Origin of the sequence: Mesorhizobium sp. M0037, from assembly GCF_040323635.1 — a bacterium.
Lineage (GTDB): Bacteria > Pseudomonadota > Alphaproteobacteria > Rhizobiales > Rhizobiaceae > Mesorhizobium.
Genome location: NZ_JAMYVB010000001.1, coordinates 109,511 through 167,181 on the forward strand (window position 1 = coordinate 109,511; position 57,671 = coordinate 167,181).

General features: G+C 62.5%; 48 protein-coding genes and 2 pseudogenes (2 of these 50 running past the window's edge). 25 read left to right on the plus strand and 25 right to left on the minus strand.

Going from position 1 to position 57,671, the window contains the following annotated elements; genetic code table 11:
- On the minus strand, nt 1-622 hold the 5' portion of the coding sequence (locus NKJ78_RS00605; protein ID WP_352460577.1) for a class I SAM-dependent methyltransferase. 176 nt of this gene lie to the left of the window's left edge; only the first 622 of its 798 coding nucleotides appear in the window; its start codon is at nt 620-622; the stop codon falls past the left edge of the window.
- Between the two features lie 82 nt (nt 623-704).
- On the opposite strand from NKJ78_RS00605, the gene NKJ78_RS00610 reads away from it, so the two are divergent.
- Complete coding sequence (locus NKJ78_RS00610) at nt 705-1,574, plus strand: hypothetical protein (protein ID WP_023689545.1); 870 nt, start codon at nt 705-707, stop codon at nt 1,572-1,574.
- Here the strand turns inward: NKJ78_RS00610 and NKJ78_RS00615 are convergent.
- Nucleotides 1,571-2,197 (minus strand): TetR/AcrR family transcriptional regulator, encoded by a 627-nt coding sequence (locus NKJ78_RS00615; protein ID WP_352460578.1) that lies wholly within the window; start codon nt 2,195-2,197, stop codon nt 1,571-1,573. The two genes, NKJ78_RS00610 and NKJ78_RS00615, sit on opposite strands and share 4 nt — an antisense overlap.
- A gap of 170 nt (nt 2,198-2,367) precedes the next feature.
- On the opposite strand from NKJ78_RS00615, the gene NKJ78_RS00620 reads away from it, so the two are divergent.
- Together NKJ78_RS00620 and NKJ78_RS00625 are read left to right on the plus strand one after the other, a co-directional pair.
- Nucleotides 2,368-3,555 (plus strand): MFS transporter, encoded by a 1,188-nt coding sequence (locus tag NKJ78_RS00620; protein ID WP_352460579.1) that lies wholly within the window; start codon nt 2,368-2,370, stop codon nt 3,553-3,555.
- A gap of 79 nt (nt 3,556-3,634) precedes the next feature.
- Nucleotides 3,635-4,570 (plus strand): bifunctional helix-turn-helix transcriptional regulator/GNAT family N-acetyltransferase, encoded by a 936-nt coding sequence (locus tag NKJ78_RS00625; RefSeq protein ID WP_352562290.1) that lies wholly within the window; start codon nt 3,635-3,637, stop codon nt 4,568-4,570.
- 54 nt (nt 4,571-4,624) lie between these two features.
- Here NKJ78_RS00625 and NKJ78_RS00630 read toward each other — a convergent pair whose 3' ends face one another.
- Nucleotides 4,625-5,458: an AraC family transcriptional regulator gene (locus NKJ78_RS00630; protein WP_352460581.1), complete on the minus strand. Its 834-nt coding sequence runs from the start codon at nt 5,456-5,458 to the stop codon at nt 4,625-4,627.
- 127 nt (nt 5,459-5,585) lie between these two features.
- Here NKJ78_RS00630 and NKJ78_RS00635 point away from each other — a divergent pair.
- The 5 genes and pseudogenes from NKJ78_RS00635 to NKJ78_RS00655 form a co-directional block, all read left to right on the plus strand.
- Nucleotides 5,586-5,794, plus strand: a pseudogene (locus NKJ78_RS00635) (iron chelate uptake ABC transporter family permease subunit); the annotation flags it as partial.
- A gap of 126 nt (nt 5,795-5,920) precedes the next feature.
- Complete coding sequence (locus tag NKJ78_RS00640; RefSeq protein ID WP_023705728.1) at nt 5,921-6,391, plus strand: MarR family winged helix-turn-helix transcriptional regulator; 471 nt, start codon at nt 5,921-5,923, stop codon at nt 6,389-6,391.
- Entirely contained in the window at nt 6,388-7,605 is a 1,218-nt protein-coding gene (locus tag NKJ78_RS00645; RefSeq protein ID WP_023753763.1) for an HlyD family secretion protein, read from the plus strand. The genes NKJ78_RS00640 and NKJ78_RS00645 overlap by 4 nt, the downstream gene beginning before the upstream one ends.
- 349 nt (nt 7,606-7,954) lie before the next feature.
- Nucleotides 7,955-9,490, plus strand: a complete 1,536-nt coding sequence (locus NKJ78_RS00650; protein ID WP_023671527.1) for a DHA2 family efflux MFS transporter permease subunit — start codon at nt 7,955-7,957, stop codon at nt 9,488-9,490.
- A 334-nt stretch (nt 9,491-9,824) separates the two neighbouring features.
- On the plus strand, nt 9,825-12,443 hold the full coding sequence (locus tag NKJ78_RS00655; RefSeq protein WP_352562291.1) for an EAL domain-containing protein: 2,619 nt from the start codon (nt 9,825-9,827) through the stop codon (nt 12,441-12,443).
- A gap of 29 nt (nt 12,444-12,472) precedes the next feature.
- Here the strand turns inward: NKJ78_RS00655 and NKJ78_RS00660 are convergent, their stop codons facing one another.
- The 4 genes from NKJ78_RS00660 to NKJ78_RS00675 form a co-directional block, all read right to left on the minus strand.
- Nucleotides 12,473-13,003 carry a CAP domain-containing protein gene (locus NKJ78_RS00660; protein WP_023689553.1) on the minus strand — a complete coding sequence of 177 codons (531 nt, stop codon included), beginning with the start codon at nt 13,001-13,003 and terminating at the stop codon, nt 12,473-12,475.
- A gap of 145 nt (nt 13,004-13,148) precedes the next feature.
- Nucleotides 13,149-13,781: a LysE family translocator gene (locus tag NKJ78_RS00665; RefSeq protein WP_023730458.1), complete on the minus strand. Its 633-nt coding sequence runs from the start codon at nt 13,779-13,781 to the stop codon at nt 13,149-13,151.
- Between the two features lie 155 nt (nt 13,782-13,936).
- Complete coding sequence (locus NKJ78_RS00670; RefSeq protein ID WP_023689555.1) at nt 13,937-15,910, minus strand: pilus assembly protein; 1,974 nt, start codon at nt 15,908-15,910, stop codon at nt 13,937-13,939.
- A 187-nt stretch (nt 15,911-16,097) separates the two neighbouring features.
- A complete protein-coding gene (locus NKJ78_RS00675; protein WP_352460525.1) occupies nt 16,098-18,002 on the minus strand; it encodes a TadE/TadG family type IV pilus assembly protein in 1,905 nt (634 codons plus the stop codon).
- Between the two features lie 335 nt (nt 18,003-18,337).
- On the opposite strand from NKJ78_RS00675, the gene NKJ78_RS00680 reads away from it, so the two are divergent.
- Nucleotides 18,338-19,198, plus strand: coding sequence for a TIGR01459 family HAD-type hydrolase (locus NKJ78_RS00680; RefSeq protein ID WP_023715209.1), 861 nt, complete (start codon nt 18,338-18,340; stop codon nt 19,196-19,198).
- A 9-nt stretch (nt 19,199-19,207) separates the two neighbouring features.
- On the plus strand, nt 19,208-20,191 hold the full coding sequence (locus NKJ78_RS00685; RefSeq protein WP_023694758.1) for a bifunctional riboflavin kinase/FAD synthetase: 984 nt from the start codon (nt 19,208-19,210) through the stop codon (nt 20,189-20,191).
- A 29-nt stretch (nt 20,192-20,220) separates the two neighbouring features.
- On the opposite strand, the gene NKJ78_RS00690 is transcribed toward NKJ78_RS00685, so the two are convergent.
- The 4 genes from NKJ78_RS00690 to NKJ78_RS00705 all read right to left on the minus strand — a co-directional run bounded on the left by NKJ78_RS00690 (nt 20,221) and on the right by NKJ78_RS00705 (nt 22,114).
- Nucleotides 20,221-20,775: an HdeD family acid-resistance protein gene (locus tag NKJ78_RS00690; protein ID WP_023671535.1), complete on the minus strand. Its 555-nt coding sequence runs from the start codon at nt 20,773-20,775 to the stop codon at nt 20,221-20,223.
- A 128-nt stretch (nt 20,776-20,903) separates the two neighbouring features.
- Complete coding sequence (locus tag NKJ78_RS00695) at nt 20,904-21,317, minus strand: MAPEG family protein (protein WP_023736379.1); 414 nt, start codon at nt 21,315-21,317, stop codon at nt 20,904-20,906.
- Between the two features lie 12 nt (nt 21,318-21,329).
- On the minus strand, nt 21,330-21,812 hold the full coding sequence (locus NKJ78_RS00700; RefSeq protein WP_352460527.1) for an SRPBCC family protein: 483 nt from the start codon (nt 21,810-21,812) through the stop codon (nt 21,330-21,332).
- Nucleotides 21,809-22,114, minus strand: a complete 306-nt coding sequence (locus tag NKJ78_RS00705; protein ID WP_023689559.1) for an ArsR/SmtB family transcription factor — start codon at nt 22,112-22,114, stop codon at nt 21,809-21,811. Before NKJ78_RS00705 ends, NKJ78_RS00700 begins: the two co-directional genes overlap by 4 nt.
- A gap of 209 nt (nt 22,115-22,323) precedes the next feature.
- On the opposite strand from NKJ78_RS00705, the gene NKJ78_RS00710 reads away from it, so the two are divergent.
- The 3 genes from NKJ78_RS00710 (at nt 22,324) to NKJ78_RS00720 (ending at nt 27,260) form a co-directional block, all read left to right on the plus strand.
- Nucleotides 22,324-23,127, plus strand: a complete 804-nt coding sequence (locus NKJ78_RS00710; protein WP_023739217.1) for a MipA/OmpV family protein — start codon at nt 22,324-22,326, stop codon at nt 23,125-23,127.
- Between the two features lie 232 nt (nt 23,128-23,359).
- Entirely contained in the window at nt 23,360-26,377 is a 3,018-nt protein-coding gene (gene ileS / locus NKJ78_RS00715; RefSeq protein WP_023739218.1) for an isoleucine--tRNA ligase, read from the plus strand.
- A 199-nt stretch (nt 26,378-26,576) separates the two neighbouring features.
- A complete protein-coding gene (locus tag NKJ78_RS00720) occupies nt 26,577-27,260 on the plus strand; it encodes a hypothetical protein (protein WP_023671541.1) in 684 nt (227 codons plus the stop codon).
- Nucleotides 27,261-27,288: 28 nt separating this feature from the next.
- Here the strand turns inward: NKJ78_RS00720 and NKJ78_RS00725 are convergent, their stop codons facing one another.
- Nucleotides 27,289-27,741, minus strand: a complete 453-nt coding sequence (locus NKJ78_RS00725; protein WP_023682972.1) for a nucleoside deaminase — start codon at nt 27,739-27,741, stop codon at nt 27,289-27,291.
- A gap of 180 nt (nt 27,742-27,921) precedes the next feature.
- On the opposite strand from NKJ78_RS00725, the gene NKJ78_RS00730 reads away from it, so the two are divergent.
- The 5 genes from NKJ78_RS00730 to NKJ78_RS00750 all read left to right on the plus strand — a co-directional run bounded on the left by NKJ78_RS00730 (nt 27,922) and on the right by NKJ78_RS00750 (nt 34,608).
- On the plus strand, nt 27,922-30,120 hold the full coding sequence (locus NKJ78_RS00730) for a pseudouridine synthase (protein ID WP_023739219.1): 2,199 nt from the start codon (nt 27,922-27,924) through the stop codon (nt 30,118-30,120).
- 47 nt (nt 30,121-30,167) lie between these two features.
- Nucleotides 30,168-30,722: a 16S rRNA (guanine(966)-N(2))-methyltransferase RsmD gene (gene rsmD, locus NKJ78_RS00735; protein WP_023739220.1), complete on the plus strand. Its 555-nt coding sequence runs from the start codon at nt 30,168-30,170 to the stop codon at nt 30,720-30,722.
- Between the two features lie 96 nt (nt 30,723-30,818).
- Entirely contained in the window at nt 30,819-32,174 is a 1,356-nt protein-coding gene (locus NKJ78_RS00740; RefSeq protein WP_023739221.1) for a M16 family metallopeptidase, read from the plus strand.
- 188 nt (nt 32,175-32,362) lie between these two features.
- Entirely contained in the window at nt 32,363-33,739 is a 1,377-nt protein-coding gene (locus tag NKJ78_RS00745; RefSeq protein WP_352562292.1) for a M16 family metallopeptidase, read from the plus strand.
- A complete protein-coding gene (locus NKJ78_RS00750; protein ID WP_352460528.1) occupies nt 33,736-34,608 on the plus strand; it encodes a patatin-like phospholipase family protein in 873 nt (290 codons plus the stop codon). The genes NKJ78_RS00745 and NKJ78_RS00750 overlap by 4 nt, the downstream gene beginning before the upstream one ends.
- 168 nt (nt 34,609-34,776) lie before the next feature.
- Here the strand turns inward: NKJ78_RS00750 and NKJ78_RS00755 are convergent.
- The 10 genes and pseudogenes from NKJ78_RS00755 to NKJ78_RS00800 form a co-directional block, all read right to left on the minus strand.
- A pseudogene (locus NKJ78_RS00755) lies at nt 34,777-35,313 on the minus strand (dihydrofolate reductase family protein).
- A gap of 112 nt (nt 35,314-35,425) precedes the next feature.
- On the minus strand, nt 35,426-36,094 hold the full coding sequence (locus NKJ78_RS00760) for a 4'-phosphopantetheinyl transferase family protein (RefSeq protein WP_023739224.1): 669 nt from the start codon (nt 36,092-36,094) through the stop codon (nt 35,426-35,428).
- Nucleotides 36,091-36,549 (minus strand): GNAT family N-acetyltransferase, encoded by a 459-nt coding sequence (locus tag NKJ78_RS00765; protein ID WP_023739225.1) that lies wholly within the window; start codon nt 36,547-36,549, stop codon nt 36,091-36,093. Before NKJ78_RS00765 ends, NKJ78_RS00760 begins: the two co-directional genes overlap by 4 nt.
- The gene (locus tag NKJ78_RS00770) at nt 36,549-40,637 is read right to left on the minus strand and encodes a Pls/PosA family non-ribosomal peptide synthetase (RefSeq protein WP_023739226.1); all 4,089 of its coding nucleotides are present in this window, start codon (nt 40,635-40,637) and stop codon (nt 36,549-36,551) included. Before NKJ78_RS00770 ends, NKJ78_RS00765 begins: the two co-directional genes overlap by 1 nt.
- A gap of 304 nt (nt 40,638-40,941) precedes the next feature.
- The gene (locus tag NKJ78_RS00775; protein ID WP_031253307.1) at nt 40,942-42,123 is read right to left on the minus strand and encodes an arabinose transporter; all 1,182 of its coding nucleotides are present in this window, start codon (nt 42,121-42,123) and stop codon (nt 40,942-40,944) included.
- 30 nt (nt 42,124-42,153) lie between these two features.
- A complete protein-coding gene (locus NKJ78_RS00780) occupies nt 42,154-42,588 on the minus strand; it encodes a lipocalin-like domain-containing protein (protein ID WP_023753752.1) in 435 nt (144 codons plus the stop codon).
- A 59-nt stretch (nt 42,589-42,647) separates the two neighbouring features.
- Nucleotides 42,648-43,664 (minus strand): zinc-dependent alcohol dehydrogenase family protein, encoded by a 1,017-nt coding sequence (locus NKJ78_RS00785; RefSeq protein WP_352460529.1) that lies wholly within the window; start codon nt 43,662-43,664, stop codon nt 42,648-42,650.
- A 25-nt stretch (nt 43,665-43,689) separates the two neighbouring features.
- The gene (locus NKJ78_RS00790) at nt 43,690-44,085 is read right to left on the minus strand and encodes a (R)-mandelonitrile lyase (protein ID WP_352460530.1); all 396 of its coding nucleotides are present in this window, start codon (nt 44,083-44,085) and stop codon (nt 43,690-43,692) included.
- Between the two features lie 19 nt (nt 44,086-44,104).
- Entirely contained in the window at nt 44,105-44,575 is a 471-nt protein-coding gene (locus NKJ78_RS00795) for a cyclophilin-like fold protein (RefSeq protein WP_352460531.1), read from the minus strand.
- Nucleotides 44,572-45,762, minus strand: a complete 1,191-nt coding sequence (locus NKJ78_RS00800; protein WP_352460532.1) for an MFS transporter — start codon at nt 45,760-45,762, stop codon at nt 44,572-44,574. Before NKJ78_RS00800 ends, NKJ78_RS00795 begins: the two co-directional genes overlap by 4 nt.
- Before the next feature lie 147 nt (nt 45,763-45,909).
- Here NKJ78_RS00800 and NKJ78_RS00805 point away from each other — a divergent pair, with 147 nt between their 5' ends.
- Both NKJ78_RS00805 and NKJ78_RS00810 read left to right on the plus strand, forming a co-directional pair.
- Nucleotides 45,910-46,803, plus strand: a complete 894-nt coding sequence (locus tag NKJ78_RS00805; RefSeq protein ID WP_352562293.1) for a LysR family transcriptional regulator — start codon at nt 45,910-45,912, stop codon at nt 46,801-46,803.
- Nucleotides 46,804-46,821: 18 nt separating this feature from the next.
- Nucleotides 46,822-47,058, plus strand: a complete 237-nt coding sequence (locus NKJ78_RS00810; protein WP_352460534.1) for a hypothetical protein — start codon at nt 46,822-46,824, stop codon at nt 47,056-47,058.
- A 471-nt stretch (nt 47,059-47,529) separates the two neighbouring features.
- Here NKJ78_RS00810 and NKJ78_RS00815 read toward each other — a convergent pair whose 3' ends face one another.
- From NKJ78_RS00815 to NKJ78_RS00825, 3 genes are all read right to left on the minus strand, one after another.
- Nucleotides 47,530-48,855, minus strand: a complete 1,326-nt coding sequence (locus tag NKJ78_RS00815) for a hypothetical protein (RefSeq protein ID WP_352460535.1) — start codon at nt 48,853-48,855, stop codon at nt 47,530-47,532.
- 46 nt (nt 48,856-48,901) lie between these two features.
- Nucleotides 48,902-50,749 carry a Z1 domain-containing protein gene (locus NKJ78_RS00820; protein ID WP_352460536.1) on the minus strand — a complete coding sequence of 616 codons (1,848 nt, stop codon included), beginning with the start codon at nt 50,747-50,749 and terminating at the stop codon, nt 48,902-48,904.
- Nucleotides 50,750-50,821: 72 nt separating this feature from the next.
- A complete protein-coding gene (locus NKJ78_RS00825) occupies nt 50,822-52,015 on the minus strand; it encodes a hypothetical protein (RefSeq protein ID WP_352460537.1) in 1,194 nt (397 codons plus the stop codon).
- A 544-nt stretch (nt 52,016-52,559) separates the two neighbouring features.
- Here NKJ78_RS00825 and NKJ78_RS00830 point away from each other — a divergent pair.
- The 5 genes from NKJ78_RS00830 to NKJ78_RS00850 all read left to right on the plus strand — a co-directional run.
- Entirely contained in the window at nt 52,560-53,615 is a 1,056-nt protein-coding gene (locus NKJ78_RS00830; protein WP_352460538.1) for a LacI family DNA-binding transcriptional regulator, read from the plus strand.
- 63 nt (nt 53,616-53,678) lie between these two features.
- The gene (locus NKJ78_RS00835) at nt 53,679-54,917 is read left to right on the plus strand and encodes an ABC transporter substrate-binding protein (protein ID WP_023689585.1); all 1,239 of its coding nucleotides are present in this window, start codon (nt 53,679-53,681) and stop codon (nt 54,915-54,917) included.
- A gap of 329 nt (nt 54,918-55,246) precedes the next feature.
- Nucleotides 55,247-56,167 (plus strand): carbohydrate ABC transporter permease, encoded by a 921-nt coding sequence (locus NKJ78_RS00840; protein ID WP_023682952.1) that lies wholly within the window; start codon nt 55,247-55,249, stop codon nt 56,165-56,167.
- The gene (locus NKJ78_RS00845) at nt 56,167-57,024 is read left to right on the plus strand and encodes a carbohydrate ABC transporter permease (protein ID WP_023712775.1); all 858 of its coding nucleotides are present in this window, start codon (nt 56,167-56,169) and stop codon (nt 57,022-57,024) included. Before NKJ78_RS00840 ends, NKJ78_RS00845 begins: the two co-directional genes overlap by 1 nt.
- 38 nt (nt 57,025-57,062) lie before the next feature.
- On the plus strand, nt 57,063-57,671 hold the 5' end (the start) of the coding sequence (locus NKJ78_RS00850; protein WP_352460539.1) for a glycoside hydrolase family 127 protein. It continues 1,359 nt past the right edge of the window; the window shows 609 of its 1,968 coding nt (coding positions 1-609); it begins with the start codon at nt 57,063-57,065; its stop codon lies beyond the right edge, outside the window.

The window sequence follows — 57,671 nt, forward strand, 5'->3', positions numbered from 1 at the left end:
TGACCGGCATCTCCCATCCGGTCGTCGCGGCAAGGGCCTCCCGGTCGGCAAACAGCGCATCGAAGGCGTCGAGGATCGCCCGCACCGGAATGGCGCGGTCGGGATCGCCGCCGGCACAAGCCATGGCAATGCGCCATTTGAGTTCGTGGAAGGTCGCGACACCACCGGACAGCGTCAGCGCCCGGACCTCCTGCAGATCCTCCGGCACCTGAGGGCTTGCATAGGCGCGCAATGCAGCCCGCCCATCGGACTTCAGCACACGCGCGATCTCGGCAAGCAGCGCCTGCCGTGCAACCGAGGAGTCCAGCGCCGACAGGCAGCCGTCGCCGATCACCGCCCCGGCGCTTTCGTCGCCCAGCGGCAACTCCAGCCAGTTGCCGATCACCGCCTTGCGTGAGGCGGTATCGCCCGGCCAGATGCCCGATATCATGGCAGTGGACTCGTCGATCGCGAGCATGGTCCTTCCGAGGCCGGCAAGCTCCGGCGTGACCCCGAGCAGCACCACATCGACTGATTGCAGGCTAAGTTCGCGCTCATAGGCGGCGACAGCTTCCGGGGGCGGACACAGCGGCGACCCGAGAAGCCGCCAATGACGGCGAATTGCGTCCCAATGCTCAGTCATGCGGAACGGTTTGGGGAAAGGCTGGACATATTTCCTTCCAGGCTGTTGGTTGCCTTGCGAGTTACCTCATGCAGGAAAGGCCATGGCCCGCATTGCCGTCATAACGCATGAATTTGACCGCTTCCAGAGCCGGCGGGGCCTCCTGCTGCGCCAGGACAGCCCCTACATGCTGTTCGACGTCCTGGCGGAGCTGAAACGGCGCGGTCACTCCGTGCAGATCATGCGTGGACCCTCGGCAAGTCATAACGCCGATATTGCCGTCCTGCATGTCGACGCGACAGTGACGCCATCGGACTATGTCGACTACGCGCGCGGATTTCCGATTTGTCTCAATCTTGGTGCAACCGACATTTCCAAGCGCCGCATCAGCGGTGCTATCCTCGAGGAGGGTGCCAACTGGAGCGGCCAGGTCATCGTCAAGAGCAACCTCAATCATTGGGGGACGCCCGAGGAGCAGCTCAACCGAAAATCCGTTCGCGCCGGCAAGGCAGTGCCTTTCCCGGGCGCGCAGACCTTCGACCGTTATCAGGTGCATGCCTCGCTGGCCGATGTGGCGCCGGAGATTTTCAGGCGTGCCGACCTAATCGTGGAAAAATTCATTCCCGAAATCGAGCCCGACGGGTTTGCGGCGCGGTTCTGGATATTCTGCGGCGATCGGGAGCGCTGCACCCGCTATGTCTCGCCGCAGCGCCTGGTCAAGGGCGACGACACCATCCGCCGGGAGCCGGTTGCGGTTCCCGACGAATTGCGCGCCTTGCGTCGGAAGCTGGGCTTCGACTATGGCAAATTCGACTTTGTCGTGCATGAGGGCAGGGCCGTGCTGCTCGATGCCAACAAGACCCCGGGTCGCGCCAGAAACCTGTCGAAGATCGTTGCCGCCGGCACCGCCAACCTGGCCGACGGCTTCGAAAACCTCATCCACCAGACCGGACGGGGTCGAATCGGGCGCTAGAGAAACAGTCCCAACTGCGTATGGATGATCGACCGGTAGTCCTCGATGGTGTGGCGGCTTTCCTCCTGGTCCTGGGTCAGCGCCATGCGCACGACGCCGCCGGCCAGCTGGAAGATCAGGAAAACCATACGGCCGAACTCATTGCGTCGCTCTGGCGCGAGAAAGGGGCCGACATGGTCGCAGAACATCGTCGCCTGGCGCCGGGTTTCGGCGATGTCGAGATTCTTCAGCGCCTTGTCAGCCTGGATGGCGTTTTGCAGGTCCTGAATGGCGGGGTCGCCGGCGACGCGCTCATAGTAGTCGTCGAGCAGCCGGTCGGCCGCAGCGATAACGTCGCTCAGCCCGCCGACGTCGGCAACGATCGCGGCAAGCCGGGCGCGGCTCACTTCGGAGAATCGCTCGTAGAGCATCGCCAGGATCGCCGACTTGTTGGGGAAGTAATGATAGACGGTGGCGATCGGCCCGCCGGCCTGTGCGCCGACTTCCTTCATGGTGACGGCGTCGATGCCTTTCTCGCCGATCAGCCGCATGGTCGTCGACAGGATGGCGTCGATGCGCTCGCGGCTGCGCTCCTGTTTGGGCCTGCGCCTCGGTTCGGTCGTCATCTGCACTGCTTCGTTCATGCCGCCATCCTCTCGATCGCCCAGACCATTCGATCGCCAAGACCATCCCCAGCCTTGTTGGTGCCAAGTCCCGCTACTGATTGACAAACGAATATGATCGAGTATCAGTTTCTAAATGCTGACAGACTGTCAGTTTTTTCGCCGTCAGGCAAGGACGTTGGGAGACGACCGTGACTTCTGCTGGTAACGCGGATGCCGGGAACGGCGACTGGCTGGTCGGCAACCCCACTGGGGCGCAACTCGCCTCGGCATTGTGGATCGGCTCGGTCGGCCTGCTGATTCTCGGGCTGCAGCCGGTGCTTCTCGGCGCGCTCTACACCGAAGGGCATGTCAGCGGTGACGAACTCGCGCTGGTCGCCACGGCGGAGATGATCGCCATCGGCATCGGATCGGCGGCCATCGCCATGATGCTGTCCGCCGACAATATGCGCTTGAAAAGTGCCGTCCTTCTGCTCTTGCTGGCGCTGGCGAACGGGGCGACCGCCTATGCGCTGACCTCGACCTCGCTGATTGCCGCCCGCGCGGTGGCGGGCCTCGCCGAGGGTGGGCTGGTGGCGGTCGCCACGGAACTGATCGCCCGTTCACGCCGGGCCGAGCGCATCGGCGGCTTCTTCGTCACCCTTCAGACCCTGGCGCAATGCGCCCTTGCCCTGCTGCTGGCGCTTTACGTCATCCCGGCCGCCGGATCGGCGGGCGGCTTCATCGTTCTTGCCGTCGTCTGCATCGCCTCGGTGGCCGTCGCCTTCGTCGTCCCGGATAGCTATGCCGACCTGCCCAAGGAGGAACAGTTCAGCAATGTGCTGACCGTTCCTTCGCTTGCCGCTTTGCTGTGCGTCTTCTGCTACTTCATGTTCTTCGGCTCAGTCTGGGCGTTTCTCGAGCCGCTTGGCGCACAATACGGCATCGATGGCCGCAGCGTCGGCCTGATCGTCTCGGCCAGCCTCGCATTGCAGGTGCTGGGCGCAATGACGGCTACCGTCTTCGAGGCGCGTATCGACTACCGCTTCGCCATCGTGGCGATCGGCGTGGTCGCCGTCGCCAGTTCCGTGGTGCTCGCCGGCAGCCCCGGCCTGACGGTTTTCTGGGTCGCGGCCTTGATCATGGGCTTCATTCTTCTGTTCATCGTGCCCTATCAGATCCGGCTGGCGATCACCGCCGACGAGACGCGCACGGCCGTGCTTCTGGTGCCGGCGGCCCAGCTTTTCGGTCTGGCGATCGGCCCGGTCGCGGCATCGCTGCTGATCGACGGCAAGGATTTTCGGCCGGTGCCAGAATTTGCCGCCGCCAGTGCTGCGGCCAGCGTCGTGCTGCTCGGCCTGTTCGTCCTGATCGCACGGCGCCGCCGCGCCATCGCCTGAGACACGACCGGGGGAGCATCTCCTCGATACTTGACTAAGTCAAATAAATGACCGATCGTTGATGGGCAGGAGGCTTCGCATGACGATCCATCATCAACCCGGCAAGGAACGCATCGACGCGGTGCGGGCTTTCAACCGCTTCTACACCCGCCAGATAGGTCTGCTCGACGAAGGCCTGCTGAAAAGCGCCTTCTCGCTGACCGAGGCGCGGGTGCTCTCCGAACTGGCGCATCGCGATGGCCTGACCGCCAGCGATCTCATCCGCGATCTCGGCCTCGACGCCGGTTATGTCAGCCGGCTCCTGAAGAAGTTCGAGCACCTGCAGCTGATTGCGCGCGCGCCGCTGGCGTCGGATGCGCGGCAGTCGTCGATCACGCTGACGCCGGTGGGGCGGCAGGCCTTCGCGCCGCTGAACCGGGCTTCGCACGACCAGGTCGCCGCCTTGCTGGCGCGGCTTCCCGCTGCCGAACAGGACCGGCTGGCCAAGGCCATGCAGACGGTGCAGCAGCTCCTCGGCGAGGACGCCGAGCCCAAAGTCCCCTACATGGTGCGGCACTTGCAGGTCGGCGATATCGGCTGGATCGTCCGGCGTCAGGGTATGCTCTACGCGCAGGAATATGGCTGGGACGAAACCTATGAGGCGCTGGTCGCCGAAATCCTCGGCGCCTTCGTAAAATCCTTCGATCCAGAATGGGAACGCAGCTGGATTGCCGAACGGCAAGGGGAGGTGGTCGGCTCGGTCTTCGTCGTGCGCAAATCCGACGAGGTGGCGAAGCTGCGCCTGCTCTATGTCGAACCATCGGCGCGCGGCCTCGGCATCGGCAAGCGGCTGGTTCAGGAGTGCATCGGCTTTGCTCGCGCCAAGGGCTACAAGACGCTGACCCTGTGGACCAACGACATCCTGACCGCCGCCCGCCACATCTACGAGAGTGCCGGCTTCAGGCTGGTAGACGAAGAGCGCCATCACGCCTTCGGCAAGGATCTGGTCGGCCAGAACTGGAACCTGGAGCTGTAGCGCCTTTTCACCTTCTCCCCTTATGGAAGAAGGCAAGATCGCGCGCAAACGCTCTCACACTCTAACCGGAATCCATATCTCCAGCCCGCCATTGCCACTGCGCGGATCGAACTCCGGGCCGTAGCGTTCGAATTCGGGGCCGTCGGCTATATCGTGCCCCGAGGCCGGCAGCCATTTGTTCCAGATCGTGTTGACGGTGCGGCGGATGGTGGAGATGTGCTCGGCATGGGTGAACACGGCGTATTTCTGCGCCGGCACCCGCACCCGCGAAAGCTCCTTCGGCAGGTCCGAGAAATCAAGCACTTCGACGCCGGCGATGTAATCGAAATTGCCGGCATCGTCGCCGTTGACGCAGACGCCGTAGGCGACGTCGCCGGTCTCACCCGGAATGTTGCCGATATAGGGCCCGAAGCGCTGCCACTGCATCGGAATGGCCGCGCTGGTTTCGCAGCTGTAGCGCCCGCCGAGGCCGGCAATGAGGAAGGGACGGCCGGTCTCGAAGCGCGGCGGCGGCAGTGAGGCGAGGAAGGACTGGTCCATCAGGATCGGCTCCACGAGATCGAGATTGCTGAGGCTGCCCTGCGCGCGCACCAGTTCCGGCGTCGTGCCGAACTGGTCGCGGAAGGCGCGGGTGAAGGCTTCGTGCGAGGCGTAGCCGGCCTCGAGCGCGACCGCGAGGATGTCGGGCGCGCCGGAGGCCAGCTTGCGCGCCGCTTCGGTCAGCCGGCGCGCGCGCATATAGCCCATCACCGAACGGCCGGTGGCGGCGCCAAAGGCGCGCGTCACATGAAAGCGCGAGACGCCGCTGCTTTGCGCGACATCTTCAAGCGAGATCGCTTCCGGCAGATGGCTCTCGACAAACCACAGCGCTTTCTCGGTCGGGTTCATAGGTCTCCTCGCATTTGGCGGCACATTTTGTCGGCTTTTTGCGAGGCCAGTTTGATCGAAATTGCGCCTGTCGTAAATCGAAGGGCGCTGGTCGACTGTGGCAGGTCACCATCGTGGAAAGCCGCTGCTGGGCGGCCTCGGCCTGGCTCGCCGGGACAATATCCGGGCGCGCTGGGTGCGGGCACCATCCTTGCCTATGCCCTGTGGAACCAGCGCCGGCTCGATGCCTTCCCCGCCGGCGAAAATGCCGCCGAAAGCCTAGGTGTGCCGGTGGCGAGGACGCGCAAGACGACCTTTCTCCTCGCGGCGTTCTCAACGGCAATTCACGTCTCGGTCGGGAGGTCATCCGCAACCGTCATTGCCTGTGCCGTGACCGCATCTGCATGGCTGCCATCCCTCTTTTTCGGCTCTGGCGCAATGCGGCGCCTTGAATGGTAAGCACGCTTATAATATATACCGCTCATGGTTTCCGACGGCATAGATAGATTGGGCTTTTTGATCCACGACGTGCAGCGCCTTATGCGCAAGCGCTTCGAGGCGCGCGCCAGCGGTCTTGGCCTTTCCTCGGCACAATGGCGGCTTCTGGTTCGCGTCGCCAAGGAGGCCGGCGTCGCCCAGGCTCGCCTCGCCGAACTTCTCGAAATCGAGCCGATCAGCGTTTCACGCCTCGTCGACCGGATGGAGGAGGGCGGCTGGATCGAACGGCGCTCCGATGCAACTGACCGGCGCGTGCGCATGATCTTCCCGACAGCCAAGGCGAACGCGGCCTATGCCGAGGTCAAAAGCCTTGCCGGCGAAGTTTATGAGGAATCGCTGGTCGGCGTTTCGCCGGACGACCGCCGCGTCCTGATCCGGGCGCTGGACACCATCGTGCAAAACCTGGCGGACGGCGAGACGTCGTCCTTGAAGAGTACGGAAGGGGCAGCAGCATGAACGCGGCAGCCAAACTAGACGAGAATGTTACCAAGATCGAGACGCCGGCACAGCCGGCTGCCGAAGCGCCTGCACAGCCGGCTGCCGAAGCGCCTGCACAGCCGGCCGCAGCACCTGTCGCGGTGGCTCCCCCGGTTCAACCCGCTCCGGCTCCGGTCAAGAAGCGCCGCATCGGCCGCTTGCTGCTGATGGTCGCCCTGCCGGCCGCGCTGGCCATTGGTGGCGGTTATGTCTGGGTGACCGGCGGCCGCTATCAGGAAACAGAGAACGCCAATTTGCAGCAGGCCAAGGTGTCGATCGCCTCGGACACGGCCGGCCGCATCGTTCAGGTCGGCATCTCGGACAATCAGCAGGTCAAGCAGGGCGATGTGCTGTTTGCCGTCGACCCCGAGCCCTACCGGATCGCGTTAGCCCAGGCCGACGCGGCGGTCGCAGTCGCACGCGTCGGAATCGAACAGCTGCGCGCCGCCTACAGCCAGGCACTGGCGCAGGAAAAGTCCGATGCCAGCCAGGTCGACTACGCGCAGTCGCAGTATGACCGCGCCGCCGACCTTGCCCAGAAGGGCATCAACGCCAAATCGTCGCTGGACGAGGCCAAGAACGATCTCGACAAGGCCAGGCAGCAACTGGCCGTTGCCGAGCAAGGCATCATCAGCGCCAAGGCGGCTCTCGCCGGCAATCCCGATATCGAGACCGACAAGCATCCGACGGTGATGGCCGCACTCGCCGCGCGCGACAAGGCCGCCTACGATCTGGCGCAGACCACGGTCAAGGCGCCGGCCGACGGCGTCATCAGCCAGGCCTCCTCGTTCAAGGTCGGCCAGTATGTCGGTTCCGGCACGCCGCTGTTTGCGTTGGTCGAGACCGGCGACACCTGGATCGATGCCAATTTCAAGGAAACCCAGCTTACCCACATGAAGCCTGGCCAGAAGGCCGAGATCGTCGTCGACACCTATCCGGGCAGAACTTTCGAGGCCACCGTCAAGGCGATCGGCGCCGGCACCGGCGCGGAGTTTTCGCTGCTGCCAGCTCAAAACGCCACCGGCAACTGGGTCAAGGTCACGCAGCGCATTCCGGTGCGCCTGGAGCTGACCGATGCCGACGCCAAAATGGCGCTGCGCACCGGCATGAGCGCCTCGGTTACGGTGGATACCGGCGTTGCTCGCGGGTTCCCCACTATCTTCGGCCACGCCACCGCAGGCGAAGCACAATAGACTGTGAATGGACCGTGATCTCGAAAAGCAGGATCACGGCCCGGCAGAACGCCCGCCGCAGGCGAGGTGAAGTTGAGATGACAGGATCGGTCCGACGGCAGGTTGAACGAGGGGTGGATTGGACCGGGCCGCATCGCGGCCTGCCCAGAACCTGGACCATCTCGGCGCCCATCCTTCGGACCTTGGATTTCCGGGCGGCAAGCGCCTGATGTGTCGAGACCTTCGATCGATGTAACCCCCACATCGATAGATCGCGTCCCACCGCGATGAGGGTCTCTTCACCAGAGAAGGCCTCGCCGCCCGGAAACCTAGTGTATACGTTTTTGTTACCTGTCGGAAGTTCCGCATCATGACCACACCAGAACCTTTCAAGGAAGTGCCGCATCGCGGCCTGATCACCGTGGCGCTGATGCTGGCGACGGTCATGCAGGCGCTCGACACCACGATCGCCAATGTCGCGCTGCCGACCATGACCGGCGACCTCGGCGCGTCGCCCGACAACATCAACTGGGTGTTGACCTCCTACATCGTTGCCGCCGCGATCATGACGCCGGTGACCGGCTGGCTGGCCGACCGCTTCGGCCGCAAGGAACTGTTCCTGGCGGCGGTTGTCGGCTTCACCGTGTTCTCGATGCTGTGCGGCATTGCCTGGAGCCTGGAGAGCATTGTGTTCTTCCGGCTGATGCAGGGCGTGTTCGGCGCAGCCATCGTGCCGCTGTCGCAGACTTTCCTGCTCGACATCAACCCCAGGGAACGCCACGGCCAGGCGATGGCCATCTGGGGCGCCGGCATCATGCTGGGGCCGATCCTGGGTCCGACGCTGGGCGGTTGGTTGACCGAGAATTTCAACTGGCGCTGGGTGTTCTTCATCAATTTGCCGGTCGGCATCATCGCCTTCCTCGGCATGGCAGCCTATTTGCCGGTCGTTGCCCGGCGGATCCGCAGCTTCGATTTCTTCGGTTTCGCCATGATTTCGCTCGGCGTCGGCGCACTGCAGCTGCTGCTCGACCGCGGCGGCGAGGTCGACTGGTTTTCCTCGGTCGAAATCTGGATCGAGCTTGCTCTTTCGATCACCGGCTTCTGGGTGTTCATCATCCACACACTGACGGCGGAACGGCCTTTCATCGACCCCAAGATCTTCCTCGACCGCAATTTCGTCACCGGTCTGGCCTTCATCTTCGTCATGGGCGTGCTGATCCTGGCCTCGATGTCGCTGCTGCCGCCGATGCTGTCGACCATCTTCGGCTATCCGACCGTCACCATCGGCGTCGTCCTGGGGCCGCGCGGTGTCGGCACGATGATTTCGATGCTTGTCGTTGGACGGCTCATGAGCAGGATCGACGCCCGCATCCTCGTCGTCATCGGCTTTCTGCTCACCGCGCAGTCGCTCTACACCATGTCCTCCTTCACGCCGCAGATGGACAATTGGCTGATCCTCAGCTCCGGCGTCATCCAGGGCCTGGGCATGGGCATGGTGTTCGTGCCGCTGTCCACGGTGGCCTTCGCTACGCTCGACGTGCGCTTCCGCACCGACGCCACGGCCCTGTTCAGCCTGGTTCGAAATCTCGGTTCGTCGATCGGTGTGTCGGTGGTGACGGTTCTCATGGTGCGCAACACGCAGGTCAATCACACCGAACTGTCGGCTTTCATCAACCCGTTCAACCCCAATTTGTGGGCGGCCTCGCCGGCGGCAGCAGGCGGCGATCCGACGGCACTTTCGCAGGTGGACCGCATGGTCAACATCCAGGCGATGATGATCTCCTACGTCAACGACTTCAAACTGCTGATGGTGATGACGCTGGTTGCCATTCCGTTTGTCTTCCTGCTGCGCAAGCCGAAGACCGCTCCGGCCGGCGCGGCAGCTCCTGCCGCGCATATGGATTGAGGCGGGCGCCGGTAGCGCTGGCAGCAAGCTGGTTGCCCCTGATGATTTGTTGCTCGGATGATCGTCAAAACCCGCGTGTGCAAAAGAATATCGATAATGAGCCGTTGGAAGTTGATTTGAAATGACATTTGCACCTTTGGTATCTGGTTGCTGACGCCTCCAATTCCGTTACAGTTCATCTTGAATTAGCACATCTGTAACATTGTCAGTCGACTTTCGTCTGGCACGACAGAGGCCCTTTCTTGTTTCAGGTGCCAAACCGGAGGAGGTCTGTTTGGTCACGAAGTCATCCAGAAGATCCGTCGGGGCGCGCGGGCCGGTGGGCGTAGCCGCATTGGCAAGACTGGCTGACGTTTCCTACGATACGCTCGAGGGAGAACTTCGCACGACCATTGCGGGTCTCGAAGGGCAGACCCTGCGCTTCGAGACTGCGATCGAGAATATTTCGCAAGGCATCTGCTTTTTCGATGCCGATGAACGGCTGATCCTGAGCAACCGGCGCTATGCGGAAATCTACCGCATTGCGCCCGAGGAATTGCGGCCTGGCGTGACACTGAGCGAAATAGTCGAACGCCGCGTCGCCGCCGGCACCGCGGCGACGGCTGCCGACACCTATCTCGCAACGGCTCGCTCGATCAATTCGGGCAAGGCTTCGCGGCTGTGGACCGCCAAACTTGTCGATGGTCGCACAATCCAGATCCGTAACCAGCCCATGCCCGATGGCAGTTGGATCGCCACGCATGAGGACATCACTGAACTCCTCGCCAATCGGCAGATCGTCGACGAGCGCATTTCGCTGCAGGCGCTGATCGACTGGGTGCCCGATTATCTCTGGGTCAAGGATACGCAAAGCCGTTTCGTCGTGGTCAACAGCGCCCTTGCGACCGATAGCGGCCGCAACAAGACCAGCGACATGATCGGTTTGACCGATTTTGATCTCCACCCCCCGGAAGTTGCGCGGAAATTTCGCCTGGTCGAGCAGCGCCTGCTCAAGAGCGGACAACCAATGATCGACGCGGAAGAGTTTGTCGTCGATGCGTCGGGGAACGGCAAATGGCTTTCGTCGACGAAGGTGCCGTTGCGCAATCGCCAAAATGAAATCTTCGGCCTGGTTGGCATCGCCCACGACATCACCGCCCGCAAGCAGGCGGATGTCCTTCGCAGCGGGCAGGCGCAGATCCTCGAAATGATTGCCACGAGCGCGCCGCTGGAGGACGTGCTCGACCGCCTCATGCGCTTCGTCGAGGCTCAGTTGAAGGGGATATTCGGTTCCGTCCTGCTGCTCGACAAGGACGGCATTCATTTGCGTCACGGTGCGGCGCCGGGCCTGGCGAAAGCCTATACGAGCGCCATCGATGGGGCGGCCATCGGTCCCAAGGTGGGATCCTGCGGAACCGCCATCTACCGGCGGGAACCGGTCATTGTTACCGATATTCTGCAGGATCCGCTTTGGGACGATTACCGCGAACTGGCGGCACCCCATGGCTATCGTTCGTGCTGGTCAACCCCGATCCTGTCGCATCGGGGCGTCGTGTTGGGCGCCTTTGCCATGTATTCGATGACCGTGCGCGAACCCACCCATGCCGAGACCCGCCTGATCGAATTCACCACACACATTGCCGGCATCGCGATCGAGCGCAAACTGGCGGAAGAACAGATCCACTTCATGGCCAACCATGATGCGCTGACCGGCCTGCCCAATCGCGCTTTGCTGGAGGATCGGCTTTCCCAGGCGGTCCTCTACGCGCAGCGATACAATCGCTGGATGACGGTGGTGTTCATCGATCTCGACAATTTCAAACTGGTGAACGATACGTTTGGCCACAATGCCGGCGACGAACTCCTCAAGACCGTCGCCAGCCGTTTGGTTGGATGCGTGAAGGCCACCGACACCGTCGTGCGGCTTGGCGGCGACGAATTTGTCATCGTCCTGTTCGACCAAACCACCAATGTCGATGTGGTCTCGGAAACCCTGCAGACGATCAGGGATGCGATCGCGGAACCGGTTCTTGTCGGAGAGCATCGGCTGAGAACGACGGCCAGCATCGGCATCGCAAATTACCCGAAGGACGGGACCAGCCCGGATACGCTGTTGGCCAATGCCGACGCCGCCATGTATCGCGCCAAGGAATTCGGCCGCGACAATTTCCAGTTCTATGCCCCGGAGTTCAACTCAACGGCACATGAAAAATTCCTGCTTCAGGAGGAATTGCGAAACGCGCTCGCCCGGTCGGAATTCGCTCTGCATTATCAGCCACAGGTGGATCTGCGATCGGGGCAGGTTTTCGCCGTCGAAGCGCTGGTGCGCTGGAACCACCCGACGCGAGGCCTGGTTTCGCCGGCGATGTTCATCCCGACCGCCGAGGAGACCGGGCTGATCGTGCCGCTCGGCGACTGGATCCTGCACGAAGCCTGCCGGCAGAACAAAGCCTGGCAGCGCGCCGGTCTGTCGCCCGTAACCGTCTGCGTCAACGTGTCGGCGCGGCAGTTCCGGGAGAAGAACCTGATCGACCGCGTCGTCAACGCATTGAAGGAAAGCGGCCTGGAGGCGAGGTATCTCGAGCTCGAAGTGACGGAAAGCCTGATCATGCAGGATTTCGAGCTGGCGGTCGCAACGATGAACGGACTGCAAAAGCTCGGCGTGCAGATATCGATCGACGATTTCGGAACAGGCTATTCCAGTCTCAGCGCCCTCAAGACGTTTCCGGTGGCGCGGCTGAAGATCGACAAGTCCTTCATCAACGATCTCGCGACCGACGAGAACGATCAGGCGGTCACTGGCGCCGTGATTTCCCTGGGGCAGAAGTTGAACCTTCGGGTGCTGGCCGAAGGTGTCGAAACGGAAGACCAGGTCGCCTTCCTGCGCAAGAACAATTGTGACGAGGTGCAGGGCAATTATTTCAGCGAACCCCTGTCGGCTGGGGATATCGGCGAGCTGATCGCGAAAGGCTGACGGCTGGCTCGCGCCGTAACCGCTGGCTGCTATTTTCCGAGCACCAGGCTCCAGTAGCGGATGGCGCTGTCGCGTCCGTCGCGTACATAGGCGAGGCCGAAGCGGCTGAAATCCGGATCGAGCATGTTGCGGCGGTGGCCAGCCGAATGCATCCATATGTCGAACAGTTTCTGCTGGTCGAAGCGGCCCTCGGCGATGTTCTCGGCGGCGGCGCCCCGCACGCCATTGTCCTTCATCCGCGACGCGAAATCCTTTCCCCAGCCCGTCGTGTGGCTCATGCGTTCGCGTGAGGCCATATAGCCGGCCTGCTGCCGAGCGGCCTGCTCGAGCTGGGCGTCCGGCACCAGCGCCGGCAGTCCGGCCGAAGCTCGGATGCCGGCCAGCGTCGCGGTGGCCGAGGACGACACACCGGCGCCTTCGCCGGTCGGCACCGAGACCGTGCTGCAAGCAGCGAGGCCGGCCATGGCTGCAAGGCCGATCAGCAGCAGGCGCCTGTTTGGTTTTGGACTTGCTGCGCCAGAGCGGGTTTGCGCGAGCGGGTGATTGGTGCTGCAGATCATTGTCATGCGAGCTGACTTAGCGGCGATCATGGCTTTTGCCGGGCAGGGCCGCGAAAATCTCAATCGCTGGCCTCCGTGCGGGTTCGGCCGATCGATTCGAATGGGAAGGTCGGCGGCCGATGTAGTCTCGGCGCGTTGCCTCCGATCAGCGTTGCGCGTCGGTCGCCATTTTAAGCGCCAGCCCGGCAAGCACCGTGCCCATCATCCAGCGCTGGATGACCATCCATAGCGGCCGTCCGGCAAGGAAGGTCGCGATCGAACCGGCCGTTACCGCGATGATGGCATTGACGGTCAGGCTGATCGAGATCTGCGTGGCGCCGAGCACCAGAAGCTGCGACAGCACATGGCCCTTGCCCAGCGAGATGAACTGCGGCAGCAGCGACAGATAAAGCACCGCCACCTTGGGGTTGAGGAGATTGGTCATCAGGCCCATCGCGAACAGCTTGCGCGGCCTGTCCTTCGGCAGTTCGCGCACCTGGAATGGTGAGCGCCCGCCGGGTCGCACCGCTTGCCAGGCGAGCCATAGCAGATAGAGCGCGCCGGCAATGCGCAGTGCGTCATAGGCAAACGGCACGGCAAGCAGCAGCGCGGTGATGCCCAGCGCAGCCGATACGACATAGAACAGAAAGCCGGCCGCCACGCCGCCGAGCGAGATCAGCCCGGCCTTGGGGCCTTGCGACAGCGAGCGCGAGATCAGGTAGATCATGTTCGGCCCGGGCGTCAGCACCATGCCCAGGCAGACCAGCGCGAAGGCGAGATGGTTGGCGGTTTCGGGCACGGGCAATCTCCGGGAGGCGGTGACGATACCGAGCACGCGTTTTGACTCACCGCAAGAGCATGATGGCCGGAGACTTTGCGCCAGCGTCGAAAAATGTCGAAAGCGGCGAAGCCGTCAATTTCCCCCGCAAGGGGGAAGATCAGCAGCTTCAACCCTCAGCTCACCACGCGCAGGTTCGAGAGCTCGTTTGCGATTTCCTTGAAATTGTCAGACAGCGTGGCGCCGGTCGCGTTCCAGAACAGTTTTGCAGGCTTGCTCGGGTCGGTCGGATCCTTGCGGAAGCGCGAGTCCGACGAGCACGTCTTCAGTGCCTCCATCGCGCTCTTGTCGCCGGCGTCGGTCGTCGACATGTCGAGCGCCACCGTCATCACCATGATGTTGGCCGCCTTGGCGTTGTTGCACAGCGTCGCCATCTGCTCGTTGAGCGCGGCGGTGTAGTTGCTCGACGAATAGTTGAGCTGGCCGATGGCGCTCGACGTGCCGCCGAACAGGCGGGTGACCGCAGTGCCGTTGTAGCCGACGCCGGTATAGCCATAGCCGGCATAGGTCGACTTGTTGCCGGCGGGGTCGGAACTCACCGTCGAATAGGTGTTCTCGCCGTCGGTGAGCACGATGACCACCTTGTCATTGCCTCGTTCCGTCTCAGGACGTCCTCCTGTGAAAGGCTCCGTGCTGGAGACGGTGCGCCAGCCCCAGGCCATGCCTTCCGGCACATTGGTGTTGCCGTTGGGCGCCATCAGGTCGATTGCTGCCTTGATCTTGGTCAGCCCGGCGGCGTTGGCGACGTCGGTCAGCGGTGTGATCGGCGTGGTGGTGCAGCTGTAATTCGGACCTGCACCCGTCCCCAGCACCGGAGCATTGATCGGCCGTGGCTGGAAATACTTGGCCATGTTGGACTGCCTGGTCTTGCCGGTGGTGCTCGCCGGATCGTCGTTCCACCAGCTGTTGGCTGCGCCATAGGTCTTGGGGGCCACCTCGTCGGGGTCCTGCGTTATGTACCAATGATTGCCGGGCTCATCCGGCGCAAACATCGGCACGAACATGGTCGCGGGATCGCCGACGCCGGTGCCGGTGTTGTTCGGTCCGCCGGAGGCCGGCGCGTCGTTGACATTATAGGGATAGGGCCGCACTTCGACGCAGCCCTGCCAGCTGGCGAACGGTCCGTATGTGTCGTTGTAGTCGTATTCGTTGTGGCTGTCCGAGCATGTATGATTGGCGCGATATTTGTCGCAGACCACGCGTTTGCTGCCGACGATGCGCTCGTGGCTGGTGACCACCTTCATGTCGCGGTAGAGCGAGAAGCGGGTCAGCATCTGCCCCTCCTGCTCACCCCAGCCAGTGCCTTTCTTGTACCAGATGCCGCCGATCTTCTGGGCATATTTGTCGGCTGCGTTAAGCGTGGACCAGGCGAAATTCTCATTGTGGATGGGCGACAGCCCGTAGGCGTCGATCCACGACGCGTTGTCGTTGCTGGCGCCGACATTGACCGAGGCGGCGAACGGCACAAGGCTGAACTGGACCGGCTTGTCGATCTGCTTGATCATCGCGGCCTGCAAGGCAAGCGTGTCGACGAGCTGCTTGGCGGCTTGCTTGAGAAGGTCGATGCGCTTTTGTCCGGCACCCGTGCCCGTGTTCGACATCGACCCCGAATTGTCGAGCACCATGGCCACTTCCAGCGTGTTCTTCAGCCGGACTTGCGAACACACGGAGTAGGTGACGTTTTCCGACGTCCTGCCGATCAGCATCGCCGCTGCCGGCAGGAAATAGGGCTTGTAGACCAGGCTGGCGCACAGCTTGACGATGCCGCCGCCGGTCGTGCTGCTGGGCAGCGTAACGCTGAGCGTCGTGTCGGCGGGATCGACGTCGTTGAGGTTTGCCTTGAAGAAGTCGAGCGCATAGGCCCGCAACTGGTCGTCGGTGGCGCCTTCCACCAGCCGGCGCGCGGTGGCGAAGTTGGCGGCGTCGAGCGCGTTGACCACCCTCTGCTTCTCGCTGACCACGCCGGTGTAGTCGACGGCCATGGCCACGCCGCCCATCAGTGGCACCATCGCCACAACGGTCATCAGAGCGTAATTGCCGCGGCGGTCACGCCAGAAGTCACGCCGGAATGTGCGCCAGAGTTCACGCATGTGATGTAAGCGGCCCCGCCTGCGGATTCTTCAATGCCGCCACAGTTTCACAAAACGTTGAAGGACGGGTTTGGGAAACTGCTCGATTGCGCGGATAGCGCTTCACCAGGCGCTAACCAAATGCGCCAGCTGCCGAACGCAAAACGCCCCGCCGAGGCGGAGCGCCTTGTTCGAAAGATCGCGCCGATCAGCTGACGATGCGCAGGTTCGACAGTTCGTCGGCGATTTCCTTGAAACTTTGCGACAAGGTGGCGCCGGTCGCGTTCCAGTACAGCTTCGCCGGTTTGCTCGGGTCGGTCGGATCCTTGCGGAAGCGCGAATCCGAGGAGCATTTCTTGAGCGCATCTATGGCAGTCTTTTCCGCCGGCTTGGAACTAACAAGGTCGAGCGAGACGGTCATCAAGAGAATGTTCGAATTCTTCGCATTGGCGCAAAGGGTTTGCATCTGCTCGTCAAGCGCGGCCGTGTAGTTGGTCGCCGTATAGGTTGTCTTGGCGACGGTCGTGTTGACGAACAGGCGGGTCGCAGGCTCCACTGGCTTCGGAAAATTAGGGCCGGTGTAGCCATAGGCGGCGTAGGTCGATCCATTCTTGGCGTAGTTGCTGGTCATGTCGTTGCTGGGGCCGATGCTATAGGTGTTTGCGCCGTCGGTCAGGACGATGACCACTTTGTCGTTGCCTCTTTCGGTGTTCGGCCGGCCTTGCGTAAAAGGCTCGTTGCTCGACACCGTCCGCCAGCCCCAGGCCAGCCCTTCCGGCACGTTGGTGTTGCCCGTCGGGGCCATGGCATTGATGGCATCCGTCAGGATTTTCTTGCCATCGGTGGTGGTTATGTCCTGCAACGGCGTGATCGCGGCGGTCGTGCATGCCGAATTGGGTCCATCATCGGCCGCAGCGGCTGCTGCGTCCCAGGGCTTTGTCAGAAAATACTTGCGCATATCCGCCTGGCGCTTGGGGACAGTCAGCGTGTCGGAATAATCGATCCACCAATTGTTGGCGTAACCCCACGTCGATGTGCTGGTGCGAGTTGTGTCGGTCCAGAAATTGCCAGCTTCGTCCGGCGCGAACATCGGCACGAACATGGTGGCGGGCGTCCCAGTGGTCGGCGACGTGTCGTCGTCATTATAGGGATACGGCCTCGCCTCCACGCAGCCCTTCCAGGCTTCGTATTGGGCGGTCACAGAGGTCTTGCAACTGCCGTTCGAGTTCTTTTTCGTACAGGTCGTGGCCTTCATGTCGTTTGCAAAGAGACTGAACCGCGTCGCCGTGGTATTTTGGCCGTATTGCCCGGTGCCCCAGCCACTGCCGCGCTTCCAGTAAGCACTGCCGACCTTTTCAATGTATTTATTCGAGTCATAACCAGACGACGCGTTCTTGTACATGAACTGCCAATCAAAGTTCTCGTGATGGATTGGCGAAATGCCGGTCGTATCCATCCAGGTTGCGTCCTTGTTGGCTGGGCCAACATTGACCGAGGCGGAAAACGGGACCAGCGAGAACTGCACCGGCCTGGTGACCTGCCTCATTTGTGCGGCCTGGAGCGCCATCGTATTGACAAGCTCGGTAGCGGCCTTCTTGAGCAAATCTATTCGCGGCTGGCCGGTGCCGGAGCCGTTGATGCTCATGGAGCCGGAATTGTCGAGCACGAGAGACACTTCCAGCGTGTTCTTGAGGCGGATCTCGGAGCACGCGGAGGTTTTGGCATCGGTGGACGTTCTTCCGATCAGCATGGCCGCCACCGGCAGGAAATAGGGGTGGAACGTCAAACTGGCGCACAGCTTCAGCGTGCCGCCACCTGCGTTGTTGTTGGGCAGCGTCACCGTCAGGGCCGTATTGGCCGAGCTGACCTTTCCGAGATTGGCTTCGAAGAAATCCTTCGCATAGGCCTTGACTGCCGTGTCGGTCGCCCCGGTGACGATCTGCTGTGCCGTGGCAATCCCAGCGGCATCCAGCGCGTTCAGCATGTTCTGCTTCTGGCGCAGGAGATCGGTGTAGTCGATTGCAAGCGCCAGCGCGCCCATCAAGGGCACCATGGTGATCACTGTCATCAAGGCATAGTTGCCGCGTCTGTCGTTCAGAAATCTGCGGATCATGCCTTCAGCACCCCTGCCAGGACCCAATATCGGTCCGAAGATGCCCACAAAATCGTTAAATTTCAGGTTGCTGAAATGCGTTCAACATAGGCCCATCTTTTCAAGGCTCGTTAACCACTCGGCCCTGGTGATCAGCGGTGCGACATTGTTTCGATCGACCGAAGCTGGGGAAGGGTGGTTCCTGCCTGTTGCAACCTTCGATCAGCCCGTTGCGCAACAGCCTGGCAAGTGCCGAAAAGCTGGTGACAGGATGAAACGCTTCGGTTAATGCGGGGCCGGTTGCGGCGGACCGTCGGCTGCAGCTCTCGCAATGATCGTCACAGCAGGAAAACGGCATGGCGGATTCGCCTGACATCATCGGCTCGCTCGCGGATTTGTCGGGCGCCTACTCGGCCATCCTGTGCGATGTCTGGGGCGTGATCCACAATGGCGAATGGCATTTTCCGGCGGCTGCCGAAGCGCTTGCCGCCGCGCGTGCGGCTAAGGTCCCGGTCGTCCTGATCACCAACTCGCCGCGCCGCAATGCCGATGTGGTGGCGCAGATGAATGCGATCGGCGTTCCCGCCGCCGCCTACGACCGCGTCGTGACCTCAGGCGATGTGACCCGCGACCTTATCGCCGAAGGCCCACGAAAAATCTTCCATATCGGCGCCGACCGCGATTTCACCCTCTATGACGGTCTCGACATCGAGCTCGTCGAGGAGTTCGAGGCCTCCGGCGCGGTCTGCACCGGGCTGTTCGACGACGAGGTGGAAACGCCTGAGGATTACGCCGATCTGCTGCGCCGGCTGCGCGCCAGGAACCTGCCTTTCATCTGCGCCAATCCCGACATCGTGGTCGAACGCGGCGAGCGCATGATCTGGTGCGCCGGCGCCTTGGCGCGCGACTATGCCCAGCTTGGCGGCCGCACGCTGATCGCCGGAAAACCTTATGCGCCGGTCTATGACGTAGCGCTGCGGGAGGTTGCCGTGCTTCTCGGCCGAGACGTCGCGCGCACCGAGGTGCTGGCCATCGGCGACGGCATGATGACCGACGTCAAGGGCGCCGCCGACAACGGCATCGACGTGCTTTACGTCTCGGGCGGCATTCACGCGCGCGACTATGGCGATCCCATGCAGCCGGACCCCGCCAGGCTTGCAGCCTTTCTGCAAAAGCACGGCTACCGGCCGGTCGCCGTCATTCCGAGACTGCGGTAGGGTTGCTGCATGAGCGCAGCTTTCGAACACATTTCAGCAACCGCGCCGCTGCCGCCGCATTTGCGCGGCGGCGTGGTGGCGATCGGCAATTTCGACGGCGTCCATCGCGGCCACCAGGCGGTGCTCGATCGCGCGCTTGCCGAAGCCGGGCGGCGCGGCGTGCCGGCGCTAGTGCTGAGCTTCGAGCCGCATCCGCGCAAGGTGTTCAGGCCCGATATGCCGCTGTTCGTATTGACGCCGCCGCCGATGAAGGCGCGGCTGCTGTCGCATCTGGGCTTTGCCGCACTCGTCGAACAGCCGTTCACGCGCGCCTTTGCCGGCCTGTCGGCCGAGGCTTTCGTGACCGATGTGCTGGAGACGAACCTCGGCATCACCCATGCCGTCACCGGCTTCGATTTTCACTTCGGCAAGGACCGGCAGGGCGGTCCTGCGTTTCTGATGGCGGCAGGCGAGCGCCATGGTTTCGGCGTCACCCTGGTCGACGCCTTTCGCGACGAGGGCGCCGAGGTGGTGTCGTCGAGCCGTATCCGCGAGCTGCTCTGCGAGGGAGAGGTCGCCGAGGCCGCAGGCCTGCTCGGCTACCGCTTCACCGTCGAAAGCGAAGTGATCGGCGGCCAGCAGCTCGGCCGCACGCTCGGCTTCCCGACAGCCAACATGAGGCTTTCGCCGGAAACGACTCTGAAGGAAGGGATTTATGCCGTCCGCTTTCGCCGCGCCGACGGCACGCTCTATGATGGTGTCGCCAGCTTCGGGCGTCGCCCGACTGTCGACGACAATGGCGCGCCGCTGCTCGAAACCTTCGTCTTCGACTTTGCCGGCGATCTCTATGGCGAGATCTGCGACGTATCGCTCTTCGGCTTTTTGCGTCCCGAGGTGAAGTTCGATGGGCTCGATGGGCTGGTGGCACAAATGAAGCGCGACGAGGCGGAGGCGCGCGCGCTGCTGGCCGGCGTCAGGCCGCTTTCGGATCTGGACGGCGCCATCGCTTTTTGAGCCTTCCGGCCGCTTACCTCTTCAAGCCCCTACTTCTTCAACGCCAGTCCGAGAGCGATGAAGCTCCAGCCCTGGAAGATCAGGTCGATGGCCAGGAACAGGCCGAGCACCCACAGGCTGTTGACCGGCCAGCCCATGGCGATGGTCAGCCCCGCCAGCACGCTGATCAGGCCCGCCGCGACGACCCAGCCCCAGCCCTTTTCCGGTCGGTGGCTATAGCCGACCCAGGCCCTGAGCGCGCCTGAAGCGACCAGCGCCACCGCCAGCAGCAAGGTCAGCACCGTCGAGGCCAGCAGCGGATTGTCGAAGGCAAAGAAACCGGCAACGGCATAAAGCAGGCCGCTGAGCAGCCAATAGAAGAAGCGACTCCAGGTCTTCACGCCGAAGGCATGCACGATCTCGATGATGCCGGCCATCAGCATCAGCCAGCCCACGACATAGACCGAGGCGACGGTGGCGATGAACAGATTGCCGAAGGCAATGCCGCCGAAGATGAGCAGCAGCACGCCGAGCGCGACGAACCACCCCCATTTGTCCCGTGTCCGGCCGATCGCATCTTTCAGGGTATCACCGTGCAGGGTCATGGCTGCATCTCCTCGAAATCGCCTGGCACCTTGCCGGGAGGTTAGCCCCGGCTGTAGCGGACGTCCAGCCGATGGCGACGGCTAGCAAACAAACAAAGCGTCGGTGGCTTGAGGCTCGCGCGTACGTGTCAATTTATGGCAGCCCACCCAGTCACAAGGACGAGGACAAGCGTGACGATCGCTCCAGAGACGTAGACGATCGTTCTGACACTGCCACCCTTGGCGGCATTGCCGCCGCGTAGGTAAACCCCCGGGTGAAGCAGGCGTATCGCCACATGAACCCAGACAATGGTCGCCAACGTGGCCGACCCAACGCCAACCATCATGGCCAGCACCGCCGGGACGACAAAAGGCGCCAGCGCCTCGACCGAGTTCATATGCACGCGGTCGATCCTGTAGAGGAGATTGGCGTCGTCGGCCGGGATCACCGGACCGGAAAGCGCTCCGGCAAATCCCTTGGACGAACCCGAGTAAACCGCCAGCGCGACTGACAAAAGACAGAGGATCAGTACACCGAGGATGCTTAGCCAATAGGGTTCCATAATTGTGCTCCTTCAGGTCACCTTGCTGGCAAAAAGATCTTGGAATCGCCTGAGATACAGCGGCCAGCCTTGATCACCGTCAATCCCAAAGCGCACGCCTTCCCAGCCTTCGCCATGACGTTCGAGATTGCGATGCTCGATCTCGACGCAGGTCCGGCTATTCGTCTCCGCCGTAAACCGGACTTCCCACTCGCTGGTCCTGTCCGGATTGGTCTCGATCTGCCATTGAGGGCTGATATCCCAACTCAGAAGCAGTCGGTTCGGCGGCTCGTAGGCCAGCACCCGTGCCCAGCGGCACTCGCTGCCATCCACACCGCGGTCGTAGACGTGACCGCCAACGCGGGGTTCGAAGATCGTCTCCGCGATCGGCACCGCAAGCAGGTTATGCTCTTTGGGTTTGAAACTGCCGAAGTGCTCGGTGAAAACCTTGAAGGCATGCGCGATCGGAGCCTCGACAAGGATGGAGTGCCTCACGGGCGGTTGATGCGTGCTCATTCCTGCTCCTTCAAGGGCTGTTCGACGACCACTTTGTAGGCCGCCAAGGTCTTGCTCCAGAACCGGTCGAGTTCGGCGCGCAGGCTGGCCAAGCCTTCCGGTTCGACCCGGTAGATGCGTTGCTTGCCTAGCCGTGTGTTGGCCACCAGGCCGGCGTCCTTGAGCACCTTCAGGTGCTGCGAGACCGCCGGCCGGGTGACAGGAAGCGCACGAGCCAATTCCCCGACCGAACAGGGTTGTTCGACCAGCAGTTCGAAGATCGTGCGCCTGGTCGGGTCGCCAAGCGCTGTCCATCTGTTCATGTTAGCCTGCACTAACGCGAGTTTAGGCAACCTCGCTATTTCTGTCAACTCGCCACAGGCCCGGCGGCGCCCTGTTCAAACGGGCCACAGCATAAAAAACAGGGTCGCAGTTGCCGCCACTCTACAGATTTTAAGTCAAATTTTACCGAACCGGCGCCATGGCGTTGGCTGCCGGGTGTTTCTCCGTTGGTTTCGCGTATGTGGTGATGATGCGTATTGTCTGGTCGATTCCACTTTTTCTCGCCTCGGCGCTGCTCACTGTGTCCACCGCCAATGCGGGCGAGGGCACCTTCGGCGGGCTGTCCGGAGACTGGTACCTGACGCTTGGCGCCACCGGCATGGTCGCGCCGAAATTCGAGGGCTCCAACAGCTATCTGCTCAGCGCATCGCCAATCATCTCGCTGGGCAAGGCCGGCCCGGCCGCGCGCTTTACCTCGCGCAACGACAACATCTCGCTGGCGCTGGTCGACGATGGCGGCGTTCGCGCCGGCCTGACCGGAAAATTCCTGTTTTCCCGCGACAGCAAGGATGAGCTCAAGGGCCTCGACCCGGTGCGCTGGGGCGGTGAGGTCGGCGGCTTCTTCGAAATCTATCCGACGGACTGGCTGCGCGCCCGCGCCGAACTGCGCCATGGCATTCGTGCCCATGATGGCTTTGTCGCCGACATCGCCGCCGATGCTTTCTACGACGTGACGCCGACTGTCAGAATTTCGGGCGGACCACGCGTGTCCTTTGCCTCGTCGGGCTATTTCGACTCTTATTATGGTGTCAACGCCAAGGAGGCTGCGGCCTCGGGCCTGAGCGAATACCATCCTGGCGGCGGCCTGAAATCGACCGGCCTTGGTGGCGCCATCACCTGGAAGGTGACCGATCCGATGACCGCCAGCCTGTTCGGCGAATATGCGCGCCTGATGGGCCCGGCCGCCGATTCCAGCCTGGTCAAGGAGCGCGGCGACCGTAACCAGTTCACGGTCGGCGTCTCGACCACCTATCGCTTCGACTTCGCGATGTAAGTGAATCGAACAAGAGACGCTTTATTCCTGCGGCTTTCTCGGCTAAAAGCCCGGCAATGACGAGCTTTTCACGCCTTCGCGCGCTGACGATACGAATTACAGGCCCGGTGTTCCGGGCGGCCTGAGCGCCGCCGGAGCCGCCGGGAGTTTTGCGCGCCCCCTCGCGCTTTTCCAATCATGATAGTTCACGCCCGAGCTTTTACGCCCGCCGGGCAATGCATATGGCAGACCAATGACCGACACTGTTGAAACGATCGACTATTCCAAGACGCTTTATCTGCCGCAGACGGATTTCCCGATGCGCGCTGGCTTGCCGGAAAAGGAACCGCTGCTGGTCAAGCGCTGGCAGGACATGGATCTCTACCGCAAGCTGCGCGAAGAGGCCGCAGGCCGCGAGAAATACGTGCTGCATGACGGCCCGCCTTACGCCAACGGCAACATCCATATCGGCCACGCGCTGAACAAGATCCTCAAGGACGTCATCACCCGCTCGTTCCAGATGCGCGGCTATGACTCCAATTACGTGCCCGGCTGGGACTGCCACGGCCTGCCGATCGAATGGAAGATCGAGGAACAGTACCGCGCCAAGGGCAAGAACAAGGACGAGGTGCCGGTCAACGAGTTCCGCAAGGAATGCCGCGACTTCGCCGCGAACTGGATCACGGTGCAGGGCGGCGAGTTCCAGCGGCTCGGCGTCGTTGGCGACTTCAAGAACCCCTATACGACAATGGCTTTCCACTCGGAGTCGCGCATCGCTGGGGAGTTGTTGAAGTTCGCCATGTCCGGCCAGCTCTATCGCGGCTCCAAGCCGGTGATGTGGAGCGTGGTCGAACGCACGGCATTGGCCGAGGCGGAAATCGAGTACCACGACTACGAATCCGATACGATCTGGGTGAAGTTTCCGATCGACGGAGCGCTGAAGTATTTTCCCGAGAAAGAGTATTTAAATCGTGATTTTGCCGATGCTGAGGCAGCGGCAAAATACGCAGAAACTGCATCACAGACCTCAAATCCAAAATTTGCTGAGCATGTGTATGTTGTCATTTGGACAACCACGCCCTGGACGATCCCTGGAAACCGAGCAATCGCGTATTCTGACCGTATTCAGTATGGACTCTATGAGGTAACTAGCGCTCAGAATCAGTTCGGGCCCCAAGTTGGTGAAAAGTTCGTTCTCGCCAAGAAATTGCTTGAGGATTGCAGTCAGAAAGCAAAACTTGAAGTGCGGCTGGTTGGTCACGTAGCAGCTGGAGACCTCGCGGAAATCCACTGCTTCCATCCCTTCAAAGGTCTCGGCGGCGGCTACGAATTCGCCGTGCCGATGCTGGCCGGCGATCATGTCACCGACGACGCCGGCACCGGCTTCGTCCACACCGCGCCCGGCCATGGCCGCGAGGACTTTGATGCCTGGATGGATGCGGCATCGGATTTGCGCGCACGTGGCATCGACCCTGCCATCCCCTTCACTGTAGATGATGCCGGCTTCTTCACCAGGGACGCGCCGGGTTTTGGCCCGGATCGCGAAGGTGGCGCCGCGCGTGTCATCGACGATAACGGCAAGAAGGGCAATGCCAATCAGGCGGTCATCGACGAACTGATCAAGCGCAACGCGCTGTTCGCGCGCGGCCGGCTGAAGCATTCCTACCCGCATTCCTGGCGGTCGAAGAAGCCGATCATCTTCCGCAACACGCCGCAATGGTTCGTCTATATGGACAAGGACCTCGGCGACGGCACGACGTTGCGCAGCCGTGCGCTGAAGGCGATCGACGACACACGCTTCGTGCCGGCGGCCGGCCAGAACCGTATCCGCGCCATGATCGAGGAACGCCCGGATTGGGTCTTGTCACGCCAGCGCGCCTGGGGCGTGCCGATCGCCGTCTTTGCCGATGAGGATGGCAACGTGCTGAAGGACGAAGCCGTCAACCAGCGCATCATGGATGCTTTCGAACAGGAAGGCGCCGACGCCTGGTTCGCTGCCGGCGCCAAGGAGCGTTTCCTCGGCAATCACGATGCCTCCAAATGGAAGCAGGTGATGGACATCCTTGACGTCTGGTTCGATTCGGGCTCGACGCATGTCTTCACGCTGGAAGACCGTCCGGACCTGAAATGGCCGGCCGACGTCTATCTCGAAGGCTCCGACCAGCATCGCGGCTGGTTCCACTCCTCGCTGCTCGAAAGCTGCGGCACCAGGGGCAGGGCACCTTACGACACCGTCGTCACCCATGGCTTCACCATGGATGAGGAGGGGCGAAAGATGTCGAAATCGCTCGGCAACACCGTCGTGCCGCAAGACGTCATCAAGCAGTCCGGCGCCGACATTCTGCGGTTATGGGTGGTGACGACGGATTATTGGGAAGACCAGCGTCTCGGCAAGAACGTGCTGCAGACCAACATCGACGCCTACCGCAAGCTCCGCAACACCATCCGCTGGATGCTGGGCACGCTCGCCCATGACGATGGCGAGGAGGTGCCGCTCGAAAAGATGCCGGAACTGGAGCGGCTGATGCTGCATCGGCTGGCCGAGCTCGATGAGGTCGTGCGCTCGGGCTACGACGCGTTCGAGTTCAAACGCATCACCCGCACTTTGCTCGACTTCATGGTGGTCGAGCTGTCGGCCTTCTATTTCGACATCAGGAAGGACGCGCTCTATTGCGAGGGACCCGCCAGCGTGAAGCGCAAGGCCTCGGTGCAAGTGGTGCGCCACCTCTTCGACTGCCTGGTGAAATGGCTGGCGCCGATGCTGCCCTTCACCACGGAAGAAGCCTGGCTCGACCGTCATCCGGATGCTGTCTCGCTGCATCTCGACCAGTTCCCCGAGATTCCGGCCGACTGGAAGAACGAGGCACTGGCTGAGAAATGGCGCAAGGTGCGGCAGGTTCGCCGCGTCGTCACCGGCGCGCTCGAGATCGCACGCGCTCAGAAGGTCATCGGTGCCTCGCTGGAAGCCGTGCCGGTCGTGACCCTCGACGATGCCGCGCTTGAAGCCGCGATCGCCGATGTCGACATGGCCGAAATGGCGATCACCAGCGATCTCGTCATCGCCCACGGCAAGGCGCCGGAAGGCGCCTTTGCGCTCGACGATGTCAAAGGTGTCGCGGTGGTGGTCGAAAAGGCCGAGGACCGCGGCTTGGTCAAATGCGCGCGTTCGTGGCGCTATACCGCCGATGTCGGGCAGGACGTGGAATTCCCCGACGTGTCTGCCCGCGATGCCGCCGTGCTGCATGAACTCAAGGCTCTGGGACGTTTGTGAGTGCTCAAAGCCGGTGCACAAATGCCACGGCGGGCGGGTGAAAAGCGCCCGCGCGTTGCCCTTAACGAGTGGTTGAGATAAACACGCGAAACTCCGGAAGACAAATTGTCGCCGGAATTCCGTCGCAAGAGCGTGGACGATGGGACCGGGCCTTCGGCCGGTGACGATCGAGAGGCTGTCTAGAGTGGGACTTTTTGGCATGACCAAGAGAACTTATGCGCGCGTTGCGCTGCTGGCGCCGCTTGTCGCGTCCGGCCTCGCTCTGTCCGGTTGCATGGGTTCGCCTACCTACGGCACCGACAAGACGGCTGGCGAGCAGCTTGCCGGAGACCTTTCCGGCGCCTTCGCGATCACGCCCAAGCACAAGGAACAGATCGACTATAGGCCGCGTCCGGAGCTGGTAAAGCCGGCGCCGGGGCAGAAGGAAGTGCTGCCGCCGCCTCAGGAAAGCATCGAGACGGCGAGCACCGATTGGCCCGAATCGCCCGAGCAGCGCCGCGCCCGCCTGCGTGCCGACGCCACTGCCCACCAGGACGACCCGTCCTATCAATCGGGGATCGTCGATGACGTGCAGACCGATCCGGCTTCCGTGAAGAAGGCGCTGGCGGATTCGGGTTCCAGCCACCCGCCGGCCTGGTCGCCGAAGGATTCAGACAAGGGCCGCGCCGCCGAGATCCAGCGCCGCACCGCAGAGCAAAAGCAGGGCGACCCCAACACTCGCAGATATCTGAGCGAGCCGCCTCTGGCCTATCGAGCTGCCTCCGACACGGCGCCGCAGGGCGAACTCGGCGAGGATGAATACAAGAAGGAACGCCGCCTCAAGAAGGAAGCGGCCGCCAAGGGCAAGAGCGGCGGGCTCTTCGACTGGCTGCCCTCCTGGTAGGAACCGTCGCCTTCGGTAGCTGAAGGCTCTACGTTTCGCGTCTTTCCCGAAAGAATTCCCTGAGCAGCAGCGCCGCGTCGGCCTCGGCCATGCCCGGATAGATGTCGGGCTTATGGTGGCAAGTCGGCGAGGCGAAGAAGCGCACGCCGTTGACCACCGCGCCGCCCTTCTCGTCGGCCGCGCCGAAATAGAGCCGGCGCAGCCTGGCGAAGGAAATGGCGCCTGCGCACATGGCGCAGGGTTCCAGCGTCACATAGAGGTCGTGGCCGGTCAGCCGCTCGCTGGAGAGCGTTTGGCAGGCCGCGCGGATGGCCAGCATTTCGGCATGCGCCGTCGGATCGGCAAGTTCGCGGGTGCGGTTACCGGCGGATGCCACCACCGTGTCGCCGCTGGCGATGACGGCGCCAACCGGAACTTCTCCGCGCAAGGCGGCGGCTTGCGCCTCTTTCAGCGCCAGCGCCATGAAATCCGGCCGCTTCACGCGGTTTCCATTCCGATTATCTCCTCGCCACTTGGCGGTGATCCTGTTATGGAGCGCGTCAACCCGAATATCGGAACAGATTTTCGGAAATGATCATGCGCCAAATCAAAGTGCTATAGCGTCCTTTGCGCGTCCGAAAGGATGCGCCACGCTGTAGCAGCGCAACAAGGCAAAGGCCACATGGACGACAACGACAAGAAATCTCCGCGCCACAAAGGCCCGGGCAAAAGCGGCCCTGGAGCCGCGGGGCCGCGCCGCGATGGCGCCGCCGGCAAAAGCGGCAAACCCTCCTTCGGGGCCAAGAAACCCTATTCACCGCGAGGCGCCCGGCCCGCAGCGGCTGAGGGCGAGCGGCCCAAGCGCGATTTCAAAAGTGGCGACCGGCCATTCAGCAAAGGTCCGCGTTCCGAAGGCAAGCCCTTCGAAAAGCGCGAGGGACCGCGCAAGCCATATGCACCGCGCGGTGACCGGCCGATGGCAGCCGAAGGCGAGCGCAAGCCGTATGAAAAGCGCGAAGGGCCGCGCAAACCCTATGCGCCGCGTGGGGATCGCCCTATGGCGGCCGACGGTGAACGCAAGCCGTATGAAAAGCGCGAGGGGCCGCGCAAGCCTTATGCACCGCGCGGCGATCGGCCGGTTGCGGCCGATGGCGAGCGGCCAAAGCGCGATTTCAAGGGCGGCGATCGGCCATTCAGCAAGGGGCCGCGTCCCGAAGGCAAGCCTTTCGAAAAGCGTGAAGGGCCGCGCAAGCCCTACGCACCGCGTGGCGATCGGCCTGCTTCCGCCGAGGGCGAAAAGCGTTTTGACCGGCCAAAGCGCGATTTTGGCGATCGCCCGCAGCGCGACGCCGGAGATCGTCCCAAGCGTGACTTCAGCGATCGCCCCAAGCGCGATTTCGGTGGTGACCGGCCGCAAGCATCTGGCGGCGCCTTCAAGCCGCGCCCCCGTCCGGCAGATGCGGAAGAAGCCGGCGAGCGTATCGCCAAGCGGTTGGCCCGCGCCGGCCTGGCGTCGCGCCGCGACGCCGAAGACCTGATCGCGGCGGGCCGTGTCAAGGTCAACAACCGGGCTTTGACCTCGCCGGCCTTCAACGTCATGCCGGGCGACATCATCCATCTCGACGGCATGGAGATCCCGCCGATCGAGCGCACCCGCCTGTTCCTGTTTCACAAGCCGGCCGGCGTCGTTACCACCAACCGCGACCCCGAGGGCCGCAAGACCGTGTTCGACGTGCTGCCGGCCGAATTGCCGCGGCTGATGACCATCGGCCGCCTCGACATCAACACCGAAGGCCTGCTGCTGCTCACCAATGATGGCGGTCTGTCGCGCGTGCTCGAACTGCCTGCCACTGGCTGGCTGCGCCGTTACCGCGTGCGCGTTCATGGCAAGGTCGAGGAAAGCATGCTCGCAGGCCTGCGTGAAGGCATTGCCGTCGACGGCGTCTTCTACGGCGCCATCGAAGCGACGCTCGACCGTGAGCAAGGCACCAACGCCTGGCTGACGATCGGCCTGCGAGAAGGCAAGAACCGCGAAGTGAAGAACATCCTTGGATCGCTCGGCCTCGACGTGACGCGGCTGATCCGTATCTCCTACGGACCGTTCCAGCTCGACGATCTAGCCGAAGGCCATGTGCTGGAGATCAAGGGCCGCGTCTTGCGCGACCAGCTCGGCGAGCGACTGGTCGAGGAATCCGGCGCCAATTTCGACGCCGAGATCATCAAGCCGTTTTCCAACCAGCCGGTGCGGCGAGAGCGTGACGTGGAGCCGGAACGGCCGAAAGTCACCCGCGAGGGTGACCATCGGCCGATCGGCGAGGGCGGTCTGATCAAGAACCGCAAGCGCCGCGAAGGCAGCCGCGACGAAGCGCTCGGCAAGCTGTCGACCAGTCCCGAAAGGGGCGCGAGGCCTGAAAAGAGCTTTGGCGAACGCGGCCCGAGACCTGAGCGCAGCGAGTTTTCGGACAAGCCGCGCAGCGAGTTTCGCGAAAAGCCGCGCGGCGATTTTGGCGACAAGCCCCGTGGAGGCTTCGGCGACAAGCCGCGCCGCGCCTTTGGTGACAAACCGCGCGGCGGCAAGAAGCCCGAGCGCGAGCAGCGGCCGATCGATCCGCCGGGCCAGCGCAAGGCTAATGTCTGGATGGCGCCGGGCGCGCGTCCGATCGGCAAGGGCAGGGCGGAAGCCGATGCCGCCAAGGCGGCCGAGGCCAAGGCGCGCAAGGCGTCGTTCAAGCCGTCCTATGGCAAGCCGTCCTATGGCAAGCCGGCCTATGGCAAGCCGGGCGGAGCCAAGCCGTTCGGCAAGCCGGGTGGCGAGCGTCCGGATGGCGGTCGGGGCGGCGAGCGGCCACGCAACGGTCCCAAGGGCCCGAGGACCAGATGATGCCGGGACTTAAATGAGATCCGGCCTTAAATGAGACCCGGGCATAAATGAGAATAGTCGGCGGCCAATTTCGCGGGCGTGCGCTGGCGACGCCGCGCGACCATGCCATCCGCCCGACGACCGACCGCGCCCGCGAGGCCGTCTTCAACGTGTTGGCGCACCGCTTTGCCGACAAGCTCGACGGCGCGCGTGTGCTCGACCTTTTCGCCGGCACCGGCGCTCTCGGCCTCGAAGCGCTGTCGCGCGGCGCTTCCTATGGCGTCTTTATCGAAGAATCGGCCGAAGGGCGCGGCCTGATCCGCACCAATGTCGAAGCTTTTGGCCTTACCGGCCGCACCAAGATCTTCCGCCGCGACGCGACCGCCCTGGGTGAGGCCGGTACGCTTGCGGCATTCGGCCTGGTCTTCGCCGATCCGCCCTATGGCAAGGGCCTTGGCGAGCGCGCCCTGCGCTCGGCCAGGGATGGCGGATGGTTGCTGCCCGGCGCGCTCTGCGTGGTCGAGGAAGCCGCCTCGGCGCCCTTCGAGATTGGGCCGGAATTCTCGGTGGTTGATGAACGAAACTACGGCGAGACGGTGATCCGGTTCGTCGAGCTTGCGTAAGGGTGGGGCGACCGGCGCCTTCAAAATGACGCACAATTCACTTTGCCTCCGCGGCTAACCTTGCCTATCGTCGCGCGATAACAACCGGAGCCATCAATGACATTTCATACTGAATGGCTGCGGAGAGCCTTGCTCGCCACCGCGCTGACCATGGCCGGCCCGGCCCTGGCCGCGGATGATGGCAAGGTGGCCAACTTCCTGCTCGACAATGGAATGGAGGTGGTGGTCGTTCCCGATCATCGCGCCCCCATCGTCACCCATATGGTGTGGTACAAGATCGGCAGCGCCGACGAGCCGCCAGGCAAGTCCGGCATAGCGCACTTCTTCGAACACCTGATGTTCAAGGCCACGACCAACCACGCCGCGGGCGAGTTCGACCGCGCCATATCGGCCATCGGCGGCTCCAACAACGCCTTCACCTCATATGACTACACTGCCTTCCACGAGACGGTGGCGCCCTCGGCACTTGGTGAGATGATGAGCTTCGAGGCCGATCGCATGCGCAACCTCATCTTGACCGACGAGGTCATCAAGACCGAGCGCGACGTGATCCTGGAAGAGCGCCGCGCGCGCATCGACAGCAATCCGCAGGCGGTGCTCGACGAAGAGGTCGACGCGACGCTCTGGCAGAACCAGCCCTACCGCATTCCGGTGATCGGCTGGATGCAGGAGATGGAGCAGTTGAACCGCACCGATGCGGTTGCCTTCTATGACAAATACTACCGCCCCAACAATGCGGTGCTGATCGTGGCCGGCGATGTCGAGCCGGAGGTCGTGAAGGCGCTGGCCGAAAAAACCTATGGCAAGGTCGCGCGCGGTCCCGACCTGCCCCCGCGCATCCGCCCGGTCGAGCCGGAGCAGAACACCAAGCGCACGGTGACGCTCACCGATGGGCGCGTTTCGGTGCCGAGCTTTTCGACGCAATGGGTGGTTCCGTCCTACCACACGGCAAAACCCGGCGAGGCCGAGGCGCTCGACCTGCTGGGAGAGATCCTTGGCGGCGGCAGCCGCAGCAGGCTCTACCAGCAACTCGTGGTCAAGCAAGGCATCGCATCGGCGACCGGCGCCTTCTTCCAGGGTACGATGCTCGACGCCACCAATTTCACCGTCTATGGCGCGCCGCGCGGCGACGCCAAGCTGAGCGACGTCGAGGCGGCCGTCGACGCCGAGATCGCCCGCATCGTCAAGGACGGGGCCACCGCCGATGAGCTGGAGAAGGCCAAGGCCCGCTATATCAGGGCCATGATCTTCGCCCGCGACAAGCAGGACGAGATGGCCAATCTCTACGGCGCCGAGCTCGCCACCGGCGGCAACGTCAGGGATATCCAGGAATGGCCGGACCGCATTCGCAAGGTCACCGCCGATGAGATCAAGGCGGTCGCCGCACGCTATCTGCTGCTCGATCGTACGACGACCGGCTATCTCTTGCCGCAGCAACAGGCGGGGAATTGATGATGACGAGATTGAGCGTTAGCGCTGCCCCTCACCTGACTACCGGCATCCTCTCCCCCTATAGTGACAGGGAGAGGGGCGCTGTCATCGTCGATTTCGCCAACCATCAGCGTCGTAAGAAGAGCGCCAGCGTCGCGGCGAGACCCTTTCTCCCCGTCACTATACGGGGAGAAGTGCCCGGCAGCGCGATGAGGGGCGGAGCTGACGTTGGCGATCAATGGCCTGATGCGATTACTCATAGGCGCATCGCGGTTCTCCACGTCTTCGCCACACTGTTCCTCGGCATCTTCTTCCTCATCCTGCCGGCGCTTGCCGCGCACGCGATGGACATTCAGCCGGTGACCTCATCGAAAGGCGTCAACGCCTGGCTGGTCGAGGACCACTCCATTCCGATCGTCGCCATCCGCTTCGTCTTCGATGGCGGCTCGACGCAGGATCCGGCGGGGCGGGAAGGGCTGGTCAATCTGATGACCGGCCTATTCGACGAGGGCGCCGGCGACCTCGACAGCGAGGCCTTCCAGATCAAGCTTGACGATGCCGGCGCCGAAATGGGCTTCGAAGCGGCGCGCGACGGCACCTATGGCGCGATGCGGATGCTGGCCGAGCAGAAGGACGCGGCCTTCGACCTGCTCAGGCTGGCGGTCACCAGCCCGCGCTTCGACCAGGCGCCGATCGACCGCATCCGCGCCCAGATCCTGTCCGGCATCATCGCCAATGAGCGTGACCCCAACACCGTCGCGCAAACCAAATGGCTGCGCGCGATCTATGGCGAACATCCGTATTCCAGGCCCGACCAGGGCACCAAGGACAGCATCGCCACCATCACGGCGGCGGATCTGGCTGCCTTCCACAAGGCCAATTTCGCCCGCAGCGGCCTGCATGTCGCGGTGGTCGGCGACATAGATGCCGCGACGCTGAAACGGAAGCTCGATGAGGTCTTCGGCGATCTGCCGGAAAAGCAGGTGCTGCAACCGGTTGCCGATACCGAACTGAAGCTGGGCCAGCAGCTCGAGGTCGACTACGACCTGCCGCAGACCTCGCTGCAGTTTGCCTACCCCGGTGTGAAGCGCGATGCGCCGGATTTCTTCCCCGCGGTGCTGATGAACCAGATTCTCGGCGGCGGCACCTTCACCTCGCGCCTCTATGACGAGGTGCGGGAAAAGCGCGGCCTGGCCTATTCCGTCGATTCCAACCTGGTCGATCACCAGCATTCCAACGCGCTGATCATCACCACCGCAACGCGTTCCGATCGCGCCGCCGAGACGCTCGGCATCGTCAAGGAGGTGGTCAAGAAGATGGCCGAGGAGGGGCCGACCGAGGCCGAACTGGACGCCACCAAGAAATACATGGTCGGCTCCTATGCTATCAGCAATCTGGATTCTTCCAGCGCCATTGCCGCGACCCTGGTGGAATTGCAACTCGACAATCTCGGCATCGATTACGTGCAGCGCCGCGCGGCGCACATCAACGGTGTGACGCTCGATCAGGTCAAGGCAGCGGCGAAGAAGCTGCTGACGCCGGCGCCCGCGATTATGAGCATCGGGCCGAAGCTGGAGGGCAAATGACGAGCTCCACCTCGGGCCCCACCTTCGGTATCGCCTTTGGCGGCGGCGGCGCGCGCGGCCTCGCCCATATCCACATCGTCGAGGCGCTGAACGAGCTCGGCATCAAGCCCGTGGCCATCGCCGGCTCCTCGATCGGCGCCATCATGGGCGCCGGCATGGCCTCGGGCATGAGCGGCAAGGACATCGAGGACTACGCCCGCTCGATCCTCGGCCGCCGCGCCGAGGTGGCGGCGCGCATGTGGCGCTCGCGTCCCGGCACCATCGCCGAGGCGATGCAGGGCGGCATCCGCGTCAGCCAGTTCAACATAGAGCGCATCTTGAAGGCGTTCCTGCCGGAAGCCATCCCGGAAACCTTCGCCGAGCTGAAAATCCCGCTGAAGGTGACGGCGACGGACTATTTCGGTCACAAGCTGGCCGTCTTCGACGAGGGCGACCTGCATTCGGCGCTCGCCGCCTCGGCTGCCATTCCCGCCGTGTTCCGCCCGGTGACGCGCGACGACCGCGTGCTGATCGACGGCGGCATCTACAATCCGGTGCCGTTCGACCTGATCGAAGACGCCGCCGACATCATCATCGCGATCGACGTCGTCGGTGCGCCGAGCGAGGCCGAGCGCAAGCACCCGACCACGGTCGACCTGATGTACGGCGCCACGCAATTGATGATGCAGTCGATCATCGCCCACAAGCTGAACCAGCGCCCCCCCGACATACTGATCCGCCCGCCGGTGTCGAAATACCGCGTGCTCGATTTCATGAAGATCGACACGCTGCTTGCCGAGACGCAGGAGGTCAAGGACGAACTGAAGCGCGAGGTGGAAAGAGTGGTCGAGGCGCGTGCCAAGGGCAAGCGGGGGAAGAAAGTAGGGTGAGCTGCCGATCTCCCCCCTCGAGGGGGAGATGGCCGGCAGGCCAGAGGGGGTCGTCTCGCGTGAAGCTAGACCTCCTACTGTCGATAGGAGGTTGCGTCAGGACGGACCGACCGCCTCTGTCGCCTTCGGCGACATCTCCCCTCACGGGGAGATTACCCCACCGGCGTCTCACACCCTCCCAGCCGCATATTCCAGCGCCACCACGCCATTGCTGAGCTGTACGGTCGAGATCGGCTCCAACGCCACCGGCATATCGGGCGGGAACAGCTTCTTGCCCTCCCCGACGGAGCCAGGGTAGCTCAGCAGCCTGACGCGATCGACCAGACCATGGCGCAGCAATTCCCGCGCGACGCTCAGGCTGCCATGCACATAGATGTTGCCGCCGCTGCCTTACTTCAGCGCCCGAACCGCTTCCGGCAACGCACCCTTCAGCAACTCGGCCGGTTTCCAGTCGAGTGCCTTCGGGCTTGTCGACGCGACATATTTCGGCAGCGCATTGAACCGGTCGGCGAAGTCTCCGGTTTCCTTGGGCCAAGAGCCGGCAAAAATCTCGTAGGTCGTGCGCCCCAGAAGCATGGCCCCGCTGTCGGCAAGCTCGTCCTCCTTGAACCTTTGCATCTCATCGTTCCAGGTCACGCTGGGCAGCTTCTCGACCTCGGCGATGCCATCGATGCTGATGAACTCGGTGATAATAAGGTTTCTCATGGCGCTCTCCTTCTTCTGTCAAAGGACGAACCGTGTGAGCCTTTTGCGACCGCTCTGCGAAAAAAAGCGCTTTGTTGAGCAGGCGTTGCTGTCGGGCGCTGGCCCATCGCGCTTAAAGGGGGGCGCTTCGGACACCATCGACAAACGCCAGAACGACCACACACGGAGCAACGCAGTAAACCAGTCTCGCTCTGCGGCCCGTCTTCGTCACAGCGTCGCTTGCGTCGAGATCGACGGTGATGTCCTCATAGCCCAGCACTTCGCCATCAAGCGGGTAGGCGGCCTTGTAGACAGCTTCCTTGGCGGCAAAAAGGATGCGACCGGCAAGATACAAGTCGGTTGCGTCGATCCGGTCAGCGGGGACTGCAACCAGCGCGAAGATGTCGTCGGGCAGGGGCAAAGCGGGCTCGATATCGATGCCGAGCGAGGCGACGTGGGAGAGCGGCGCGACGGCCGCCACGGCCATCTCGTCGTCGTGAGCCAGCGACCCCGTTACTCCATGAGGCCATACCGGTGCGCCGGAGGAGCCGCGGAGGATAGCGACGTCGTTCAAGCCCATATCCGCCAGCAGCTCGTGCGCGATCCACCGCGCCGCGCCACTCGCCCGCCGCATCAGCGGCAGGCGTGACGGGATGGAGCGTGCTTCCTGCGGCAGCAAATGGTTCTCATCGCCTTCGCGGATCGTGCGGCATCCGATCTGAACGCCGGCCGGTGCCATGGCGGCCATCGCCGCCAGCAACTGCGCCGACAGGCTGGCACCGGCATCGAGCGGGCGCGTCATGGCTGGCCGCCCCGCAGAGCGAGGTCGGCGATCATTTCCCCGTCCTCGTCGGGCCCTTCTTCGACGAAACCGGCAGCGCGATAGAGGCGGCGTGCCGCTTCATTCCCAGGTTCGTAGCAGATCGAAACGCGGCTGATTTGGCCGAGCCGCATGATTTCATCCAGCACTTCGCGCAAAGCGGCCTTGCCGTAGCCTTGGCCCTGATGGACGCGATCGATCATGAAGCGGTAGATCCGCGCCTCGTCGTCGTCCTCCGGCGCCTCGTACATCAGGAAACCGACGACGCGATCCCCTGCCATGACGACGCGCGGCCGTGCGTCCCCGTCGGTTTCGGCTTCGTCCAGCGACTCCGCATTTCTGGCGACAAAATCGGTCTGATCCGCGGCCAGTTGCAGGGCCGCGACCAAGGCCCGGTTGGCCGCAGTCAGCGAAACGAGACGGACGTCTGCGCCCATCAAGCCGTTGCCTTGACGCTATCCTCCGGCACCGGCTCGACGAAGCGATGCAGCTTGGCCGGGTTGCCCCGCCAGATCGAGTTGGGCTCCAGCTCTTCGCCCTTCATCACGAAGGAGTCCGCGTCGACCATCGAGCCTTTGCCCATCACCACGCCGTAGTGGACAAAGGCGGAAGGTCCGAGCGTGCAACCATCGCCGATGCGGATGAAATCGGACTTGAACGCGCCTTCTTCCAGCGAATGGGCCTGGATCACGCAGCCCTCGTTGAGCGTGACGTCGTCGCCGATCTCGACCAGCGAACGCTCGGTCAAATTGCTGCCGCCGTCATAGACCCGGCTGCCGACCTTGACGCCGAGCAGGCGCAGGATCATCGGCCGGAACGGCGTGCCGGCGAACAGGCGCACGATCGGCGAATCCGCCAGCTTCCAGTGGCGTTCGTGGCGCCAGAAGGTGACGTCGTAGATCGTCGTCATCTGCGGCTTCAGCCGGCCAAAGCCAAGGCTTGCCCGCTCGACCAGAATGTAGAACGGAATTGTGATCGCCGAGGTCAAAAGCACGGCGGCGAACAGGGCGACCTCCGCCCATTCCGTATAGTAGTTCAGCGCCCGGTCCCAGATCGCCAGCGTGACGAACAGCATGACCCATTGCGTTGCCAGGAACAGAAGAATGGTCACCAGGTTGTGGCGGTTCTTGTGCGGGATGCGCCGGCGCCGGTCGGCCTCGTCGACGCCGGCTATAAGCTCCTTGTCGCGGTTCACCATGCGCGGGATTTCAAAGGCAGGCGAACCGAGAAGGCCGACATTCTGGCGCACCGGCCCGTCGATGGGGATCATCACCTTGGTGCCGAGCAGCACGTTGTCGCCGGTGCGGCCGTCCGGCGGATAGTAGATGTTGTTGCCGAGATAGTTGCGTTCGCCGATGCGCGTCGGCTCGAGCCTGAAGGCCGAGGCGGACTTGTGCATGTTGATCATGAACAGCCCGTCCGAGACCATGGTCTCGGTGCCGATCTCGCACAGAAGCGGGTTTTCATGCTGCTGGTTGGAGCCGAAATTGGAGCCGGTCTGCACCACTCTGTTGAGGTTCCAGCCGATGGCGCGCATGTAGTGCACGATTGCCGAGCTGTCGCCGGCCAGGAGCCCGAGCACGCGGGAATTGCTGGCGAATTCGGCGACGGTCTGCAGCCAGTAGCGGAAACCGTAAAGCGTGTAGGTGCGGCCCGGCTTCAAGATCAGGCTCGTCAGGCGCGGCACCAGCGTCGCTGCCAGGAAAGCCGCCGCGATATAGCCGAAAAGCGTGACCGTGGTGCCGATTGCGACAAGGCCGATCGTCTCCTGATAGTCGTCGCCGACATATTCCCAGTAGCTGTGGAACAGGAGCGGCAGCGGGGTGACAAGGCCAAACAGGCCGACCAGCTGCAGCGCTTCATAGAGGAAGCGCCGGACCTGGTAAGGATTGACATTGCGCACCTTGCAATAGTCCGCCGTGGTCGGCACCGCCGGCGATCCATGCCAGTGCTCGCCGTCCGGGATGCTTTGCCCGCGATGCAGCGAGGACGAATGGCCGAGCTGGGCGCCGTTGCCGATCCTGGTGTCGATATCGAGCGTGGAGCCGACGCCGACGAAGGCATCGCGGCCGATGGTCAGCGGCCCGGTGTGGATATAACCGGACTGGGCCCTGAAGCCGAGGATCATCGATTCCTTGCGCAGGATGGTGTTGGCGCCGATGGAAATAAGATCCGTGCAGACGGGCACGGATTTCGATTCGATGACGGCGTTTTTCCCGAGCTTGGTGCCGAGCAGCTGCAGATAGAGGCTGTAGAGCGGGCTGCCGCGGAACAGCACGACGGGCGCGGTGCGGATCAATGTCTTGACCACCCAGAAGCGGAAGTAGCGCACGCCCCAGATCGGAAACGCCTCGGCCTTCCACCGGCCGATGAGCACCCATTTCGCAAGGACGGCAAAGCCCGACATGCCGAAGAACACGGCCGCCGAAAGCGCCACGCACCGGATATAGAGCTGCAGCGGATCGTCGAGCGCGTCATACATCCAGTTGAGGCCGTCATTGATCGCCCAGAGCGCCACGTAGCTGTAGAGGCTGTAGAACGAAAGCTGCGCCGCGCCGCAGGTCCAGTAGGCGACATTCGAGGCCCGGCGGGTGAGGACCGGCTCGTTGGTTGCCGTCGTCATCTCCTCCGCTACCCCCAGATGCAGCGCCAGGCGCGCCACCGTGGGATAGAGATAGATGTCGCGCATCGACGTCGTCGCCCATTCCTTCCTAGTGCGCACGCGCGCGCAGAAATGCGCCATCAGCAAGGAGTTGGCGCCGAGATCGTCGAAGAAGTGATCCTCGACCGACACCGCGTCGAATTTCAGCACCGTGGCCAGCGCTTCCGCCAGGAATCGCTCGTCCTCATTGCCGGGCGGCACCATCGTGCGATCGGCCGAAAGCCGGACGCTCGTCGGCTTCGGCAGTTGGCGCAGGTCTACCTTGTTGGAGACGGTCATCGGGATGGCAGGCAGCTCCTCCAGATAGGCGGGCACCATGTAGTCGGGCAGCCGCCGCTTCATCGTCTGGGCGAGATCCCCTCGGGAAATCGCCGCTACGCCGGTTTTAAGCGCGTAATAGGCAACCAGTTCGACGCGACCGGGTTCGATCTCCCAGGTGGTGACGGCGGCCTGGGCGATCTCGGGCTGGTCGAGCAGCACCGCCTCGATCTCGCCGAGCTCGATGCGATAGCCGCGAATCTTCACCTGCGTGTCGATGCGCCCGGCATACTCGATCTCGCCGCTATCGTTGATCCGGCCAAGATCGCCGGTGCGGTAGATGCGCTGCGACGGGTTGTTCGGCAGGCCGACGAAATCGGCGATGAATTTCTGGTCGGTCAGGTCCGGCCGGTTCAGATAACCGACGGCGAGCCCGATGCCGGCAATGCCGATCTCGCCCAGTTCACCGGGCTCGGCAAGTTGCGGCAGCGAAGCGTCCAGAATGACGATCGAGTAGGTCGGCAACGGAGCGCCGATGGTCACCGGACGGTCCGGCGTCAGCGCCCCCATCGTTGCGGTGACGGTCGCCTCAGTCGGCCCGTAGGTGTTGAGGATCTGCCGGCCCGGCTTCGACCAGCGCACCACCAGATTGTGCGGGCAGGCCTCGCCGCCCACCAGAAGCGTGCGCAGGCTGGGAACGTCCGATGTCATCGATGACAACAATGTCGGGCTGCAGGCCATGCAGGTGATGTCATGGAGGCGCAGGAAATCCGCCAGTTCCTCGCCCACCAGCGGCATCTGGCCAGGTGCCGGCACCACCGTCGCGCCGGCGACGAACGGCACCCAGATCTCTTCGGAGGAAAAGTCGAAGGCAATGGTCATGCCCTGATAGACCCGGTCGCCCGGCCGGTAGCCATAGGAGGCGGCCGCGACGTGTATGAAATTGACGAAACTCTGGTGCGTGATGACCACGCCCTTGGGCTTGCCGGTGGTGCCCGAGGTATAGAGGATGTAGCAAATGTCGTCGGTCGCCTGCTGCTTCAGCGGCGCGGGCGACTGTGCGGAGATTTCGGCGGCGGCGCTGTCGATCAGCACATGGGGAACGGGCAGTTGACCGGCGCGCGACGCATAGGCGGCGATGGTGACGATCATGCTGACGGCGGCGTCTTCGATGATCAGCGCCATCCGCTCCTGCGGAAACGCGGTGGCTAGCGGCACGAAGGCAGCCCCCGCCTTCATCACCGCCAGCAACGCCACATAGGTCTCCGCCGACCGGTCGAGAATGAGCCCGACCCGGTGGCCCGGCCGCACGCCGTGCTTGATCAGCATGCGGGCGCACTGGTTGGCACGGCTGTTCAGCTCCTGATACGTCCAGACGCGCCCGTCGGAGATCACCGCCGGCAACGCGGCGAAGGTGACGGCGAGCTGCTCGAAGACCGCATCGAGCCGCTTACCCGGCTGCCGGGCAAAGTCGGCGCCCGTCAGGACCGGGCCGTTCCTTGCCGGGCCGCGAGCGATCCGTGCCAGCGCATCGATGCCTGGCAGGCCGCCGATCGGTGTTGCCGCGTCGCTGTCCAGCCCGGCGATATCGTAGTCCATGTCCATACTCTCTCGTCCTGGGGCATTGCCCGGCTGTTCATGCCGCCGCCGGAACAGGCTTGTGCCGCCGCTGCGATTTTGTTGGTGGAGGGCTTCCAAAAAGGAAGTGCCCGGAATCCCGACCGGGAAGCTTATGCCACCCGATCTTTTCGCCGGTTTTTCCGAACTGTTGAATTTTGTTTCTGGAGTGTGTCTGGGCGGGGAGCTTGGCCGGCCGCTCGCTGCACCTTGCGGGGGAGGGCTTCAGCGTTGGTGGCAACCCGGAAAGAGACTATGAGCGAACCTCATGCGGACGGCGTCGGCGAGCTGTCTATAATGGAGCGCTACGGCGACCCAGCAGCAGAGCGATGCCCAACGCCGGAAGCGTCGCCGCCGCGACGGCGAAGAAGACGAATTGCAGCCCGGTCGACGCGGCGACCAAGCCGAGCGCCGGACTGCCGAAGCCGAGCGCCACGTCGAGGAAGACGGTGTAGAGTCCCATTGCCAGGCCGCGGCTGCGCGACGGAAGACGGCCTACGGCCTCGGCGCCGAGGCCGGGATAGACCAGCGAGTAGCCGAGGCCAGTCAGACCCGCTCCGATCGCGGCGACAACAGGCCCGGTCGCAAGCCAGATCAGCATCAGCCCTGCCGCCTCGACCGCGACGAAGATCACAGCGACGCGTGCGCCCCCAAGCCTGTCGGGCAGGTGGCCGAAGCACAGCCTTGCCACGATCAGCGACGCGGCATAGGCCGTGAAGGGAAGCCATACCGGCTGCCAGCCCCGCTCGGCGAAGAGCAGGGCGCCGAAGCCCAGAATAGCACCATAGCCGAGGCTGCTGAAAGCAGCTCCGACGCCAGGAAGCCAGACCGCTTTCGCCACGCTCCTCCATGACTGCGGCACGCTGCCCGCGGCGGCGCTGGTGCCGCGCATCGGCAGGATGGCAAGCAGCGTCGCCAGCGGCAGGACGATCGTCGCGAGCGCGATCGCGGTGAAACCGCTTGCTGCATAAAGCGCAGATCCGACCGGCGCGCCTAGCGCGAGCGCCGCAAACATCGCCGTGCCCACCCAGGCTATGACTTTTCCGGAGTTCTGTCCGCCCGCAACGGAGAGGCCCCAGGCGACGCCGCCGGTGATGATGAAGCTCTCGGACGCGCCCAGCACCGCCCGTCCGGCGAACAGCGCCGATGCGGACGCTACCGGCCGGTCGAGCAATGCCAGCGAGCCGAGGTAAAATAGCCCGGCAAGGGTAGCGGCAATGAGGCCGACGACGACGGCGCGCTTGCCGCCGCGCCCATCGGCATAGTTGCCAGCCCCGATGCGCGACAGCATCGAGGCGACGAACTGGCTGCCCGTCACCAGTCCCACTGCGAAGGGGCCGAAGCCAAGCTGCTGGTGAAGATGCAGCGGCAGGACGGGTAGCGCCAGGCCGATCAGCAGGAAGCCGGCGAAGACAGCCGCCATGATCGGCGCCAGTTCCGCCATGACGCCATTTCGGTCTGATATCCGCGCCATTTTGGTCAATCGGTAATCCAACTGTTCGGATCAGTAGCGTTCGTAGGTCACGCGCCAGCCTTCGGCCGGGTTGTCAGGCGTGAGGACCAGTTTGTTGTCCGAGACCTCGAATTTGCGTTTCATGCTCTTGCCGACAAGGTTGCGGACCAGGGAGGACTCGATCGTGATGACGAAGGTCTTGTCCTTGTCGTTGATGGCGACCGGCCCGTAATAGGCTTCGTAGCCATTCGCCGTGTAAGGCGTGTCCGGCGCCTTGGGGTCGGGGTTCTGCGCCTGCACCGAGAGGGTGCCGGCCTCGGTGAAGATGACCTGGCCGGAATATGGCACGGGCTTGAGGTTTCCCTCGGCGCCGGCCTCGAGCGAAATCATGCGCCATGCGCCGATGATCGCGGACTCTTGCGAGAAAGCCGGCGTGGCGACCGAAAGCGCAAGCGCAAGGGCGGCAATCTTCAATCTCATAGTCATATGTCGTTGTTCCTTTTCTGAGTTGTGGGTGCGTACAGGCCGTCCGCCCGATCTTTGCTTCACACCGAAAGCATGACCTTGATGGCGCGACGTTCGTCCATGGCGCGGTAGCCTTCAGCGACCTCGGCCAACGGCAGCTTGAGGTCGAAGACCTTGCCGGGCTTGATCCGACCTTGCAGCACACGGTCCATCAGGTCGGGCAGGAAGCGGCGCACCGGCGCCGGGCCGCCCAGCATGCGTTTCTGGCCGAAGAATAGTTTTTGGCCGTCGAAGTTCACGCCATGCGGCACGCCGACATAGCCGATGGTGCCGCCGGGGCGGGAGCAGGCCAGCGCCTGGTCGAAGGATTCTCCCGTGCCGACGCATTCCAGCACGGAGTCCGCGCCGACGCCCTTGGTGAGTTCCTTGATGCGGGCCACGCCTTCCTCGCCGCGCTCAGCGACGATGTCGGTCGCGCCGAACTCGCGGGCGAGTTTTTGGCGGCTGGCGTGCCGGCTCATGGCGATGATGCGCTCGGCGCCTATCTCCTTGGCCGCAAGCACGCCCATCAGGCCTACCGCACCGTCGCCGACCACCACCACCGTCGATCCTTCGCGGACCTCGGCTGCGTCGGCCGCGTACCAGCCGGTGCCGAGCACATCGGACACAGCCAGCAGGTCAGGGATGAGTTCGGCCGGCGGCACCTCGGCGGTGGCGACCAGTGTGCCATCGGCCAACGGCACGCGGGCGTAAGGCGCCTGCGCGCCCGACATGAACTCGCGCTGCACGCAAGACGACTGGAAGCCGAAGCGGCAATGCGGGCAGGTGTTGTCCGAGAGGCAGAACGAGCCGACGACGAACTGGCCGGGACGGACGGTGCGCACCTCTGCGCCGACCTCGACGACGATACCGCAATATTCGTGGCCCATATGCATAGGCCCGGCGACCGGCTGCAGCCCGCGATAGGGCCACAAGTCCGAGCCGCAGATGCAGCTTGCCGACAGCTTGATGATGGCGTCCGTCGGCCGCATGATTTTCGGATCGGCGATTTCCTCGCAGCGTATGTCGCCCGGTTTGTGAAGAATGGTTGCAAGCATGTTGGTTCCTTTCGAGGGGAGAAGATCAGCCGCCGTAGTCGCCGTCGCTGACATGTTCCAGCCAGTCCACGACCTTGCCGTCCTTGACCTCCTGGAGGGCAATGTGGGTCATGGCGGTCCGAGGCGACGCGCCGTGCCAGTGCTTTTCGCCGGGCGCGAACCAGACGACGTCGCCCGGACGGATTTCCTCGACCGGGCCACCTTCGCGCTGCACGCGGCCCAGGCCGGAGACGACGATCAGCGTCTGGCCGAGCGGATGCGTGTGCCAGGCGGTGCGGGCGCCGGGCTCGAAGGTCACCTGTGCGCCTTGAACCCGCTCGGCGTCGAAGGGATTGAAGAGCGGATCGATCCGCACCGTTCCGGTGAACCAGTCAGGCGGTCCCTTGCCGGAAGGCCTGGTGCCGGCGCGAAGAATGTCCATGGTGATCTCCTTTGCGTCCTCAAATGCGCTCGATGCGAAGCGGGAATTTGCCGCGAATGTGCAGGGCCTGCTCGCCCTCGTCGAAGCGGCCAAGCCTGATCAGCCCGGGATGGCGGTAGTCGGCGTAGAACATGGCCAGGTTGCCCCAGGGCATGAAATAGCACAGGTCATAGGGCTGCTCGTCGGCGAACGGGCCGCTTCCCTCCTCGGTCAGCTTGCGTGGCAGATAGGCGATCTTCTCGTTATGGGCGTAGTCATCGATCTCGAGGTCGAGCGGCAGCATGGAGAAGAAGTCGCGCGCCGAGGGATTGTCGTAGAGCGTGGCGGTCATGATGCGGCCGTTGAAAACCATCCTGATCTTCATTTCGGTGGGCTCCTGGCTGACGGGAGATTGGCTTTCCTGGCTGGCGGCTGTGCGAGGCAGGGCCGCCACCGCGAGCGCGACGCCGAGCAATGTCCGGCGGCTGAGCGGCGCACGTTCGATCGTCATGGCAAAGACCTCCGGGCCATATGCGCTGCGGCGAGGGCGGCGAGCGCCGATCCGCAGAGCAGCAGCGCGCCCAGAGTGAACGGTGCCCACCAGCCGACCGTATCGAACAGCGTGCCGCCGATCGCCGCGCCGCCGGTGATGGCGAGCTGGATCACGGCTACCTGCAACCCGCCGCCGGCCTCCGCGTCGTTCGGCAATGTTCGGCTGAGCCACGTGCCCCAACCAACCGGCGCGGCCATGCCGAAGAAGCCCCAGGCAACGAGCAGCAGCGCTGTGGGACCCGGGAGTGCACCGAAGGCGATGAGCGCGGCGGCCAGCGCAGCCATGACCAGCGGGATGACGGTGAGGATGCTGAACAGACGCGTGCGCAAAAGCCGGCCGACGCACCATGTGCCGAGCACCCCGGCCAGCCCCATCGCCAGCAGGACCGCCGAGAGGGCGGCGATATCGAGCCGGGTGACGTTCTCGAGGAAGGGCCGCAGATAGGTGAAGAGCGCGAACTGACCCATGAACAGCATCATGATCGACGCCATGCCGGTGGCGATGCGAAGACGGCCGAGCAGCGCCAGCGGGTTGCCGGCACGATTCCTGCGGCGCGGCGGCAGCGCCGGCAGGCTTGTCCATTGCCAGGCCAGCGCCAGGAGACCAAATGGCACGACGAGGAAGAAAGCGCCGCGCCAGCCGACATAGGCGCCGAGAAAGCTGCCCAGCGGCGCGGCGATCGTGGCCGCAATGGCATTGCCGGCGTTCAGCATGGCGAGACCCTTCGGAACCATGTCTTGCGGCACGAGGCGCATGACGATCGCGGTCGACATGGACCAGAACCCGCCGATCGCGATGCCGAGCAGCGCCCGGCCGACCATGAGCAACGCGTAGTTCGGCGCGAAGGTGACAGCCAGACCGGACACGATGAGGAGGAGGGTGAAGCCGGTCACGACCAGTCGGCGGTCGATGTGGCGCGTGAGGCCGGCGACCAGCAGGCTGGTCACGACGGCGAAAGCGCCCGAAATCGAGATCGCCTGTCCCGCCCGGCCCTCGGTGATGCCGAGATCGGCCGCTAGCGGCGACAGCAGGCTGACCGGCATGAATTCCGATGCGATGAGCACGAAAACACACAGCGCCATCGACAACACCGCGCCCCATGCGGCGCGGTTTTCAACAAGCCTTGTGTCGTATGTGGTTTCCATGATTGGCATCCTGGCAAAGCGCCGGACGGATCAGCCGCAAATTCCCGTCGCTGCCAGAAGATATTGCAGGGGAACCCATTTAAGTAGACTAAGTAATCCGCATGGACTTATCTGCTCATGATATGAATGTCCGGCGGGAGGTGCCCTATGCAGCGCGATGGCATGAAGGATCTGCTCTGGTTCGTGGCGGTCGCCAGGGAGCGCAGTTTCACCAGGGCGGCGGCAAAGCTCGGAACCTCGCAGTCGACCCTGAGTTCGACAATCAAGGAGCTTGAAGCTCGCCTTGGCGTCCGCCTGCTGACGCGTACGACGCGGAGCGTCTCTCCGACCGAGGCCGGCGAGCGACTATTCCAATCTCTCGTTCCCCGCTTCGAGGAAATCGAATCCGACCTTGCAAGCCTGGTGGCGTTTCGCAACAAGCCCTCCGGAACGGTCCGCATCACCCTGTCCGACCATGCGCTCCAGACGACCGTCTGGCCGAAGCTCCAGCCCTTGCTCAACGACAATCCCGACGTGCGCGTCGAGCTCTACAGCGACAACGGCATGAAGAACATTGTGGAGGAGCGCTTCGACGCAGGCGTGCGGCTCGGCGAGAGCATCGACAGGGATATGATCGCAGTGCGCATCGGGCCGGATTGGAGGCTCGTGGCCGTGGCTTCGCCGGACTACTTTTCCCGCCATCCGGTTCCGGCCGCGCCCCAGGACCTGGTCGATCACGACTGCATCAATATGCGGCAGGCGACGTTCGGCGGACTGTATGTGTGGGAATTCGCCAGGGACGGCCGCGACCTTCGTGTGCGGGTGGAAGGCCAACTCACCTTCAATTCGTCCATTCCCATGATCGAGGCTGCGACAAGCGGTTTCGGGATCGGCTATGTCCCGGAAAACCTCGTCAGCCACCACATCGCCGAGGGACGCCTCAGGCTCGTGCTTGACGACTGGAGCCCGCCATTTGCCGGCTATCACCTCTACTATCCGAGCAGGCGACAGCTCTCCCCTGCGATGGCGGTGATCATCGACGCGCTCCGCCATGGCATCTGACCGCAGGGACTGTTTGGATTGAAGCTGACATTGGCAAATGGCAGGTTCTACCTGGGCATCGCCCGGCTGTTCATGCCGCCGCTGCAGCAGGCACCGCGCCGCCGCTGCGATTTTGTTGGTGGAGGTCCAAAAAAGGAAGAACCCGGAATCCCGACTGGGAAGCTTATGCCACCCGATCTTTTCGCCGGTTTTTCCGAACTGTTGAATTTTGTTTCTGGAGTGTGTCTGGGCGGGGATATTGCCCGGCTCTTGTGACCCTTGCGGGGGGCGGCGGCCCTCCGTAGCTCAAGGGAGAGAGAGAGCGAGCCTCATGCAGACGGCGCCGGCGAGGCAGGCCAGGGCGCAGCCCGATTTTCTATCGCTTGCAGCAGAGCCGATTTTCGCGCTCATGGAGGTGCTGACGTATATTTTCAGAGGCTAGGCAGCCATGCTTTGCATGGGCGGGTCCTCGCCGCTCAGCGGCACGGTGCCGGTGTGCCTGCTGGTAAGCGCCTTTCATCTGGCGCCCTGGCTGAAGTTGCGGCGGCAACGCAGCGTACGTCGGGCGTGATATGGCGTTCGGCCGACGAGGTTTTCCTAAGATGCGGTCAATAACATGTTCGGCGCCTGCGGCCGATCATCGTCAACAGCCAGTTCACCCAACCGGCGACGTCGAAAATTCGGGCGCTCGATTCGTGTGATCCCTCTGGCGTTGCCCCAATGGCGGATACCGACCTTATTTGTCAGTCATTGTGCAGGATCGATCAGTCCTGCCCTAGGCGATGACCAAGGCTGCACCCCTGTAGTATCGGCGGCTACGGCGACGGTAAATGGACGCCCAGTTTCTACGAGGTCCCTCACGATCGGACGAAGTAGCGCTGATTGATAGATGGAGGTGCCGATCCAACCATTTGCAACCAAGGAGATGAAGCTCGTGTTGTCAAAATATCGACCAACGTTCTCGAACGTTATCAACCTACCACCACGTGATCCAACCTTGCGCGAGTCGGCTTCGAGCAGATTCCAGAAATCCAAAGGCAGGTACATCCCTTTTATCAACCCAGTTTCGCCAGCCTCGAAATCAATTCTGGGACAAAGCTTTATGAAGAAAGGGTTCTCTAAGAGCCGAAAGCCCTCGGGAAGATCGTTGGGCCTGCAGGATTGCAGGGCGCCTAGGTGAACCTTCATTCGACCGATTTCCTCCGAAAGCTTTCTATCCGGCAGCCGGAAGATTGCCGTGTTATTCTCGCCCATTTCCATTGCTTTGTACTGAATGATGGTAAAGGCGCCTAACGTCTCGTTGTAATAAATTAGATCACCGCCCAATTGCTCTTCAATTGCCAAGTGGTTTGCCAAAACGACGGTCAGGCGCGTGTTGCCGTTCTCAAAAACGGCTGCCGACCTAGCTACGGTTCTCACATACTCGAAACCCGGAACATTGGTCATGTCGTTCATGACCATTGCATCTTCACGCAGTCTGACCTGAGGTAGACCATCGAGGAAGGAACTACCGGGTCTATGCGGCAGCGACCAGTCCCGAAGTTCGTCCCGATCGATGCCGGCAAACGATAGAGCCGCCGCAACCATCTCCTTTTCAACGGCCAAGGCATGCTTTTCCCGCCGCGATAGTGCATTGATGCGGCCCCAATCCTGCGCAAACCTTTCGATCTGCCTAGCGAGACTGGGGTTCAACGATCGAATTGCTTCAGTGAGAATGGTTGCGGCTTCGTCCGCGATGAGACCACTACTGCGGAGGCGCTCCTGGACCCTTCGTTGGAAGCGAGGTGAAATCAATTCCACTAAATGGGCAGTTCGGATTTCCGTGTCTAGTCGCCGAAGGTCCCGTACATTAACGCGCTTGGATCCCTCAGCCGCTTTATTCCCAACAAATAGGGAACCGAAGTGAGTAATGCGTCCATTTTTGAAACTCATGAGGCATGGAAGTGACGGACCGCCGCGGCGATGTAGATCATCATCGACAGCTTCCGCAAAATACCCGTTTCGGTCCACGGCCTCGAGCAGTTGCTCGCCGCGTTTTCCGATAGCACGAATAAAATAAATCTCGGTCTTCATGTTTGTGGGCGATGACTACGAAATTGCCGAGTTGATTGACATGACCCTATACAGCTTGCTTGGTAAAGGTGGAGTCCTTGATTTTGAAGAACACACGCGCCTTTGCGGAAGAGTTGCGGATAATTCTCACGTGATGAATTCCGTCTGGAAATTTCACTGGTTCGAGCTGGTTGTTGCCTAGAAAGCCTTGCCGACGTTCAATTTTGTCCATTACCTCGCCCTGATAACGCTGAAGCTGATATGAGGTGTGGATAGCCAACTTCCCCTGATCGTCATACTGCTGGAGAAATTCGATCAGATACGAGGGCAACCCTTCCTCCCCCACGATTTGCTGCATAGCAGTCAACGAAGTGATTGAATGGGGCGCTGCTGCCGCTATGTCATCCAATTGCGGGTCCCATGCAAACATTGCAAATGACATTTCGCCCTTATCAACTTGAACTGTAGTCTGATCTATGCTTGAGGGTGCGGCGACGGCGATCCGCTTGTCTCCAACCCATGCTGGAGCTTGCAGCTTGTTTTCGATCGATCTCAACGACAAGCGATGGAAAACGAAACAGCGCTGCCAGTCGTTATAGAGAGCCTGTGGTATCGAAAGTTCGAAATGTTTCAGATACTTGTTGCGGGCACCAAACATTCGAGCGCGCTGGATATAAGTATCCTGCTGCAGTTTATTGGCCACGTTACGAGTAAAGAACATTGATAGTAGATTATCAAACGTGACGCCTCGCGAGACGATGTTGCCGCCAACGTAAAAGGTAAATGGCGAACTCGGTTTGGTTGCGCTGCCGGTTAGCGCATTCCTGTCTCGGGTGCTATTCAGCACGAAGAGTCTGGATTTTGAGATGTTTCCGATGACATAGGCTGCTAGTGCATTGGCGGAATCAGCCGGATAAAGTTGCTTTGCAGCATCGAACGCTTCCTTTGCTAGTGCCTCGAATACGGGCCCCGCATGGCCACGTAAATCCTGAATAAGCTTTTCGATTGTAGCGGTGTCGACTTCGTGCTGGGCCTTCTTGCCACTGGTATGGAAAAGCATTGAATAATTATCTGATGCATCGCCTTGGTTGAGATGTGCCACGGTTACACAGAAGCGGATGATCGCGCTGCGCGCTTCTGTCTCGCTCCCACCGTTTGCGAGCCATATCCTACGAAAATCAACTGGAGCTTCCAGGTTCTGCGGAAAGAACGTATCTTGACCTGTATAGTAGGTGTGGGCGGGGAAGCGCACCCAATGCTCAGGCTTGTTGTCGAAGGTATGGTTGAGATTGAGGCGGGCAGGTGTGGCAGTAACCCCAATGTAAATGCCACTCTTGCCGATCAATGTATCAATGTAATCATTGATTGGCGTTTTCGTTCCAGAATTAATTCTCGAGTTGGGCGACGCGAAATCGGCTTCATCGTCAATGACGACAACCGAGTCCACACTCTGCCCCTTTTTCCGAGCGTCATCGATTGCTTCTAGCAAAGCCGCCAAATTGCGTCCATTTTTCTTGCAGAAGATGATGGTTTCTTGGTCGAAGATGCCCTTCTTAATCGCCTCTACTGAATTTATGGGAGCTGGCGACAAGCCGGATGTGCTAAAGCGGTCCAGGTTTTGGGCCAGAAGATCCACACTGTCGTTCATCAGGTGGACAATAACCTTGTTTCCATCATCCAGGAGCTTTGCAGTCAGGCAGATCATCATCTCGGTCTTCCCACTCTGAGGATCGCCGTAAATGACAAAGGCAGTTTTGCCACCGCCCGCCAAATTCTTCAAAGAGCCTTCGACCGCTTCCTTCACAAATTCCGACTGCAGCCCTTTGCTTATCATTGCATCGAGTTGCTTTTCGTAGCGGTTCTTCAGTGAAGCAGCGCTCTTGATAGCCTCAAGGTCGAATTGCTCATCGTCCATACCATCTCCTGCCTGCCATAAATGAATGTAAGGACTAATTCAGTTACAATTACATGCAGAAACAAAACAAGGCTACGCGTTTCGGGTAAATGTTTGGATGACCTCAGTTCTCATCCGTTTCGCCAACTTATCGCTTGTAAGCGGTAGATATCTGCTCGCGTTTGGTAATTCGCGTTCGGACTGTGCAATCAAAGAAAGGCCTGCCTGTGCTGCGGATGCTGCAACAGCATTCGAATTGCCAACATAGCATCCGCGTAAACACGAATTTCCTACGATGAAGGTTGCCTGTCCTCCAAACTTTAGTACCCGAGAAATCTCCGCGAGCAGACTCCGGATATCCTGAACGTAGCGGTCGATCATATTCTGGAAGCGAGGAGGGAGACGTTCAATGTCACCGATGGAGCGCCGGACGACGGTAAAGGCCTCGGCCTCGTCCTTGGTATCTGGGCTGCGCTCTGTACCTATACCGTTAGATCTAATTGTTCGCAGATCGCCGAGCTTGTGGCCCAGCCATATGAGCGACAATCGATGGCCGCGCAGATAGTCGATCGCATTGAGATAGGGTGGAGATGTCAACACCGCGTCGACACTGCCATCTTTCAATTTATCCATGCGCCTGGCATCGCCGAGTCCGACGTAAACGTTCCCCGACGGCGGTGCTGCCGAAAGACGAGCGCGTATTAGTCCAATAGATTTCGCTAGCCCTTCGGAGACATTGTAGTTGGTTTCGTCGGTAACTTTGTGTGGTCGGCTATGCGAAACGTCCCGGGCAAGAGACGCGCCAGAGTCCTTGGTGATGATGATGCGGCTTAAGGCGAGGCGCATCAAGTCGATGGAGTGTTTTTGATCCTCTGCTGTTGCGGAGCGTTTCCAATCTTCAAGTAGGTAGCAAAACTTTCGAAGTTCGACGCGCTGGCGATCACCGAACCAGTATTTGCTAAAGGCGAGTGTTTCCGGGTCGCTGTCCATCCAGTCCAGCACGATTTCATCCGGATCGAGCTCCTTTGCCCTCGCAAAGAGCTTGGTAGACATCTCCGATACGAGACTGTCATCTACTGGCGTGGTCCAAATACGGGTCATCAATACCGCCAAGGGATCCACGTCGAAACCGAGAGCCGTGTGGCCGAGATCCGAAGCCTGCCGGCAGACGGTCCCCGAACCGATCATTGGATCGAGAACGACGCTCCCCACGGGCAAGCCCGACAAGGCGTCCAGTGCGATCTCTGGCGCCATGCGAGCGGGAAATGGGTGAATCGGTTTGGTCATGTTGGCTGCTTGCCTTGTATCCGCGTTGGCAGGGTCTGTCCCCTCCTCAGAAATGCTTTATTTGTTTATCCACAGTAATTTGGATGGGTCTTCTCCTAGAGGCAAATACATCTACCTTGGAATACGCCTAAGAAATAGAAAAATCATTAAGTAACTAGTTATTCGTGCGGCTTCTTGCTCCTTCGGTGGGTTCTCCGCTGAGACGGTGGCAGTGATTCCATCGAGGAACGAAACCGGCGGCAAAGTTTCCGAAAGCCAATCAATACGCCGGAACAGGCACATGCTGAGTTCGTGCAGGCTCGGCCCGCCATGACTCGATGGTCCCCGTGTGGCGCTAGGCAGTCGTTAATGGGTGGCCGCTTCGTAGACCCGCCCACACCTCACCATTCTCCACCATCCCCACTTGCCATCCCCAAATTCTCATCCTAATCTCTCTTGAGAAAACGTTTTCCCAAACCTCGCAATACTCGTCGTTCGCCCATCTCGACACGCCGCAGCCCTGTAAGAGAAAACCTTTTCCCAACCGAGGACCGACATTCCAACAATGGCCTCCGACACGCCACCACCCGCCAAACAACCCGTCACGCTGCGTGAAGTGGCGGCGATGGCTGGCGTCAGTGTGGCCACGGCATCGAAGGCGCTGAACGGGCAGGGGCGAATGACTGCCGAGACGCGGCAGCGCATTCGCGAGACGGCACAGCGGCTCGGCTTTCGCCCCAACAGCCTGGCGCAGAGCCTGCTGCGGCGGCGCTCCTTCACCGTCGGGCTGTTGACCAATGATACCTATGGCCGCTTTTCGCTGCCGGTCATGTCGGGCATTTCGGATGCGCTGGTCGACGCCGGTGTCTCGGTGTTCATGTGCAATGTCGAGGACGACCCGCGGCTGGCGCAGCTGCATGTCGAGGCGATGCTGGACAAGCGCATCGACGGCATCATCGCCAGCGGCAAGCGCATCGACCGCCATCTGCCGGTCGACCTCGCCAATCTCGGCGTGCCCGTCATCTACGCCTTCAGCCAGCCCGATCCCGGCGCCATCGCCTTCGTCTCCGACGATGCCGGCGGAGCGCGGCTGGCGGTCGAGCATTTTTGCCGGCTCGGGCGTCGGCGCATCGCCCATGTCAGCGGTCCCGCCAGTTTTGCCGTGGTGAATGAGCGGGCACAGGCTTTTCGCGATGTGCTGGCCGCCCACGGCCTGCCGGTCACCGAGCCCTTGCTCGGCTCGTGGTCGGAAGCCTGGGGGCATGAAGCCGTCGGAAAGCTGTTCGACGGCCCAACGCTCTTCAACAAGAAGGGAGCGAGACCCGACGCCGTGTTCTGCGGCAACGACCAGATCGCGCGCGGCGTCATCGATGCGCTGCGCGAGCGAGGCTTAGACGTGCCTGGCGATGTCGGCGTCGTCGGCTTCGACAATTGGGAGATCGTGGCCGAGGCGACCCGCCCGCCGCTGACCTCGGTCGACATGAACCTGGCAGCGCTCGGCCGCGAGGCCGGCCTCACACTGCTTTCGCTCGTCGGCGGCCAACCGGCCGCGCCGGGCATTCGAAAACTGCCGTGCCGGCTGGTGGTGCGTCAGTCTTGCGGCCGTCCGCCGGACGGCTAGGAGAACGCGCGGCGCGATCTGCGCCGCAACAGGGAGGAGAACAAAACCATGAGGAGGAAAACCATGAAGACCGTGATTACCGGGTTTGCGCTCGCCGCGAGCATCATTGCCTTGCCTGCAATGGCCGCCGACACCGCCAACATCTGGGTTCGCGCCGACGGCTCGAACTTCATGCCGCGCATCGTCGATGCCTTCAACAAGGGCCATGAGAACCAGGTCAAGCTGGACATCATTCCCAATGCCGAGATCATCCCGAAATATGGCGCCGCCGCCGCCGGCGGCACGGCGCCCGACGCGCTGTCGCTCGACCTGATCTACACGCCGTCCTTTGCTGCCGCCGGCCAGCTCGAAGACATCACCGACTGGGCGAAATCGCTGCCCTATTTCGCCAGCCTGTCGCCGGCGCATGTCAAGACCGGCACCTACAAGGACCACATTTACGGGCTGCCGTTCTCGGCCGACGCCTCGGTGCTGATCTGGAATAAGAAACTGTTCAAGCAGGCGGGGCTCGATCCCGACAAGGGGCCGGCCAACTGGGCCGAGATCGAGGCCGATGCCGAAAAGGTCAACGCGCTTGGCGGCGACATCAAGGGCTTCTACTTCTCCGGCAATTGCGGCGGCTGCAACATCTTCACCTTCACGCCGCTGATCTGGGCCTCGGGCGGCGACATCCTCTCCGAGGACGGCTCGAAGGCGACGCTCGACAGCCCGCAGCTGCGCGGCGCCATCGACCTCTACCGCTCGATGGTCAAGAAGGACCTGGTGCCGGCCGGCGCGCAGACCGACACCGGCGCCAATTTCTTTGCCGCCTTCGCCACCGGCAATATCGGCATTTCGCCGTCCGGCGCCTTCGCCATCGGCGCGCTCAACACGCAATATCCGGATATCGACTATGGCGTCACCTTCCTGCCGGGCAAGGACAGCGGCTGGTCTTCGTTTGCCGGCGGCGACAATTTCGTCGTCACCAAGGGCACCAAGAAGCTCGCCGTGGTGAAGGAGTTTCTCGACTTCGCCTATTCGCTCGAAGGCCAGACCATCCTGGCCAAATACGGCAGCCTGCCGGTGCGCGGCGACATCGCCAAGGAGGCGCTGAAAGATCTCGATCCGCGCTACCAGATCGCCGCCGAAGCCATGGCCAAGGGCCGCACGCCCTATTCCGTGGTGTTCAACGACCTGATCAACTCGGCCAACGGTCCGTGGACGCAGATGATCAACGAGGTTGTCTTCGGCGACGACGTCGATGGCGCCATCGCCAATGCACAAGAGACCATGCAGTCGATCATCGACCAGGCGCAGAAATAAGGACTGGCCGGCGGCGAGGGCGCATGACGCCCCTGCCGTCGCAGGTCCTGATCCGGCCGCCCGATCCGTCTCCCTGGACGGGCGGCCGGCGCTCCTTACCCTCCCACTTGTGGGGAGGGTCGCTGCGCAGCAGCGGGGTGGGGGAGGTGTGTCCCACCGCCCTACGAGATCCAACGGAAGAGCAGCATGACCCCTGGCATTCTCAATCATGGCACCGACGCCCTACCTCTCCCTTGCGGCGAGGTCGGACCGCAGGTTCGGGTGGGGGGCCGGCGCCGCACCCCCACCCCGCTGCTGCGCAGCGACCCTCCCCACAAGGGGGAGGGTAAATGACCATCACCACCACCACCCCGCCACGCGCCAGAAAACTGGTCGGTGCCGGCCGCCGGCAGTGGATCGGCCTGCTCTATGTCGCGCCGGCCGTGGCGCTGGTCGTCGTGTTCTTCATCATTCCCCTCGGCATGACCGCCTGGATGTCGCTGCACAACTGGCCGCTGATGGGCGAGCATTTTTACATCGGCTTCGACAATTACCGGGCGATCCTGCGCGACAACCGTTTCTGGAACGCGCTGAGCTTCACCGCCTACTACACCGTGATCGTCACCATCGTGATCTTCGCCGTCGCCTTTCCGCTGGCGCTGTTCATCGAAAAGCCCAGGCGGCTGACCGGCTTTTACCGGACATCCTTCTTCATGCCGGCGGTCGTCGGCTTCGCCTCGGCCAGCCTGCTGTGGTCGTGGCTGCTCAATGTCGATTCCGGCCTGTTCAGCCCGGCCGCCTACGATTTCGGCCTGACGGCGAAAAAGTTCAACCTCCTGGCGACGTTCCAGCCGGCCTTCTGGTCGATCATCGCCATGGTCGTCTGGAAGGTGGCGGGCTTCACCATGATCATCCTGATGACCGGCCTGCAGTCGATCCCGACCGATCTGCAGGAAGCCGCGATGATCGACGGGGCAGGGCCGTTCGCGCGCTTTCGCGCCATCACCCTGCCGCTGATGCGCCGCACGCTGGCGCTGGCGCTGATCCTGTCGATCGCCGGTTCGATCCTCGCCTTCGACCAGTTCTACATCATCCTGCGCGGCGGCCCGCGCAACCAGACGCTGACCGCCGTCTACTGGATCTTCAACCAGTCCTTCGTCTCGTTCAAGCTCGGCTATGGTGCGGCGCTGTCGATGATCCTGCTCGCCATCCTGGTGGCGCTCAGCCTGGTTCAGCTGTGGCTGCTGCGCAAGCCGGAGGGCATCGACTGATGGCGCAGGCAAGAAGCCGCAGCAGCCGCCTCTGGCTCAGGATCGCCGAGCATTCGACCGGCATGATCGCCTCAGTGCTGTTCATCGCGCCGATCGTCTGGGCCGTGCTGTCGACCTTCAAGCCGGCGCAGGAGGCGCGCCAGCCGCCGCTGCCGCCATGGCCGACGACAGGCTTCTCGGTCGAGAACTACCGCACGCTCGATACCTTTGGCGACGGCCTCTGGCTGCCGGCGCAAAACAGCCTCTATGTCGCCTCGATGACGGTGATCCTGTCGGTGATCGTCAGTGTGCTCGCCGGCTATGGCTTTTCGCGCTTCCGCTTTCCGATGAAGGATGTGCTCTTCATCGTCATCCTGTCGACGATCATGATCCCGTTCCAGTCGATCCTGACGCCGATCTTCCTGGTGCTGACCAAGGTCGGCCTGCACAACACGCTGACCGGGCTGGTCCTGGTCTACACCACGCTGCAATTGCCGTTCTCGATCTTCATGATGCGCAACGCCTTCGATGCGGTGCCGCGCGAGATCGAGGAGGCCGCGCGCATGGACGGCGCCAACAATGTCACCATGCTGTTGAAGGTGATGCTGCCGCTGGTCTGGCCGGGCATCGTCACCATCGCGCTGTTCGCCTTCCTCGGCGCCTGGAACGAATTCCTCGCCGCCCTCGTGCTGATGACCGACCAGTCCAAATTCACGCTGCCGATCATGATGACGGCGCTTCAGTCGGGCCGCTTCGGCGCCATCGACTGGGGCGCGGTGCAGGCGGGCGTCACCGTGATGATGGTGCCGTGCCTGGTGCTCTTCCTGTTGCTGCAGCGCTTCTACATCCGCGGCCTGATGGCCGGCGCGGTGAAATGACCCGCCGTGAAATGACCAATATCCAACGGAGTGACACGATGACCGTTCAACCATCCGCCAAGCCCGGCAAACTCGCCTTCCGCCCGCTGCCGGTGCCGCAGGTCGATGTCCGCGGCTTCTGGGGCGACCGTGTCGATGCCGTGGCGTCGCGCACCGCCGACATTCTCTACGAGCGCTGCGTCGAGGCGCGCATGCTGGAGCAGATCGACCCGGACCGGCCCTCGCCGGGCGTCGTCATTCCGTTTCATTCGCCGTCGCCCGACGAGGCTGCCAGCCCCGGCTTCACCGGCTCGACGGTGACGACGCAGATGTTCTGGGACTCCGATTGGGGCAAGACCATCGAGACCGCGGCCTATTCGCTCTACCGGCGCAAGAATGCGGCGCTCGAGACGAAGATCGATGCCGTCATCGACCTGTACGGCAGACTGCAGCAGGAAGACGGTTATCTCTCCAGCTGGTACCAGCGCATCCAGCCCGGCAAGCGCTGGACCAATCTGCGCGATTGCCACGAGCTCTATTGCGCCGGCCATCTGATCGAAGGCGCGGTCGCCTACTACCAGGCCACCGGCAAGCGCAAGCTACTGGATATCATGTGCCGCTATGTCGACCATATCGCCGACACCTTCGGTCCGGAGCCGGGCAAGAAG

Bases quoted from the DNA above. Each gene is read 5' to 3' on its own strand.
- NKJ78_RS00610 (WP_023689545.1), top strand. From the start codon at position 705: ATGGCCCGCATTGCCGTCATAACGCATGAATTTGACCGCTTCCAGAGC.
- NKJ78_RS00615 (WP_352460578.1), bottom strand. From the start codon at position 2,197: ATGAACGAAGCAGTGCAGATGACGACCGAACCGAGGCGCAGGCCCAAA.
- NKJ78_RS00625 (WP_352562290.1), top strand. From the start codon at position 3,635: ATGACGATCCATCATCAACCCGGCAAGGAACGCATCGACGCGGTGCGG.
- NKJ78_RS00630 (WP_352460581.1), bottom strand. From the start codon at position 5,458: ATGAACCCGACCGAGAAAGCGCTGTGGTTTGTCGAGAGCCATCTGCCG.
- NKJ78_RS00640 (WP_023705728.1), top strand. From the start codon at position 5,921: ATGGTTTCCGACGGCATAGATAGATTGGGCTTTTTGATCCACGACGTG.
- NKJ78_RS00645 (WP_023753763.1), top strand. From the start codon at position 6,388: ATGAACGCGGCAGCCAAACTAGACGAGAATGTTACCAAGATCGAGACG.
- NKJ78_RS00650 (WP_023671527.1), top strand. From the start codon at position 7,955: ATGACCACACCAGAACCTTTCAAGGAAGTGCCGCATCGCGGCCTGATC.
- NKJ78_RS00660 (WP_023689553.1), bottom strand. From the start codon at position 13,003: ATGATCTGCAGCACCAATCACCCGCTCGCGCAAACCCGCTCTGGCGCA.
- NKJ78_RS00670 (WP_023689555.1), bottom strand. From the start codon at position 15,910: ATGCGTGAACTCTGGCGCACATTCCGGCGTGACTTCTGGCGTGACCGC.
- NKJ78_RS00675 (WP_352460525.1), bottom strand. From the start codon at position 18,002: ATGATCCGCAGATTTCTGAACGACAGACGCGGCAACTATGCCTTGATG.
- NKJ78_RS00680 (WP_023715209.1), top strand. From the start codon at position 18,338: ATGGCGGATTCGCCTGACATCATCGGCTCGCTCGCGGATTTGTCGGGC.
- NKJ78_RS00685 (WP_023694758.1), top strand. From the start codon at position 19,208: ATGAGCGCAGCTTTCGAACACATTTCAGCAACCGCGCCGCTGCCGCCG.
- NKJ78_RS00690 (WP_023671535.1), bottom strand. From the start codon at position 20,775: ATGACCCTGCACGGTGATACCCTGAAAGATGCGATCGGCCGGACACGG.
- NKJ78_RS00695 (WP_023736379.1), bottom strand. From the start codon at position 21,317: ATGGAACCCTATTGGCTAAGCATCCTCGGTGTACTGATCCTCTGTCTT.
- NKJ78_RS00700 (WP_352460527.1), bottom strand. From the start codon at position 21,812: ATGAGCACGCATCAACCGCCCGTGAGGCACTCCATCCTTGTCGAGGCT.
- NKJ78_RS00705 (WP_023689559.1), bottom strand. From the start codon at position 22,114: ATGAACAGATGGACAGCGCTTGGCGACCCGACCAGGCGCACGATCTTC.
- NKJ78_RS00710 (WP_023739217.1), top strand. From the start codon at position 22,324: ATGCGTATTGTCTGGTCGATTCCACTTTTTCTCGCCTCGGCGCTGCTC.
- ileS (WP_023739218.1), top strand. From the start codon at position 23,360: ATGACCGACACTGTTGAAACGATCGACTATTCCAAGACGCTTTATCTG.
- NKJ78_RS00720 (WP_023671541.1), top strand. From the start codon at position 26,577: ATGACCAAGAGAACTTATGCGCGCGTTGCGCTGCTGGCGCCGCTTGTC.
- NKJ78_RS00730 (WP_023739219.1), top strand. From the start codon at position 27,922: ATGGACGACAACGACAAGAAATCTCCGCGCCACAAAGGCCCGGGCAAA.
- rsmD (WP_023739220.1), top strand. From the start codon at position 30,168: ATGAGAATAGTCGGCGGCCAATTTCGCGGGCGTGCGCTGGCGACGCCG.
- NKJ78_RS00740 (WP_023739221.1), top strand. From the start codon at position 30,819: ATGACATTTCATACTGAATGGCTGCGGAGAGCCTTGCTCGCCACCGCG.
- NKJ78_RS00745 (WP_352562292.1), top strand. From the start codon at position 32,363: ATGAGGGGCGGAGCTGACGTTGGCGATCAATGGCCTGATGCGATTACT.
- NKJ78_RS00750 (WP_352460528.1), top strand. From the start codon at position 33,736: ATGACGAGCTCCACCTCGGGCCCCACCTTCGGTATCGCCTTTGGCGGC.
- NKJ78_RS00760 (WP_023739224.1), bottom strand. From the start codon at position 36,094: ATGACGCGCCCGCTCGATGCCGGTGCCAGCCTGTCGGCGCAGTTGCTG.
- NKJ78_RS00765 (WP_023739225.1), bottom strand. From the start codon at position 36,549: ATGGGCGCAGACGTCCGTCTCGTTTCGCTGACTGCGGCCAACCGGGCC.
- NKJ78_RS00770 (WP_023739226.1), bottom strand. From the start codon at position 40,637: ATGGACATGGACTACGATATCGCCGGGCTGGACAGCGACGCGGCAACA.
- NKJ78_RS00775 (WP_031253307.1), bottom strand. From the start codon at position 42,123: ATGGCGCGGATATCAGACCGAAATGGCGTCATGGCGGAACTGGCGCCG.
- NKJ78_RS00780 (WP_023753752.1), bottom strand. From the start codon at position 42,588: ATGACTATGAGATTGAAGATTGCCGCCCTTGCGCTTGCGCTTTCGGTC.
- NKJ78_RS00785 (WP_352460529.1), bottom strand. From the start codon at position 43,664: ATGCTTGCAACCATTCTTCACAAACCGGGCGACATACGCTGCGAGGAA.
- NKJ78_RS00790 (WP_352460530.1), bottom strand. From the start codon at position 44,085: ATGGACATTCTTCGCGCCGGCACCAGGCCTTCCGGCAAGGGACCGCCT.
- NKJ78_RS00795 (WP_352460531.1), bottom strand. From the start codon at position 44,575: ATGACGATCGAACGTGCGCCGCTCAGCCGCCGGACATTGCTCGGCGTC.
- NKJ78_RS00800 (WP_352460532.1), bottom strand. From the start codon at position 45,762: ATGGAAACCACATACGACACAAGGCTTGTTGAAAACCGCGCCGCATGG.
- NKJ78_RS00805 (WP_352562293.1), top strand. From the start codon at position 45,910: ATGCAGCGCGATGGCATGAAGGATCTGCTCTGGTTCGTGGCGGTCGCC.
- NKJ78_RS00815 (WP_352460535.1), bottom strand. From the start codon at position 48,855: ATGAAGACCGAGATTTATTTTATTCGTGCTATCGGAAAACGCGGCGAG.
- NKJ78_RS00820 (WP_352460536.1), bottom strand. From the start codon at position 50,749: ATGGACGATGAGCAATTCGACCTTGAGGCTATCAAGAGCGCTGCTTCA.
- NKJ78_RS00825 (WP_352460537.1), bottom strand. From the start codon at position 52,015: ATGACCAAACCGATTCACCCATTTCCCGCTCGCATGGCGCCAGAGATC.
- NKJ78_RS00830 (WP_352460538.1), top strand. From the start codon at position 52,560: ATGGCCTCCGACACGCCACCACCCGCCAAACAACCCGTCACGCTGCGT.
- NKJ78_RS00835 (WP_023689585.1), top strand. From the start codon at position 53,679: ATGAAGACCGTGATTACCGGGTTTGCGCTCGCCGCGAGCATCATTGCC.
- NKJ78_RS00840 (WP_023682952.1), top strand. From the start codon at position 55,247: ATGACCATCACCACCACCACCCCGCCACGCGCCAGAAAACTGGTCGGT.
- NKJ78_RS00845 (WP_023712775.1), top strand. From the start codon at position 56,167: ATGGCGCAGGCAAGAAGCCGCAGCAGCCGCCTCTGGCTCAGGATCGCC.